The sequence below is a fragment of the Achromobacter sp. 1012554356 genome, assembly GCF_059760815.1.
The window spans coordinates 1-55066 of the sequence record NZ_JCBANC010000039.1 but is presented as its reverse complement, the minus strand read 5'-3'; the positions used below and the strand labels follow the sequence as shown (position 1 = coordinate 55066).

Below are 55066 nucleotides of genomic sequence, written 5' to 3'. Positions count from 1 at the left end.
AGATGCTGGACGTTCCCGGGTTTGCCGACGGGTGGGGCTCTTCCATCGTGCCTTGCCCCTATTGCGATGGCTTCGAGGTCGCCGGCCGGCATTGGGGCTTGATCTGGTCCGGCCCGCCCTCGCACAACTATGTCCGCCTGTATCGCGACTGGACCGACACGCTGACGGTCTTCGCGAATGGGCACGACATCGCACCCGACATCCGGGCCGATTTGGCACGCCGCGGCATTCCTGTGGTCGATGGACGGATCGCCGCAATCAACCATGACGAGAGTCACCGCACCACCGTCCAACTCGGTACCGGCCCCTCGGTCGCGGTGGACATCTTGTTCGCTCACCCGCGCAACCAGCCTTCTGGACGCCTGCATGAAGTGCTGGGCCTCGCCACGGTCGAAACGCCCCAGGGCGTGGCCCTGAAGGTCGACGAGCGCCGTCAGACCAGCACGCCTGGCATCTACGCCGCGGGCGACCTTGCCAACCCCGCCATGCATTCAGTCACCACGGCATCATGGCAAGGGGCGATGGCGGGAATCTTTGCGCAGCAGTCGATGCTTGTTTGAAAGCACGAAATCCATTTTTTCTGTTGCGTCGTCAACGTTGGTAGGTTGGCGAGGAAGGGCGCGATGAAGTACGTATCGACGAGTCAAGGAGATGACATGGCAAAGCAACGTGCCGATCTGGCCGCGGACTGGGGCGGTGAAAGCGGAGAGCGTTGGGTGGCCAACCAGGCCCGGCTCGACGCCATGGTCGCGGTCTTCGGCCAGGCTGCGATAGAAGCCGCCGCGCCCTCGACGGGAGAGCGCGTGCTAGACATCGGCTGCGGCGCGGGCGCGTCGAGCCGGGCTCTCGCAGCGCGTGTCGGGGCAGTGGGTCAAGTGCTGGGCGTGGACATATCCGAGCCGCTGATCACTCGAGCGCGCGCGCTTGCGCAACCGGATACGCCGGCCCTCTTTCAGGTGGCCGACGCCAGCAGTGCAGAGCTGCCCAGGGGCGCCTTCGACCTTCTTTTCTCGCGTTTCGGAGTAATGTTCTTCGACGATCCAATAGCGGCGTTTGCCCACATGCGACGCGCGCTCCGGCCTGGTGGAAGAGTCGCTTTCGTTTGCTGGCGTGCCGCGGCGGCGAACGAATGGGTGTACCTGCCGATGGCCGCGCTCAAGGGTATCGTCCCGCCGAGCGAGCCGCCCGAACCAGATGCGCCCGGCCCATTTTCGTTCGGCGACCGGGCGCGCGTGGCACAAATTCTGACAGCAGCCGGCTTCTCGGACATTGGGTTTGCTCCCTTCGACGCTGCCGTTCCGTTCGGTGAAGGCAAGACTCGGGACACAGCGATCGACGACGCAGTGAAGATGACACTTGAGGTCGGGCCGTTGTCGCGTGCTCTCGCTGACCAGCCTGACGAAACACGCGGGCGCGCCTCGGCGGCAGTTCGTGCCGCCTTTGCCGGGCTCCCCGGCGAGCGGTCGGTGATGATCAACGGGGCTGCGTGGATCGTCTCGGCACGCAATCCGGTAAGTTAACAGGTGACGTGGGGCCGGTGTGTCAGAACCGACATTTCATTTCGCAACTCGGTCAGATTGAACCCCGGAGGCACGAACGTAGTGACCGACTTTTGTTCAATTTTCTTGGGTTGAAGGCGTGAAGTCCAGGGTGCGACCGACTTTATTTCCAGTTTTCAGATCCAAGGCCTGCTCAAGCGGGCCTTGGATCTGCAACAGACTGCCTTTAAGGCCGCCCCGTCATAACCCGCGTTCTGCGCTTGGCCGGCGCCGCGTTCACATTCACGGCGAAGATCCCGACGGTGGGTAGCAAAGAAAGTGCTGATTCACAGCCATTGCAGCGCGGCACCATGCGGATCCGTCCAGGCCAACGCATGGCCGTCGGCACATAGCAGGAACATGCCGGACCGTTGCGGCGTGGCGGCGGGCAAGAACTGTGGAAATACCAATGGACTTTCGTTGCTGATCCAGACACAACGCGAGGCCAACATGTTGCGCGCAAATTCCTTGCGCAGTGCCTGGTCCGAAACATAGTTCAGGACAGCGGAGTGATACACAACCACGGTTGCTTCCGCCGGCGCCTGTTCAATTAAGCATGCAAAGTCCCGCAGCAGATCGCCTCGGACGATTTGAGGCGGCTCGCGTCTGCTGATCCGCAGCGCAGACTGAAGGCGTGCCAGCCGACAGCTATCCTCGGGCCACACCAAGTCTTCAAGCCACTTCCTATCCTCGTCGCAGTGAACGTCGATTGGGCTCAAATCCAGTCCAGCCCTCCACACAATTTCAGGATAGGTTTGGGGGAGCGGGCCCGTGCCGGTGACCTCACATGGGAATACCGGATAGTCCGAATCGTCTCGACACGGAACCAGGCGTTGGGAACCCCAGTCGTAGCCGTATTTGTCCATCAGCAGGCACAGCCCTGCAGAGGCCCCCACTTCGATGAGCGCTATCTTGCCCGCGATCGAAGCGAGAGCGGGCAACAATGCCGCACAGCGCCCTGGTTCGTTAGTCTGCGTGGAACGAGCCTGCATAAGAGCCCGGATGGCGTCGCCATGTTGCGCCAAGCCTGCATCGAATTCCGCAGTCGATGTGGGCGCGCCTACGGTATGCCGGAACGCTGCAAACAGCAGATTTGGTTGCTGCTTATCTACAGGTAGACCCTGTAAAAACGCCAGTGCATCAAACGAATTCGCGACATGCAACGCCCATTTTTCATACAACGGCGAGCGACCCGCCGCCTCGACTTTTGCAAACCTCAAATAACGGTCAGCAATTCGATCCATGCCATCTCCCATTTCGCAGATGAGTCCTGGCTGATTGGCATCGCTCGCGGCGTCAGTCATGCCACTAAGCAGCCGCCAGCTGTTGCAAATTGACGTTGCATTATGACCGCTACTGGCCGTGATGCATCAAACTTCGGTTTGTTCAGCCATCTCAAGACCATCGTCTACCTCGATGCCTAGGTAGCGAACTGTGCGTTCCAGTTTGGTATGCCCAAGCAGCAGCTGTACAGCCCGAAGATTCTTTGTCCGGCGGTAGATCAGCGAGGCTTCTGTACGGCGCATAGGGTGGGTTCCATATGCGCTGTCGTCTAGGCCAATCGATGCGACCCAGCGATGCACAATCTGGGCGTACTGCCGCGTCGACAGATGCCGCGACGTATGCAACCGGCTCGGAAACAGAAAATTCGCCGCCTTTAGCCCTCGCGTTTCAATCCATGCTTCAAGGCTCTCACGGGATTGCTCCGTAATTTCGAATTGGACCGGACGCTGGGTCTTCTGTTGCATGACGGTAGCTCACGCGGCTACGTGGCTTCCGTGACGGATGTCATGTAGCTGCAATCGCGTGAGATCGCATACTCGAAGCTTGCTATCAATTGCGAGATTGAACAGCGCGAGTTCCCGGATGTTCGATACCATCTGAAGTCTCATTCGGATTGCCCAAATTTCTCGGAGCTTTAGGGGCGGCTTCTGCCCGATGAGCTTTCCCTTGTTCCATGGCGCACGACGGTCAACGGCGGCGTTTGCGGACTCCATGACAATCTCCTTTTCAGTAACCCAGCACTACTCTGAAACCTCCAGGGTCTTCAATCACCATGGGAGCTTTTCATAAAGAAGTCCATCTCCCCCTGTGCAGTGGTTCTCCATTCCGGATTCTGCCTGTCCGCCGTGGCGCAACCGTGGCGCCGCTAAAGGGCCTTCGCCGGATACCAGCCGGAAAGACATCCCCGCCTGCCAGGCGCAGGCGGGCAGCTGCTAGCAAGGCGACAAGGCACAGGGCTGCGACACGGCGAGGTCAACAGCCCCAGTGCGCTGCGTTATCAGCCATAATCAGTTCAACCTCGCCCCGCGCGAAGGCAGGAGTTCCGCTTTCGCTCCCACATGAACCGGTAGCGGGTGGGCCGTAGCGTACTCAGTGCGGAGTATCTCGATGATGACACCGGAAACGCCAGACGACGATTTGGTACGGACCCGCAGCCACAGGTCACGCGAACTACCCCAGGGCTTTCGGGCTGGATTGATTACGGCCATCACGGTATTGCTGGGCTTTTCGCTGGGTTTCCTGCGTTACTGGGGCTTTGACGCGCCGGGCAATTGGAGCGCGCTATCCGTGCTGCCGGGCGTGTCCTTGTTGGTCGCCATCCTGCTGCAGATAATTGCTCTTTGCCGCGCCTTGCGTTTGGAGGATGAAGCCGAGGATGAATACCGGAAAACCGTGCGATGGTTTATCGCGTCGGCCATACTGCTGTTGCTGGGTCTGACAGCGGCATTGTGGGAGGCGGCGTGATTAGAGAGGGATTGGAGCCGCCCACTTCCACCCGATTCCGCCCTCCCGCCTTTCCTCGATAAAGCGCCCCATCCGCCTCTCGGAGCGCCTCCTCCAAACCATCCGCGCCATAAAACCGCGACGAAACGCCGATCGTAACCGTGCAGCGCAGTGGCTCATCGGCCCCGGTGACGTGGATCGGCTGGCTTTCGATGCTGGCGCGCAGCCGCTCCGCAAGAACCATCACATCCGCCACTTTCGATTCAAGAAGCACGGCGACAAATTCCTCTCCGCCGGTGCGGCCGGTCAGATCGCCACGCCGTACACCGGCACGTAGCAGCCCCGCCACATGGCAGATCACCTCATCCCCAGCCTGATGGCCGTAGCTGTCATTGATCCGTTTGAAATGGTCGACGTCCAACACCAGCAAATAGGCGGGCACCGCATTCCGGCCGTTGAAATACTGGGTCAGTGCGTCTGACAACCCCCTGCGATTGAGCAGATCTGTCATCGGATCGCGCGCCGCCATATTGCGCAAACTATCCGTCAGCCGGCGCAGCACGAGCCAGACGATGGAAGGCGGCACGATGGTGGCCAGCGTCGACATGTAGATGTAGAAGATCATCTGGAAGCGGCTATCCATGTGCAGCGCGTCCAGGCCGCCCTCCATGATTTTCAGGAACTTTATCGCGTTCAGCACGCAGATTCCGCCGATCAGGCAGGCGAAGAAGATCATCTCTGCGCGCAAGTCCTTGGCGAACGAGCGCGTGCCGCAAAGCACGGTGACCGACATGGCGAAGAAAAGCAGCGTCGCCGACGACGCGAGCATGGCGTAGCGGGCTTCTGGTCCCATCTGGCTTTGCACCCACCACTGCGCCGAGGCATAGGCGATACAGAACACTGTCAACGGCAGCCACATGCGCACCTGACGGCCAAAAAATCGCATGGCGCCCAGCAGGTAGGCGATTGGGGCGGCAAGCGTGAGGCAGTGATTGACGACGCTCATCAGGCTCCAGGCGGGTCCGCCTTCGACCAGTTGCAGGATGTAGGCTGCCGCCAGCAGCAGATTGCCGACGGCAAAGACGTCCATCCCCATCCTGTTGCCAGGCAGGCGACGGCTGATAAGCAGGAACATGCCGGAAAAGCACAGCAGGTGTGCGCACAGCATGCCAACGAGCGTGGAGGCAACCATGAGAGGGACGTCGAGAGGGAAAGCGGATTTCCTGCGCCGGCGCCACGGGGCTGTGGTCAGCGATGGATACCCAGCGACCTGCGTAGGCGGCGCTCATTGTAGTCGGCGCCTATTGCCGGCGGGAGATGGGCCGCAAGCGCGCAGAATTGGCGATAAAGTAGCCATCAGACACGCCGATGCGGCAGGTGTGCCGGCCGTGGCCCAGGTGAATGGCGGCGGGATAATGCCGCCCCATCCCGTCATGAGGAAAGATCAAATGCCCACCACATTGCGAGCAATCCGCTCGGACATTACCAAGCTGCAAGTGGACGCGATCGTCAATGCCGCCAATTCATCATTGCTGGGCGGTGGCGGCGTGGATGGCGCGATTCATCGTGCCGCGGGACCGGATCTTGTGCACGAGTGCCGGTTGCTTGGCGGCTGCAAGACGGGCGATGCGAAGGTGACCGGCGCGTATCGTCTGCCCGCGCGCTTCATCATTCACACGGTGGGGCCCGTGTGGCGAGGCGGAGAGAACGGAGAGCCGGCGCTGCTGGCCAGCTGCTATCGTCGTTGCATTACGCTGGCGGAAGATAAAGGTGTGGCTTCAATTGCGTTTCCGAGCATCAGCACCGGCATCTATGGCTATCCCATTGATTCGGCGGCGCAGGTCGCGGTCGATACCGTCCGCGAAAGCCTGTCGAAGGAATCGTCAATTCGAGAGGTCATCTTCTGCTGCTTTTCGGACGCAGACTTGGATCACTATGAGCGCATTACGATCCCGCCGCCCTAATCCCGCCGCCGCCACACACTAGCCAGCCACGGCTGTTGCTCGCGGGGCAATCCGTCGGGCCGGTAGTAATGCTCAAGCTCCTCGAATCCGGCGGCCTGCAACAGCGCGCGCCAGCCTTCAAGATCGTGATATGCCCCATAGCGCCCGCGATTCCACCCTTCCTGGTTGCCACCCCGGGGATTGGAACTGAACAACACTCCGCGTGGCCGCAGCGCAGCCCGCAGTTCCTTGAGCACGCGCGGCAGCTCCTGCCCCGGCACATGAAACAGCACGGCGTTGGCGAAGATGCCATCAAATCGCGCACTGGGCAGTTGGAGCCGCAGGAAGTCCTGCTCCCAGACCTCGCACCCGCTTGCCGCGCGCGCCATTTCCACGAAGCGCGGCGTGCCGTCCACGCCCACGGGCCGATGCGCCATCGCCAGGAACGTTTTCAAATCGCGCCCCGGCCCGCACCCCAGATCCAGGATGTCGTAGGGCGGCTCGCCGTCGATGTGCCGCAGCAAGGCGGCGATGTTCTGGCTGACATCGTGGTCCCGCGTGCCGGCCTGGAAGGAATCGGCGTTCTCTTCGTAGTGGGCGAGCGTCAGGGACGTGATCTTGGCGAGGTCTTCGGGATCCAGGTGCATCAGGCGATTGTGCATCAAACGGCGCGGGCCGGCGAGGCGATGCGCGGCGCTGAGGGAAGCGTCCGCGCCTGGCGCTCCAGCGCAAGGCCGCGCCTGACACTCAGGGAACCGGCCGCGTCTTGATGAACTCGATCAGCGCCTTCAGTGGCGACGGCACCAAGCGTCGTCCCGAGTAATACAGAAACGGCCCCGAAAACTGCGGCCACCAGGGTTCCAGCACCGGCTCCAGCGCCCCGCTATCAAAGTGCGGCCGAAGCCAGTCTTCGAACAGGTACATGACGCCCGAACCCGCGATGGCTGCGTCCACCGCGAGGTCGACGGCGCCGCCAATCTGCACCACCAACGGACCTGACGCATCGATGCGCACCGTTTCCCCGCCCCGCTCGAATTCCCAGGCCGGCATCGAGCCGCTGGGAAAGCGGCCGCGCAGGCAGGCGTGGTGCATCAGGTCTTCGGGATGCGCGGGCCGCCCCCGCCTGTCCAGGTATTCAGGCGACGCGCCGGCAGCAAAACGCTGCACGCGCGGACCGATGGGCACGGCGATCATGTCCTGTTCCAGGCGGTCGTCGTAGCGGATGCCTGCGTCGCAGCCGGCAGCCAGCACATCGACGAAGCTCTCTTCAGCCACGACCTCCAGGCGGATGTCGGGATAGGCCGCCAAAAAACCGGGAACGATGGACGGCAGCACCAGCTTGGCCGCGCTGAGCGGCACGTTGAGCCGCAGCGTGCCCGCCGGCTTGTCGCGAAAGCCATTGACGGCGTCCAGCGCCGCTTCCACTTCGGTCAGCGCGGGCGCCAGCCTTTCCAGCAACTCCTGGCCGGCCTGCGTTAGCGCGACGGAGCGCGTCGTACGGTTGAAAAGCCGCACGCCAAGCTGCGCCTCCAGGCGGCGCACGGTGTCGCTCAGGCGTGACGCGCTGGTGCCGGCGGTCCGGGCCGCTTCGCGGAACCCTCGCGCGCGCGCCACCGCGACAAAGGCATTGAGGTCATCGAGGTCGGTCGCCATTGTGCATTTTTCCGTACAAGCCGTGCAGATTGTATTGACTTATCAGCAAGTGGCGGAAGCTCTATCGTTTGCCCATTCCCACTTCTTTTCCGCAACAAGGAACCCGACATGACCCAACTTGCAGACAGCGGCACCTACTCCCTCGGCGCACGCCAGGTTTATCGCCTTGGCTACGGCGCCATGCAGCTCGCCGGGCCGGGCGTCTTTGGTCCGCCGAAGGACCGCGACGCGGCGCTTGCCGTTCTGCGTGACGCCGTGGCCGCGGGCGTGAACCACATCGACACCAGCGACTTCTACGGCCCGCACATCACCAACCAACTGATTCGGGAAGCGCTTGCCCCCTATTCCGACGATCTGGTGATCGTGACCAAGGTGGGCGCGGTGCGCGGCGACGACGCCTCGTGGAATCCCGCGTTCTCGGCCGAACAGCTGACTCGCGCGGTGCACGACAACCTGCGCAACCTGGGCCGGGACGTGCTGGACGTGGTCAACCTGCGCGCCATGTTCGACGTCCATGGCCCGGCGGAAGGCTCCATCGCGGAACCGCTGTCCGTGCTGGCCGGGCTGCAGCAGCAAGGGCTGATCCGGCACATCGGGCTGAGCAACGTGACGGCCACGCAAGTGCAAGAGGGCCGCGGCATCTGCGACATCGTCTGCGTGCAGAACCAGTACAACGTCGCTCACCGGGCCGACGACGCCCTGATCGACGACCTGGCCCGCGAAGGAATCGCCTACGTGCCATTCTTTCCGCTGGGCGGGTTCAGCCCGTTGCAGTCGTCCATCTTGAACGACGCGGCTGCGCGGATCGGCGCAACACCGATGCAGACGGCGCTGGCCTGGCTGCTGCGCCGATCGCCGAACATCCTGCTGATTCCCGGCACGTCTTCGCAGAAACACCTGAAGGAGAACCTGGCGGCGGCGACGCTGCACTTGCCGGATGACGTGGCCAAGGCGCTGGACGGCATCGCGGGCAGCAGGACGGAGTCAACCCCGGCCTGAAAACCGGGCAAGCCGGCGCCATCCGCCGGCGGCAATAAAAAACCCGCCTGCGTGACAGCAGGCGGGTTCGATCAATCAGCGCACCCAGTAGCGTCAAGCCGCCAGACGGCCCTCGATCGCGGTCTTGGTGGTGCGCAGTTCCTCGGGCAGGCCTTGCGACAGCTGGCCGAAGAGCTCATGGTGCAGCGCCAGCTCCTCGCGCCAGGCGTTCTCGTCCACCGACATGACCTGCTCGAACTTGTCCGGGCTGAACTCCAGGCCGGTCCAGTCGATGTCCTGATAGCTGGGCGACACGCCAAACACCTGATCCACGCCCTTGGACTGGCCGTCGATGCGGCCCAGCATCCAGCGCAGCACGCGCATGTTGTCGCCAAAGCCAGGCCAGACGAACTTGCCATCCGGGCCCTTGCGGAACCAGTTGACGCAGTAGATGCGCGGCAGGGTCGCGCCGGCGGCTTCGAGCTGCTTGCCCAGCTTGAGCCAATGGCCGAAGTAGTCGCTCATGTTGTAGCCGCAGAACGGCAGCATGGCGAACGGGTCACGGCGCACCACGCCTTGCTGGCCGGCGGCGGCGGCGGTGGTTTCGGAGCCCATGGTGGCGGCCATGTAGACGCCTTCGACCCAGTTGCGGGCCTCGGTGACGAGCGGCACGGTGGTAGAGCGGCGGCCGCCAAAGATGAAGGCGTCGATGACCACGCCCTTGGGGTTTTCCCATTCGGGATCAATGGACGGGCACTGCGCGGCGGGCGCGGTGAAGCGCGCGTTCGGATGCGCGGCCTTGCGGCCGGTTTCGCGCGCGATTTCAGGCGTCCAGTCCTTGCCCTGCCAATCGACCAGGTGCGCCGGCGGCGTGCTGGTCATGCCTTCCCACCAGACGTCGCCGTCGTCGGTCAGCGCGACGTTGGTGAAGATGACGTTGGCCTTGAGCGTGGCCATGGCGTTGAAGTTGGTCTGCTCGCTGGTGCCCGGGGCCACGCCGAAATAGCCGGCCTCGGGGTTGATGGCGTGCAGCCGGCCGTCCGGGCCGGGCTTGATCCAGGCGATGTCGTCGCCGATGGTGGTGACCTTCCAGCCGTCCATGCCTTGCGGCGGGATCAGCATGGCGAAGTTGGTCTTGCCGCACGCCGACGGGAAGGCGGCGGCGACGTGGTACTTGCGGCCCTTGGGCGAGGTCACGCCCAGGATCAGCATGTGTTCGGCCAGCCAGCCCTGATCGCGGCCCATGGTGGACGCGATGCGCAGCGCGAAGCACTTTTTGCCCAGCAGCGCGTTGCCGCCGTAGCCGGAGCCGTAGCTCCAGATTTCGCGAGTCTTGGGGAAATGGACGATGTACTTGGTGGGGTTGCACGGCCAGGCCACGTCGGCTTCGCCAGCGGCCAGCGGCTTGCCGACCGAGTGCAGGCACGGCACGAAGTCGCCATCGGTGCCCAGCACGTCATAAACCTGCTTGCCCATGCGCGTCATGATGCGCATGTTAACGGCCACGTACGGGCTATCGGACAGTTCGACGCCGATGTGGGCGATGTCCGAACCCAGCGGGCCCATCGAGAACGGCACCACGTACAGCGTGCGGCCGCGCATGGCGCCGTCGAACAGGCCGTTGAGCGTGTCGCGCATTTCAGCGGGATCGGCCCAGTTGTTGGTGGGGCCGGCGTCTTCGGCGCGGTCGGAACAGATGAAGGTGCGGTCTTCGACCCGGGCCACGTCGGACGGATCGGACCACGCGAGATAGGAATTGGGGCGCTTGGCGGGGTTGAGCCGGCGCAGGGTGCCGGCCTGGACCATCTGTTCGCACAGGCGGTCGTACTCTTCTTGCGAGCCATCGCACCAGACCACGCGATCGGGTTTGGCCAGCGCGACAAAACTGGCGACCCAGTCGATCAGTCCGCGGTGCTTGACGTACTCGGGTACGTTCAAGGCTGCCAATCCCCCGTCCAAAGGCTTATTCATTGGGGCTATCTCCATACTATGGCTAAAGGTGATACGGCCCCAATTGAGAGGGGCCGTATCCAGTTTGCGCAATCATACTTGCAGCGCCGGGCAGCCAGTCAACCCATCCACATGGGCGAGATTGTCACTGGGTGAGTCCGCTTACGCGGGGTATCCGGCGCGCAACTCCCTGCGGATGATCTTGCCGGTGGCGGTTGTGGGCAAACTGGTTACAAAGCGGATCGCGCGCGGGTATTCGTGGGCGGCCAGCCTGGTCCGGACATGCGCCTGCAACGCCTTGACCAGCGCTTCGTCGCCCTCCACGCCCTCGTTCAGCACCACGAATGCCACCACGATTTCCGTACGTTCAGCATCCGGCATGCCCACCACCGCCGCCATGCGCACGGCGGGGTGGCCGATAAGGCAGTCTTCGATGGGGCCGGGGCCGATCCGATAGCCGGCGCTGGTGATGACGTCGTCGTTGCGGCCTACAAAGCGGATGAAACCTTCCGCATCGCGCACGCCGATGTCGCCGGTCAGGAGGTAATCGCCGGCAAATTTTTCCGCTGTCGCGTCCGGGTTTTTCCAGTACCCCAGGAACATGACGGGATCCGGGCGCAATACGCCGATGTTGCCCTCCTGTCCATCGGCCACTTCGGCCCCGTTGTCATCCACAATAGCGACCCGATGCCCGGGCGCCGCGCGGCCAATCGCGCCGATGCACGGGTCGAACAGCGACGAGCACGAGGACACGATCATGTTGCACTCGGTCTGGCCGTAGAACTCGTTGATGGTCACGCCCAGCACGCGGCGGCCCCAGTCGATCAGTTCCGCGCCCAGCGATTCGCCGCCGCTGGCCACCGAGCGCAGCGCGCGCGGCCCGGCGTGATCCGGCCAGTCGCAGCCGCGCATCATCTTCAAGGCGGTCGGCGGCAGGAAGGTGTGCGTCACCCCGTGGCGCGCCATCAGCGCCAAAGCCGACGCGCCGTCGAATTTTTCAAACCGCCGCGCCAGCACCGGCACGCCGTGGTGCCACGACGGCAGCAACACGTCCAGCAGCCCGCCGATCCAGGCCCAGTCGGCCGGCGTCCACATCAGCACGGCGTTTTCGGGAAAGAACTCGTGCGACATCTCCACGCCCGGCAGGTGGCCGAGCAGCACACGATGCGCGTGGAGCGCGCCCTTGGGCTTGCCGGTGGTGCCGGAGGTGTAGATGATGACGGCCGGATCGTCGGCGGCGGTCGCGACCGGATCGAACGCGTCGGACTCGAGCGCCAAGCTTTGCTCGAACGGCAGCGCGCCTACGCTAGCCGCGGACGAGGCCTGCGCACTCTCGGCCGCATCACCATCGATGCAATAAATCACTTTCAGGTCGGGCAGGCTGTCACGGATCTCCAGCAATTTGCGGCAGCCTTCCGCATCCGTTACAAGGGCGGACGCCCCGCTGTTGGCCAGCCGGAACTGGATGGCGTCGACGCCAAACAACGTGAACAGCGGCACCGCCACCGCGCCCATCTTGTAGGCGGCGACGTGGGCGACGGCGGTTTCGGGCGCCTGCGGCAGGTAGATTGCCACGCGGTCGCCGCGCCGGATGCCGTAGCGCGCCAGGCTGTTGGCGAACTGATTGGACTGCGCCTTGATCTGATCGAACGAGTAACGCGTCTGCGCCCCGTCGCTCTTTTCATAGATCAGGGCCAGCCGGCCGCTGCCGTCGGCCCATTTGTCGCACACGTCGACGCCGATGTTATAGGCCGCGGGCACCTGCCACTTGAAGGCGGACACGACTTGCGCGTAGGAATCTGCTCTGTGCAGCATGGTTGTCTCTTGATGATTATGGTTGTTGCCATGAAGGACCCGCGGCGGCGGCCGGATGCCTTCCGCCTTGCCACGAAGTTGACCGTCGCTCAATAATAGGCCCTCGCGCGGACGGCCAGACAGGCCGCCCGCCCCTTTTTCGCCTGTTGCCTGCATGGAAAAAAGCCCAGCCGTCCCAATGCGCCGCCCGCCGGCCAGCGCCAAGTCCGAACAACGCATCCGCGACATTCTGCGGGTCGCGCGCCAGGTGTTCTCCGAAGCGGGCTTTCACGCGGCCACCACCACCGAGATCGCGCAGCGACTGGGCGTGTCGGAAGCCACCGTCTTCACCTACTTTGGCGGGAAGCGCGAACTCTGCGTGCGCGTCATCAGCGACTGGTACGACGAAATCATCGCGCGGGTGGAAGACCATCTTCCGCACATCCACGGCGCGCGCGCCCAACTGCATTACCTGGTGCATACCCATTTGCGCCACCTGCTGGCCGAGGGTCCGGGGCTGTGCGCGTTCATTCTTTCCGAAGGCCGCGCCCGCAACGACGACTTTGGCGAGATCTACGCCGGCCTGCAGCGCCGCTACACCGCGCCGTTGATGCGCATCCTGGCCCAAGGCCAATCCGACGGCGACATCCGCCAGGACATGCCGCTGCGGTTGCTGCGCTCGGCGGTCTACGGGCCGATGGAGCACGTGCTGTGGGACGCGATGCGGCATCGTGCGGGCGCGGGGGTGGAGGTGGACGTGGACGTTTCCGCCACGGCCGACCAACTGGTTAATTTTCTGTGGCAGGCCCTGCAGCCGCCGCGCCAGGACGCCCTGGCGCTGGCGCAGTTCCGGGGCGAAGTCCAGAACGCGCTGCATCGCCTTCAGTCTTCCGAAAACAGCGACGGCGGCACGTACTGAGGAAAGCCGTTGTAGGTCTCGCCGCGCTCGGCCGGCTGCAGATTCCACGAATGGCGCGCGTTCGGCACGCCGCCGTCCACCCGGATCACGGCGCCATTGATGAACGCCGCCGCGGGCGACAGCAGGAAGACGACGGCCGCGGCCAGTTCGGCCTCGGTGCCGAAGCGCTGTAGCGGAACCCTGGTCTTCAGCTCGCGCAGCACGCCGCGGTAATGCTCGTCGTAGCTGTCCATGCCGCTGGAGGCGATCCAGCCCGGCGCCACCGCGTTCACGCGCACGCCGGCATAAGCCCATTCGCAGGCGGCGGTCTCCGTCAGGTTCCACACCCCCGCGCGCGCCGCGCCCGAATGCCCCATTCCCGGCATGCCGCCCCAGATATCGGCCAGCATGTTGACGATGGCGCCGCCGTGCTGGCGCATGTGCTGCGTGTAGATCTCGCGCGACACGAGGAACGTGCCATGCAGGTTGTTCTGCACCACGGCGTTCCAGCCATTGAGGCTGATGCGGTCCAGCGGGGCGGGAAACTGGCCGCCGGCGCAGTTGAAAAGGCCATGGATGGCGCCGTGCGCGCTCAGCGCGTCGGTGACCGCGCCGCGCACCCCGGCTTCGTCGCGGATGTCGCAGGCGTGTTGGCTGATCCGATCGGCTGCCTCGGGATAGACGCGGACGATTTCCTCGGCGGCCATGCGCAGCTTGTCGGGGTTGCGCCCCACCAGCGCCAGGCCGGCGCCCAGCGCGGCCAGCTCATGGGCGGTGCAACGGCCCAGGCCGCTGCCGCCGCCGGTCACCATGACTGTCTTGCCGTCAAACAATCCCGGCCGGAATACCGATGCGTAGCGCTGATCGGCGGCGCTTCTGCCCGCGTGCTGGTTCATGTCTGCCTCCAAAATTTTTTGTTGAGGATAACTCAATCTATCGGAAACAAGCATCGCGAAACCGCGCTTTTACCAATAGAATCAGCCGGACTGATCGACATATCTGTTGAGCCACCATCAACAACACCGGAGACCGTGCATGACGCTGAACGCACCGCTGGACCTGGCCCTTGACGGCCCCCTCGCCCGCCTGACGCTGAACCGGCCGGACATGCGCAACGCGTTCGACGAGACGCTGATTGCCGCGCTGACGGCGGCGGTCAAGACGGCGGCCGACGATCCGCAGGTGCGGGTCCTATTGCTGACGGGCGCGGGGAAAGCCTTTTGCGCCGGCGGCGACCTGAACTGGATGCGCAAAATGGGCACGCTGACCGACGCGGACAACCGCCAGGACGCCACGCGGCTGGCGGACATGCTGCACGCGGTCTGGACCTGCCCGAAGCCCATCGTCGCCTGCGTCAACGGCGACGCCTACGCGGGCGGCATGGGACTGCTGGCTGCTTGCGACATGGCGGTCGCGGCGGACAGCGCGCACTTCTGCCTGTCCGAAACGCGCCTGGGCCTGCTGCCCGCCACCATCAGCCCCTATGTGATCCGCGCGCTGGGCGAGCGCGCGTCCAACCGCTATTTCCTGACCGCCGAGCGCTTCGACGCCGCCACCGCGCTGCGGCTGGGGCTGGTGCACGAAGTGGTCCCCGCGGCGCAGGCGCTGGAAGCCGCCGAAGCGCTCTGCCGCACGCTGTGCGCGAATGGTCCGGGCGCCGTGCAGGCCAGCAAGCGGCTGGTGCGCGACTTTGCCGGCCGGCCGCTGGACGCCGCCTTGATTGCTGACTCGGTCGAACGCATCGCGGCCATCCGCAGCACCGAGGAAGCGCGCGAGGGCGTGACAGCTTTCCTGGAAAAGCGCGAGCCCGCCTGGCGCCGCACGACGTAAGCAGCCGGCGGGGACGCCGCGCCATTGATGCCATAATCCAGGGCGGATCTTTTGGAAGTCTCATGCCGCAAGCCACACCGCCCGCTTTTCCCCCGCTGAACGCCGAACGCCTCTGGTCGCGCGTCGACACCCTGTCCAAGTTCACCCTGCCCGACGTCCCCTGGACGCGCCGCGCCTTTTCGCCGCTGTTCGATGACGCGCGCGCCTGGCTGCGCGGCGAGTTCGAAGCCGCGGGCCTGACGACGCGCCTGGACGCGGGCGGCAATCTGGTCGGCACAAGGGCGGGACGCGATGCGTCGCGCAAGCCGATTTCCACGGGCTCGCACTGCGACACCGTCATGGCCGGCGGCCGCTTCGACGGCATCATCGGCGTGCTGGCGGGCATTGAGGTCGCGCACACGATGCAGGAACACGGCATCACGCTCGATCACCCCTTCGAAGTCATCGACTTCCTGTCCGAAGAACCCAGCGACTACGGCATTTCGTGTGTGGGCAGCCGCGCGCTGTGCGGCCAGCTCAGCGCCGGCATGCTGGACGCGCGCAATCCGCAGGGCGAGACGCTGGCGCAGGGCATCGCGCGCATCGGCGGCGACCCGTCGGCGCTCAACGCCCCGCTACGCCGCGCGGGCGAAACCGCCGCCTTCGTCGAATTGCACATCGAACAAGGCCCCGTGCTGGAAAGCCGCCAGTTGCCGATCGGGGTGGTCACCAATATCGTTGGCATCCGCCGCGTGCAGATCGTGGTCGAAGGCCAGCCCGACCACGCCGGCACCACGCCCATGGACATCCGGCGCGACGCGCTGGTGGGCGCGGCGCGCATCATCGACGCCGCCAACCGCCAGGCCAGCGCCGCCAGCGGCAATCCGCATTACGTCGTCGCCACCGTCGGCCGGCTGGCCATGACGCCCAACGCGGCCAACGCCGTGCCGGGCCGGGTCGAGATGACGCTGGAAGTGCGCAGCGACAGCAACGCGGTGCTGGACGCCTTTCCCGAAATCCTGATGGCCGGCGTGGCCGACGACCTGAAGGCGCTGCGTCTGACCGCCGGCTTCACGCAGCTCAGCCGCGCGCAGCCCACGGACTGTTCGCCGCTGGTCATGGACGCCGTCAAGGCGGCCGCCGACCAGTTGGGCTACGCGTCGATGCGGCTGCCCAGCGGCGCCGGCCACGACGCCGTGTACATGGCGCCCACCGGTCCCATCGGCATGATCTTCATCCCCTGCCTGAACGGGCGCAGCCACTGCCCCGAAGAATGGATCGAACCCGCGCAACTGCTGGACGGCACCCGCGTGCTGTACCAGTCGGTGCTGGAACTGGACCGCGTGCTGCGCGGCGCTTGAGAAACCGGACCCCATGGAACAGATAACCCTCGACGACAGCACCGCTGACCGCTTCCTCCTGGACGCGCGCGGCCTGTCGCTCATCGTTTTTCATAGCCGCACCTGCGGCACCTGCCGCGTGGCGCGCGAGCAGCTTCCCGCCGTGGAACTGCCGGTCGAGCGTATCTGCTGGATCGATGCCGGCGACAACCGCGGCCTGGTCGAGCGTTACGAGGTCTTCCACCTGCCCGCCATGTTCGTCGCCCGCGACGGCGCCTTTTACGGACCGGTGCAATCCACGCTGGCCGAATGGGACCTGCGCCAGCAGATCGGCCTGGCGCTGGACAGCTACCCCGCCGAACTGCCGTGAGCATCGCCGCCGCCAAACCTCTGCGTCTGCCGCTGGACACGCTGGCCACCGGCGCCATGCTGGCGCTATGCGTGTGCTGGGGCTTCCAGCAGATCGCCATCAAGCTGGTCGCGGACGATATCGCGCCCATCATGCAGATCGGGCTGCGTTCTACCTTCGCGGCGCTGGTGCTGGCCGCGGTCGTGTGGCGCAGCGAGGGGCTGCGGGCATTCACCGACGGCACGTTCCTGCCCGGTCTGATCGTGGGCCTGCTGTTTGCCGGCGAGTTCCTCTTCGTCGCACAAGGGCTGGTCTACACCACGGCCTCGCACATGTCGGTGTTCCTGTACACGGCGCCCATTTTCGCGGCGCTGGGCCTGCACTGGCTGTTGCCCGAAGAACGCCTGAAGCCGCTGCAATGGGCAGGCGTGGCGCTGGCCTTCTGCGGCATCGCGGTCGCGTTCCTGGTCAAAGGCGGCCAGCCGTTGGCGCACGACGGCGCGCGCAACATGCTGCTGGGCGACGCGATGGGGTTGCTGGCCGGGCTGCTATGGGGCGCAACGACGGTGGCGATCCGCAAGACATCGCTGTCCGAAGCCGCGCCGGCCAAGACGCTTTTCTATCAGATGGCCGTGGCCTCGGTGGGCCTGCTGGCCTTCGCGGCCGCCACCGGCCATCAGGGCATCCGCTACACCCAGGCGGCCGTGCTCAGCGTCGCGTTCCAGTCGGTCGTCGTCGCGCTGACCAGCTATCTGGTCTGGTTCTGGCTGCTGCGCCGGTATCTGGCGTCCCGCCTGTCCATCCTGTCGTTCATGACGCCGCTATTCGGCGTCAGCTTCGGCGTGCTGATTCTTGATGAACCGCTGGATGCGGGCTTCGTGATCGGCGCGGTGATGGTGCTGGCCGGAATCACCCTGGTCAGCGGCGCCGAAATGGTGCGGGAACGGCTGCGCAAGCGTCAGGCGCGGCGCGGCGGTCCTCATCATGGTTAACTCGCCTTTTTCAGGACGGCCCGGGCGGATATAACGGACTTTTGCCGCCGCCTGCCTGCCCGATCTATGTGCAGGCCGTCGTTTCCACCCGGCGCGCGGCCTCGGCCCGGAGGTCACATGCAACCCTGGCACAGCGACAACCCCGCCCTGTCCCGCGCATTCGCGCCGGTCTTTGACGAACGCGACGACGCCGATCTGCCCGTGGAAGGCACCTTGCCCCCCGGCCTGTCCGGCGTCTTCATGCGCAACGGACCCAATCCGCAATTCGAACCTGGCCCCGGCTACGCCTATCCCTTCGACGGCACGGGCATGGTCCACGCGCTCTACCTGGACGGCGGCCGCGCGCGCTACCGCAACCGCTGGGTGCTGACCGCAGAACTGCAGGAAGAGCAGGCCGCCGGCCACCGCATTTACAACCCGACGTTCGGTCCGCCGCCGTATGCCAACCTGGCCAACACAAACGTGCTGCGCCACGCCGGCCGCATCCACGCGCTGTATGAAGGCGGCTGCCCGTACGAACTGGATGACGCGCTGGGCACGGTGGGCGCCAACACGTTCCAGGGCAAGCTCACGGGCGCGTTCTCCGCGCATCCCAAGGTCGATCCGCTGACCGGGGAAATGCTGGCGATCAATTACGACCTCATGGCGGGCACGCTTGAGTACATGCGGTTGGACGCCGCCGGCCGGGTGGACCGGCAGGTGGCGTTTGCATCACCCTGGCCGGCGCTGGTCCACGACATCGGCCTGACCGCCACCCACGTGGTGGCGTTTGTGTGCCCCCTGGTGTTCGACTTCAGCCGCGGACCGGCGGCGCCCGCCTGGGAACCGCAACGCGGCACGCAGGTGCTGCTGGTGCCGCGCGACTGTACCGACGCGGCGCAGATCCGGTGGATCGAAGCCGCCCCCTTCTTCAATTGGCACGTCGCCAATGCCTACGCGGACGGCGACGTGATCGAGGCGGTGCTGCCCTGGCACGATGGCTACGGGCCCACTTCCCGCAAGCGGCTTGAAATGCACCGGCTGCGCATCGATATGGCAAGCGGACGCGTGGACGACGAGACGCTGGACGACCAGCCCTGTGAGTTCGGCCGGGTCAACGACGCGTGGCTGGGCCGGCGCACGCGGTTCTGTTATGCCGGGCTGCGAGATCCGCGTCCGGGCGAAACGCCGCAGCCTGGCGCCTTCGAGGCCTTTGCACGCTACGACGTGCAGACGAACGAGAAGACCGTGTACCGCCTGCCCGCCGGACAGACCGCGTGCGAACCGGTGTTCGCCGCCGATCCCGCCGGCGCGGGCGAAGCGGACGGCTACATCCTGAGCTTCGTGCACGCGGAAGACGACGCCGGCGGCCGGTTCATCGTGCTGGACGCGCGCGATCTGGCCGCCGGGCCGCTTGCTCAGGTGCGCCTGCCGCGCCGCGTACCGGCCGGGCTTCACGGCTCGTGGCTGCCGTCGGCGGCGGCCGCTCAGGATCGCCGCTGACCCAGGTTCAAAACGATCAGCCCCGCCCCGGCCATGACGAAGGCGAAGCCCCACCAGTCCGCCGGGGCCGGCCGGTCGCCCACCAGCGCCATCGCACCCAGCACGCCCACGACCGGCACCATCAGCGTGGTCAGCGCGGCGACGGTGGCGCTGACGCGTTCGCTCAGCACGAACCACAACCAATACGCGACCGCAGTGCCCAGGATGATGTGAAACGAGAGCGCCCCCGCGACGCTGGCGGTCCAACCGTGCGTGGGAAAGGATTCACCGGCGATCAGCGCGCCAGCCAAGGCGCAGGTGGCGCCGACGACAAGCTGCCAGGCCGTGATCACGATGCGGTTGCCCGCGACGGGCCAGCGCTTCAGATACACGGTGCCGGCCGCCCACCCGAAGGCCGCCACCAGCGGAAACACCAGCCCCTTCGCAGCGGCCACGTCGTTGCCGCCGAATACCGCCTGCAGCACCGGCCAGGCCAGCACGGCGACGCCGCACGCACCCAGCAGCAGCGCCAGGCCGCGGCGGCGGTCCAGGCGCTCGCCCAGCACCAGCCACGCCAGCAGCGCCGACATCATCGGCATGGTGAAAGTCAGCACCGCCGCGCGCGATGTGCTGGTGCTGAGCTGCGCCCAGGCCACGGCCAGATTGAAGACGGCCACGGCCAGCACGCCGCCCACCGCAATGCCCGGCCACGCGCTGCGCGGCGGCAAGAGCGGCAGCCGCTTGGCGCCCGCCAGCAGCAACAGCAGCAGCGCGCCGCTGCCCAAGCCAAGCACGCGCAAGGTGAACGGCGGGAAGATCGACAGAATGATCTTCACCGCCGGCCAGTTCAGGCCCCAGAACAGGGCCAATGCCACCGGAATCAGGCGCACGCCGCGTGGTCTCCCCCGGCGTTGCCACCGCGCTCGGCGGCGATCAGCGCCGCCAGCCCCTGGCGCTGGTTGCCTTCGGCATCGAAGTTGTCCGGGCTGAGCCAGCGCTCGTAGGCGACGCGCAGCGCGGGCCATTCGCTGTCGATGATCGAGAACCACGCCGTGTCGCGGCTGCGGCCCTTGTAGACCGTGGCCTGCCGGAAGATGCCCTCAAAGGTGAAGCCCAGGCGCAGCGCGGCGGCGCGCGACGGCGCGTTCAGGCTGTCGCACTTCCATTCGTAGCGGCGGTAGCCCAGCTCGTCGAAGGCGCGGCGCATCAGCAGGAACTGCGCCTCGGTGGCGATGCGGGTGCGCTTGAGCTGGCGCGAATAGGACACGAAGCCGACCTCGATGACGCCGTTGGGCGGGTCGATGCGCATCAGCGCCAGCGTGCCGACGGCCCGGCCAGTCGCGAGATCGATGATGGCGTGGTGCATCGGGTCGGGACTGGTCTGCGCGTTGGCGGCGAACGTCCGGTAGGCCGCCTCGTCGGCAAACGGCCCGACGCCCATGTAGGTCCAGTCGCTGTCGTCGGGCGCCTGGCTGAACGCCTGGTACAGGTCTGCCGCGTGGCGCTCGGCCGACAGCGGCTCCAGGCGGCAGTAACGGCCAATGGCGGGCTCGGCCGGCGGACGCGGACGAGTGGTCCAGCCGGGCAGCGCCGGGCCGATGGGTTGCTGAAAATCATTGGTGCGGGGTTGCATGCGAGCGGTGCCTCGGGAGTCGGTTCAGGGCGCGCCGCCGACGGTGGCGGGCGCAACACCCAGGGCCTCACGATATCGGAACCGTGGCATCATAAAAAGCGCCACGAACCTTGAATTTAATAGGGCCATGACAGAGACTTCCTTGCGCGATGCCGCCAATGCCCCGCTGTTGTCCAGTCCGCTCGCGCGCGGCCCCGGTTCGCTGCCGCGCCAGCGTCAGCTTATCCAGCGTCTCAAGCAGGCCATTCTTGCCGGCCAGCTTCCCGCGGGCGGCAAGCTGCCGTCGTCCCGCGCGCTGTCCGAGGAACTGGATATCTCGCGCAATACGGTGCTGATCGCCTACGAGCAATTGACGGCCGAAGGCTACGTGATTGCCGACCGCCAGGGCACTCGCGTGGCGCCGCTGTCGGCCGCCGCCCGCAGCGCCGCGCGCGAGGCGGCTCCCCTTCCCGCACAGCCGCCGGCCACGGCGCAGCGCCTGACCCGCATCGTCTCCACGCGCTATACCCACGACGGCTCCCTGCCGATGACGCCGGGCACGCCCGCGCTGACACAGTTTCCCCTTAACGCGTGGCGCCGCGCGCAGGACCGCGCCCTGCAGGCGGCGCCCGCCACCGCGCTGGGCTACGGCCATCCGGCGGGCGAGCCCGCCTTGCGCGAGGCCATCGCCCAATACCTGCGCGTGTCGCGCGGGGTGCATTGCGACGCCTCGCGCATCGTCATCACCGAAGGTGCGCAGGGCGGACTGGCGTTGTGCGTGCAATTGCTGACCAATCCCGGCGACACCGCCTGGCTGGAAGACCCGGGTTACCGCGGCGCCAAGGCCGCCTTCCATGCGGGAGACCTGAACGTCGTGGCCATGCGGGTCGACGCCGACGGCATCGTCATCCCGGAAAGCGCCTGGACCCGCCAGCCGCCCCGCCTGATCCAGACGACGCCGTCGCACCAGTACCCGACCGGCGCGGTGCTGTCGCTGACCCGCCGGCTCGACCTGCTGGAACGCGCGCGCCGCGCGGGCGCGTGGATCATCGAAGACGATTACGACAGCGAATTCCGCCACCAGGGCGAACCGATCGCCGCCATGCAGGGGCTGCTGCCGGACGCGCCGGTGCTGTATGTGGGCACATTCAGCAAGACCATGTTCCCGGCCCTGCGTCTGGGTTTTCTGGTGCTGCCCGAAGCCATCGCGCACGAGGCCATGCCGTCCATCATCGAGATGCAGCGCGGCGGCCACCGGCTGGAGCAGCTCACCATGGCCGCGTTCATTGAAAACGGCCAGTTCTCACGCCATCTAGGCCGCATGCGGCGCCTGTACCGCGAACGCCAGGCGGCGCTGCGCGAGGCGCTGGCCTTGCATCTGGGCATCGAGCACGAAGTGTTGGGCGGGCACTGCGGCCTGCATCTGACCGTGCGGCTGCCGCCCCCCTACGCCGATACGGCGATCGTGGCCGAGGCGCGCAAGCTGGGCATGAATCCGGGCGCGCTGTCATCGTTTGCGCTGACGCCGCGCTTTGATGACAACGGCCTGGTGATCGGCTACGGCAACACGGGCGCGGAACGGTTTCCGGCTTTGGTGCGCCGGCTGCGGGACGTGGCGCTGGCGGTGGCGCAGGCGGTTTAGAACGCGCTAGTCGACCAGTCCGCCCAGCACCAGCAGCGTCATGAACAGCCAGAACAGGAAGCCCAGAATGGACCGCCGCAGCAGCGCCTTGATCGCGCCCCACAGGAACATGAGGCCCAGCGCCAGCAGCACCAGATTGAAGATCGACGGGCTCATGCCCATCGCGCCGGCCAGGCCGGCATAGAAATCCGCCAGCGCGCCACCCAACCCGCCCAGCAGCCATTTGATCCCTGCAACGATGGCGCGCAGGCCCTCGCCAAGCATGCCGCCCAGCGTCGCGAAAAATCCGTCCTCGGCCGGCATCAGCGGCGCGTGTCCACAAGCATGCGGACGGCCAAGCCGGCCAGCACGGTGCCCATCAGCCAGCGCTGCACCACCATCCACAGCGGACGGCCCGCCAGGAAACCGGCAATGGAGCCGGCCATGATGGCGATCAGGGCGTTCACCGACAGGCTGATCACAACTTGCGTCATGCCCAGCGCCAGCGACTGGGTGAAGACGCTGCCGTGGTCGGGCTGGATGAACTGCGGCAGCAACGACACGTACATGACGGCGATCTTGGGATTGAGCAGATTGGTCAAGAGGCCCATCGTGAACAACTGCCGCGGGCTGCTCTTGGGCAGGTCATGCACCTGGAACGGCGAGCGGCCTCCCGGCCGAATGGCCTGCCACGCCATGTACAGCAGATAGAGCGCCCCGCCGATGCGCAGCGCGTCGTAGGCATAGGGCACGGCCATCAGCAACGCGGTGATGCCGAACGCCGCACAGGCGACATAGAAGATGAATCCCACCGCCACGCCGCCCAGTGAAATCAGGCCGGCCTGCGGCCCTTGCGAGATGGAGCGCGACACCAGGTAGATCATGTTGGGCCCGGGTGTGAGCACCATGCCCAGCGCAACCAGGGCGAAAGTCAGCAGATGTGTCAGGTCAGGCATGGGGAGCCGGCGCGCGCCGGTCGAAAGTCGGGACGTGACTGCACACCTTAGCCGAAAACTGTATCGGAACAGCGGAATTTTCGGGCGGGGTTGGCGGCTCGTCGCGCCGGCGATACAGTGGACCGCTCGACCCTTCCCGTGGAGCGCGGCCCATGCCGAAACGTCATCCGTCCCCGGCCGATAGCCCCGCCGCCATCCGCGTTGGCATCGGCGGCTGGACCTTCGAGCCATGGCGCGGCGTCTTCTATCCCGACGACCTGCCCCATGCGCGCGAGCTGGAATACGCCAGCCGGCAAGTCACGGCCATCGAAATCAACGGCACTTACTACGGCACCCAGAAGCCCGCCACCTTCGCCAAATGGCGCGACGAGACGCCCGGCGATTTCATGTTTTCGCTGAAGGCGTCGCGGTATTCGACCAACCGGCGCGAGCTGGCGGGCGCCAAGGAGTCGATTGATCGCTTCGTGAATAGCGGCATCGCCGAGCTGGGTCCGAAGCTGGGGCCCATCGTGTGGCAGTTCGCGCCAACCAAACAGTTCAACGCCAAGGATTTTGGCGCCTTCCTGGAATTGCTGCCGGACAAGGTGGACGGTCTACCGTTGCGGCACGCGCTGGACGTGCGCCATGCCAGTTTCGCCTGCGAGGAATATGTGGCCCTTGCGCGCCGCCATCGCGCGGCGACCGTGTACACCGACAGCGACGAGTTTCCCGCTATCGCCGACCGGACGGCGGACTTCGTCTACGCGCGGCTGATGCGCGCCAGCACGGCCTACAAGGCCGGTTACGCGCCCAAAGCGCTGGACGCCTGGGCGGAGCGGTTGCGGGTCTGGGCACGCGGCGCCGATCCGGATGACCTGCCCCTGGTGGGCAAACCGCTTGCCGGGAAAAAGGCGCAGGACGTCTTCGCGTACTTCATCAATGGCGCAAAAGAACGCGCGCCGGAAGCGGCGCGCGCCATGATCAAACGCCTGTAGCGTCCGGCGGTTTTATTCCGCGACAGGCGTGCGCATCGTCACGAACTCTTCGGCCGCCGTGGGATGGATGCCGATGGTGTCGTCGAACACGGCCTTGGTCGCGCCGGCCTTCAGCGCCACGGCCAGGCCCTGCACGATCTCGCCCGCCTCCGGACCCACCATGTGCACGCCCAGCACGCGATCGGTCTGCGCGTCGACGATCACCTTCATCAGCGTGCGTTCCTGCGATTCGGTCAGCGTCAGCTTCATGGGCCGGAACCGGCTTTCGAAAAGCTGCACCTCGTAGCCCGCTTCGCGCGCTTCTTCGGTGGTCAGGCCAACCGTGCCGATGTTGGGCAGGCTGAACACCGCGGTCGGGATCAGCTTGTAGTCGACCTTGCGGTATTCGTTCGGGCGGAACAGACGGCGTGCCACCGCCATGCCTTCGGCCAGCGCCACGGGCGTCAGCGGCACGCGGCCGATCACGTCGCCGAGGGCCAGGATGGACGGCTCCGCGGTGCGGTATTCGTCATCGACCTCGATGAAGCCGTCTTCGCGCAGCTTCACGCCGGTGTTTTCCAGCCCCAGGTTGTCGAGCATCGGACGACGGCCCGTGGCGTAGAACACGCAATCGGTCTCGATGACGGAACCATCCTTGCAGGTGGCGGCGAGCGATCCGTCCGCGCGCTTGTCGATGCGCGCGACCTCGGTGTTCATGCGCAGGTCGATGCCCTTCTTGACCAATTCATCGCGCAGGTGCTCGCGCACGCCCAGGTCAAAGCCGCGCAGGAACAGCGGGCCGCGATAGGACTGAACTGTCTGCGCGCCCATGCCGTTAAAGATGGACGCGAACTCCACGGCGATATAACCGCCGCCCACGACCAGCACGCGGCGCGGCAGGTCCTTCAGGAAGAAGGCCTCGTTGGAGGTGATGGCGAGTTCCTTGCCCGGAATGTCGGGCACCTGCGGCCAGCCGCCGGTTGCCACCAGGATGTGTTCGGCGCTGTAGGTCTTGCCGTTGATTTCAACCTTGTGCGGATCGACGATGCGCGCGTGGCCTTCCAGCAGCGTCACGCCGCTGTTGACCAGCAGGTTGCGGTAGATGCCGTTCAGGCGTTCGATTTCACGGTTCTTGTTGGCGATCAGCGTGAACCAGTCGAATTTGGGCGCTTCCGCGGACCAGCCGAAGCCGTGCGCCTGCTCGAAGTCTTCGCTGTAGTGCGCGCCGTAAACCAGCAGCTTCTTGGGCACGCAGCCCACATTCACACACGTGCCTCCCAGGTAGCGGCTTTCCGCCACCGCCACACGCGCGCCGAAACTGGCGGAAAAGCGGGCCGCGCGTACGCCGCCCGAGCCCGCGCCGATCACAAACAGGTCAAAGTCAAATGCCATGGAGTTTCCTTCGCGCGGCCTCGCAGCCGGCGTTCACTGTCCGGGAAAGCTGTATTTAACACCACTGCGGGGTGGGCTGCCGGGTGCGCCATGCCGGTTTCGCGGCCGACGGGGCCACGCGGAGGCGGCCGCCTGGCCGGCCCCGGTGTTCACGCCACCACAGTTGAGATACATTGGCCGCAGCCGGCCCCGCGCGCCGGCCCTTCAAACGGAGTTCCTTCCATGTCGCTCGAAACCTGGCTGGCCTTCCTGGGTGCTTCCGCCCTGCTCGTCATGCTGCCCGGCCCCACCATCCTCACCGTCATCAGCTATTCGCTTACGCACGGCAAGCGCGCCCGCGTGCCGTTGGTGCTGGCCGTGGCGCTGGGCGATTCCACCGCCTTGGTGCTGTCGCTGCTGGGCCTGGGCGCGCTGCTGGCCGCGTCCGCGTTCTGGTTCACGGTGGTCAAGACCGTTGGCGGCCTGTACCTGCTGTATCTCGGTTACCGGCTGCTGCGCGCTGGCGTGTCGCCCGCCACGCTGCCCGTCGCAACGGCGGCGGGTTCGCGCTGGAAGCTGTTTGCCAACACATACCTGGTGACCGCGCTGAACCCGAAGGGCATGATCTTCTTCGTGGCCTTCCTGCCGCAGTTCATCGATCCGGCGCGAGATGTGACGCAGCAGTTATGGATGTTGTCGGCGACTTTTGTCGCCTGCGCCGGCATCAACGCCGCAGCCTATGCGATCTTTGCCGGGTCGGCCCGGCGCATGCTGGCGTCCCCGCGCGCACAGCGCGGCTTCAACCTGGGCGGCGGCGCCCTGCTGTCGGCCGCCGGCGTATGGGCCTTGCTGGCCCGCCGCGCGTAGCGCAGCGAAAAGTGCGGCGGGTATCCCACCCGCGTCAGTCCGCGCCACGGGTTGCGCGTTACTTTGCCGCAGCCATCATGTATTCCACTGCGGCACGCAGCGTGGCGTCGTCTGCGGCCGAGCCGCCGCGCGGCGGCATGGCGCCCTTGCCCTTGAGCACGGTGACCATCAGCGCGTCCGTGCCCTGCGCCAGGAACGGCGTCCAGGCCTGCTTGTCGCCCAGTTTGGGCGCATTGGCCACGCCGCTGGCATGGCACACCACACAGGCGGACTTGTAGAGTTTTTCGCCGGCGGGATTGACCGCGGCAATAGTGTCGGCCGCGGCATGCTGCACGGGCAGGCCCGTCAGTGCAAGGGCAAACAAGAATCGAGCAAATTTGGGCATGGCGGGAATTCCAGGCTTGAGGAAGGGAAACAAACCGGCAAGACGCGCGGCGCGCGCCTTGCCGTCCGGCCATTACTGCGGGATGGGGCCCGGCGCCTTGATCTGCTTCATCAGGTCGTCGTTCCACTTGCCCTCGACCTTGATGTGCCCGGCCGCGCCCAGCTCGAAGGCTTCGATCAGGTTGTGGTTCAGGTAGGCATATACGCCGGGCTGCTTGAACGTGTACAGCGCCGCGCCCGCGGAACCGCCGCGGATGAACCAGGTTTCCAGGTCCTTTTCGGGCGGGTTGTTGAACTTGCCGGTTTCCCAGACCCAGTCGCCGTGGCCGCCGATCAGGTGCGGGCGCGTGTCGCGGTTGGCTTGCGAATGGATCAGCAGCACGGTTTCGCCGACCTTGGCCGTGAGCGCGTTGTCGCCGATCAGCGCGCCGACCTTGCCATTGAAGACGATGTGCGACGGGGTCAGCTTGCGCATGACTTCCACCGTGTCGCCGTAGCTTTCGGCGAGGGTCGCGTAGTCTTTGTACTTGCCGTTGGCGTCCTTGGGGATGTACAGGTCGAACTCGCCGATCGTGTAGGCGCGGTCGTACTTGAGCGGCTTGCCCTGCGGGTCCTTCAGGCCTTCGCGCGGCAGCACCATGATCGTGCCGCTCATGCCGGACACCACGTGCCACGGCACCATGCCTTCAGGCGCACAGTGATAGACGAAGGTCCCGGCGCGGTCGGCCTTGAAACGCAGCGTAGCCTGTTCGCCGGGGTTCACGTTGGTGAGCTTGGCGCCGCCCAGCGCGCCCGTCGCGGCGTGGAAGTCGACGTTGTGCGGCATTGCGTTGGTCTTGGGATTGACCAGGGTCAATTCCACGTAGTCGCCCTCGTGCACGACCATCGTGGGGCCGGGCATGGATCCGTTGAAAGTCATGGCCTGCAGCGTGGTGCCCTTGCCGTCGATGACCATCTTCTTTTCTTCGATGGTCATGGTGAATTCGACGACCTTGGGGCCCGACTTGGCCACCTGCTCATGCGGGTGAACCATGGGCGGGGCAACCAGCGTGACCTTGGCGCGCGGCAGCGTGTCCGCATTCTGGGCGGAAGCCAGACCGCCTGCCATCGTGAACATCAGGGCGGCGGCAAGCAAGGTGGGGCGCAACGCGTTCATGTGCAACTCCTCTTTCGGTTTCTTCAAAGCCGAGTCTGTCGGCACCTCCATTGAAGAACCGCGAGCGATCGCGTTCTTTGCTGTAGCGCAAATTCGGGATAACCCTGCGGTCGCACGCACGTTGTCAGGGTGCCCCCCAGGTGTCACCATCGACGCGTGGAAAATTTCTCCACGCCCATAAGCGGACCGCCATGCCATCGCCTTTATGCCATGCCTTGCTCCGAAACCTGGATCTGTTCAGGCCGTTGTCCGATTCGCAGCTTGATGCCGCGCTGAAGGACGCCGTTCCATGCCGACTTGAGGCCGGCGAAGCCGCCTACCGGCAAGGCGCCGAAGGCGCGCATTTTTTCGTGTTGCTGCACGGCTGCCTCAAGGTCACACAAATTACATCGGAAGGCGACCAAGTTGTCGTGAGATATGTCAACCCGGGCGATATGTTTGGCCTGGCATGCGCCATGCGGCAGTCCTGTTACCCCGCCAGCGTGCTGGCCGTGCAGGAAAGCGTGTGCCTGGCGTGGCCGGCGGCAGCCTGGGAAGGATTCATGGCCAGCCATCCGCAATTGGGCGCGATTGCGCTGCAGACCATGGGGCAGCGCCTGCAGGATGCGCACGTGCGAATCCAGGAACTATCCACCGACGAGGTCGAACAACGCGTCGCGCGTGCCATCCTGCGGCTGGTGCAGCAATCCGGCCAGCCCACGCATGACGGCATCGGCATCGGCTTTCCGATCACCCGCCAGGACGTCGCCGAAATGACCGGCACCACGTTGCACACCGTCAGCCGGCTGCTTAGCGACTGGAAGCAACGCGGCATCGTCAGCAGCGGCCGCAAGCGCATCGTGCTGCGGTCGCCCGCGGCCCTGGCCCGCCTGTCCGAAAACGCGCAGCCCGCCATGGACTGCGCGTCCTGCCTGTCGTGCCGCAGCGGCTCGCCGGCCACGGGTGCCGAGGCTGGCGGTGCCGACCTGAAACGCACCACCGCCGACCGCGCGGCCGCCGAACTGGCCGCGCACTAGTGTTGACGGGGCACGCGCCGCCCTAGCCCTCTTCCAGCACCAGACGCACGCCCAGGTTAGCGGGCGGCACGCCGACCGAACAGGCCCCGCTCTTGGGGTCGCGAATGAAATCGGGCAGATACGCGATGTGTCGCCCCGCCGCGACGCGGATGCCGCAGTTGCGGCTGAGGTCGGCGTCTTCCGGCGACTCCGCCCCCGCCGCGTCCAGCACGCGACGCGAGTGGCAGTCGGAAGTCCAGTCCCACACGCTGCCCGCCATGTCTTTGACGCCCGCCGCATTGGCGCCGTACTGGCCGAACGGCAGCACCGCGGTTTCAGCGCCCTGCCCGCTGCGACGGCTTTCCTGTTCGTATTCCGCCAGCCAACGCTGCGCGGGGTCGGTGGGACCCTGGCTGTTGTCCTGCAGCGCCGCGGGCGGCGCTTCTTCGCGATAGGCCTCGCCCGCGGCGTAGATCCATTCGGCGTAGCGCGGCAAGCGATAGCGCTGGCCGGTCGACCCCGACAGCCATGCCGCGTAGGCCGAGGCATCGGACCAACTGACGCCCGTGGCGGGCAGATCCGGAGAATTGTCCTTGCGGTGTTCCGCGTCCAGCGGTTTGCAGGCGCTGGCGGCCACGCACGCCGCGTATTCGGCCTGGCTGACTTGCCGTGTCATGATCGCGACGCCGCGTGTATGCCGCGTGGTGACGGGTGCGGGCGTGACGGGATAACCGTTGCGCAAGGCGTCGCCGGGAGGCTGATGGGTGACCTCGCCGGGCGGCAGCCGCGTGAGTTCCGGCAATGCAAAACGGGCCCGGTCTGCGGGCCCGCAAGCGGTCAACAACAAAGAAATGGCGGCGGCGATCGGCAGGAAGCGCATGCGGAGTTTCTCCGAAGCGCCCGCGCCGAACCGGCGCAGGCTTGGCTTCCATTGGACCGGGAGGCGGCCTTCGCAACGTTGCGCTGGCGCAAAGTCGCGAAGGTGCCTGGATCAGCCGCGCGCGGCCTTGGGGGTCAGCCGGGGTTCAACCAGCGCGGGCTTGCTGCTGAGCAGGCCCAGGATCACTTGCATGACCATGGCCAGCGCACCCAGCAGGAACACCACGTCGCCGAACGTGCGGCCCCAGCGCAGGGTCTTGAGCAAGTCCTGCTGCATAAAGGCTTCGCTGCGGGCGTACCACATACCTTCGCTGACGCTGGCATGGAACTGGATCAGGCCCACCGGCAACAGGCTGGTGAAGATCATCAGCACGAGACCGATATTCATGCCCCAGAACGCCAGCTTCATCAGGCCCGGGTTCAACGCGTACTGCGGGCGGATGTAGCGCAGCACCAGCAGCGTGAAGCCCAGCGCCAGGAATCCGTACACCCCGAACAGCGCAGCATGCGCGTGCACCGGCGTGGTGTTCAGGCCCTGGATGTAATACAGCGAGATCGGCGGGTTGATCATGAAACCGAAGACGCCCGCGCCCAGCATGTTCCAGAAGGCCACGGCCACAAAGCACATCAGCGGCCACTTCAGGTTGTCCATCCAGGCGGCGCGCGTCTTCAGGCGCCAGTTTTCCCAGGCTTCGTAGCCCAGCACGATCAGCGGCACCACTTCCAGCGCAGAGAAGCTGGCGCCGACGGCCATCACGGGCGTGGTCGTGCCCGCGAAGTACAGATGGTGGAACGTGCCGGGAATACCGCCCAGCATGAAGAGCGATGCCGAGGCCAGACTGGCGGTCGTTGCCATGCGGCGCGACACCAGACCGAGGGTGGAGAAGATGAAGGCCAGCGCCGTGGTGGCGAACACTTCGAAGAAGCCTTCGACCCACAGGTGGACGATCCACCAGCGCCAGTACTCCATGATCGTCAGGTGGGTGCGTTCTCCGTAGAAGAAACCGGCGCCGTAGAAGAGACCAATGGCGCCGACGGAAGCCGTCAGCAGCGCCAGCAGGTTCTTGTCGCCGCCCGGCGTGCGCAGCGCGGGCACGATGCCGCGCAGCATCAGCACCAGCCAGAAGCAGATGCCCGCAAACTTGCCGATCTGCCACAGGCGGCCCAGGTCGACGTATTCATAGCCTTGGTGACCCAGCCAGAAATTCAGATCGGGCGGCATGATCTGCGCGATGGCCAGGTAGTTGCCGGCAAACGAGCCGACCACGACCAGCACCAGCGCCCAGAACAGGATATCGACACCGACCTTCTGGAACTTGGGATCGCGTCCGCCGTTGATCAGCGGGGCAAGGAACAGGCCGGCGGCCAGAAAGCCCGTTGCGATCCAGAACAGGGCGCTCTGGATATGCCAGGTGCGCACCAGCGAATAAGGGAACCACTGCGAGACGTCGATGCCATAGAACTTCTGTCCTTCAACGGTGTAGTGCGCGGTGAAACCGCCCAGCAGCACCTGAAAGCCGAACAGCGCCACGACCAGGAACAGGTATTTGCCCAGGGCGCGCTGCGAGGGCGTCAGGGCAAAGGCTGTGAGCGGATCGCGCGCGGGCGCTTGCGGCTCTTCTTCTTCCTGGCCGCGCATGAAGGCCCAGGCCCAGACCAGGAAGCCGATGCCCGCCAGCAGCACGACGACGCTGATGATGGACCACATGACGTTTTCGGCGCTGGGCTGGTTGCCGATCAGCGGTTCGTGCGGCCAGTTGTTGGTGTAGGTGACCGGCATGCCTTCGCGCTCGGTGGCCGCGGCCCAGGCCGTCCAGAAGAAGAAGTGCGTGAGCTGCGTGCGGCGCGTGGCGTCCGGCAGCGTGTTTTCCTTCATGGCGAAGCTTTCGCGGCTGCCTTGCAAGGCGGGCGCGTCGGAGAACAGCTGGTCGTAGTAGGCCGCCGTCTGTTCGATGGCCTTCGCGCGGCGCGGCGTGATGGTCAGCGTGTCGGTCGCGGCGTCGCTGCGATTGGCGCGGTATTCGGCCTTGAGCGCTTCGCGCAGCGCGGCCTGCTGCGGCGCGGGCAGTTGGGCGTAGGCCTGGCCGTGTTCGTCGCGCGCGGCCAGGTCCAGCCAGGCCATCAGTTCGCGGTGCAGCCAGTCGGCCGTCCAGTCGGGCGCCTGGTAAGCGCCGTGGCCCCAGATCGAGCCAAGCTGCATGCCCCCCACGGATTGCCAGGCAGTCTGCCCGTCCAGGATGTCTTCGCGGCCGAACAGCGCGCGGCCGTCGGACGTCACCACCTGCCCGGGAATGGGCGGCGCCTGGCGGTAGACCTCGCCGCCGTAGAAGCCGAGCAGCGCAAATGTGATCGCCACCACGGCGATCAACGTGAACCATAATTTCCGATACGGACCCATGATGGGAACGCCCTCCTGTGTTGCGGTTGGTTGGGTACGTGTCCTCATGCGAAATCCGTGCCAGAAAAAAACCACGCCGAATCAATGCGTTGGAATCCGCGTGGTGTTTTTTACTGTTGGCCGGATGGGTATAAATAACCGCCACGGGGTGAATTTCACCCGGCGATACCGTAACCGCCGCCGCCCCTACAATCGATCGCGCCTGACCTGTTCCCCGCCGTCCGGCTGCCCGGACCCTGAAGAAGGAATCGACTGGATGAACGCCACGCCGCTGCACATCGGCATCGTCGCCTGCTCTGCCGAGGGCGCCTCGCTCTGCTACCGGACCTTGTGCGCCGAAGGCGCGCAGCGCATGGGCCCGCATGCGCATCCCGAGATTTCGCTGCACACCCATTCGCTGGCGGATTACGTCGCCTGCCTGGACGCCCGCGACCTGGACGGCGTTGCCGCCCTGATGTTGTCGTCGGCGAACAAGCTGGCCCGCGCCGGCGCGGATTTCCTGATCTGCCCGGACAACACCATCCACCAGGCACTGGACCGCGTCGTGGCGGACTCGCCGCGGCCGTGGCTGCATATCGCGCAGGAGGCCGCCGCCACGGCGGCGCGCGGTTACCGGCGGGTCGGCATCCTGGGCACGCACTGGCTGGTGGACAGCGACGTCTACCCCGCGGCCTTTGGCGCACACGGCCTGGACTACGCGCGGCCGCCGCAGGACGACCGCCTGCTGCTGGGCCGCATCATCATGGACGAGCTGGTCTATGGGGTGATCAAGCCCGCGTCGGTGGCGCAGTTGCAAGGCATCGTCGAACGCCTGAAAGCCGACAGCTGCGATGCGGTTGTGCTGGGCTGCACCGAACTGCCGCTGGTGCTGAACGACGGCAACTGCGCCCTGCCCACGCTGGATTCGACCCGCCTTCTGGCGCGCGCCGCGCTGGACCGTGCGCTGGACCCCGCTTTTGACCCGACGCGAGGCGGCACGACGCCCTGATTCCCGTCAGATCTGATCCAGCCCGAACTGCCGCAATCGGGCCAGCGCCAGCACCTTGATCTGGTTGTAGGCCAGCGCCAGGATCCCCTGGTCGGCCAGCGTCTGCAGCGCCTGGTTGACCCGCTGGCGCGACAGGCCGGTCAGGTAGCCCAGTTCTTCCTGCGAAATTGCCAGGGTCAGGTCGGTGGAGGGATACAGCTGCGGATTGAAGAGCTGCGCCAGCGATTGCGCCACGCGCGCGTCGGCGTCGAGCAAACGGTGGTTCTGGATGGACGCGATGAACTCGCCCATGCGGTCGTTCAACTGGCCGATGACAAAGTGCGAAAACGGCAGGCTCGCCGACAACAGCGCATGGAATGTCGCGGTGGGCACCAGCATCACCAGCGACGGCTGGATTGCGACCACATCGTATTTGCGCAGCTCGCGCTTGATGACGCTGCCCTCTCCGAACCACCCGCCCGGCGGCACGCCGGAGAACGTGCAACTGCGGCCGGACTCGTTATAGATCGCCAGCTTGAGAAGCCCGCGGCTGACCCCCAGCCAGTGGTCCGACGGCGCATTGCGCCGCGCAATCCACGCGCCGCTGCCGACGTGCTCCGCGCGCGAGGTCGCCAGCACCAGGTCCTGGTGCCGCGAATCCAGCGCGCCGAACCACGGACAGGCACGGAACAGCGCCGGCAGTTCGTCTGAGGAAACTGTGTTTGAAACATCGGACATGGGAAGAACCGTGTAAAACTTGGGGATAGCGCCGCCGGCCGGCGGTCTGTCATGCAGGCGACAGACGCCATTTTCCGGCCGGCCATAAGCTAGGGCAAGCGACGGGGATCAAACCCCGCAGACCTGGATAAGGGGCCACCCCGCCCCATTGGAGACAAGCATGACCGGCATGTTCGATCACGGCCTCGCACGCCGCGAAGCCAATCACGAAGCCCTGACCCCCGTGGATTTCATCGCCCGCGCGGCGCAGGTCTACGGCCACAAACTGGCCGTCGTGCACGGCAAGGTCCGCCGCACGTGGGCGCAAACGTACGAACGCGCCCAGCGCCTGGCCGGCGCGCTGGCGCAGGCCGGCATCCAGCGCGGCGACTCGGTTGCCGTCATGCTGCCCAATATTCCCGCCATGGTGGAAGCGCACTTCGGGGTGCCCATGCTGGGCGCCGTGCTGAACACGTTGAACACGCGTCTGGACGCACCCAGCGTGCTGTTCATGCTGGGCCACGGGGAAGCCCGGGCGCTCATCATCGACACCGAATACGCCGACGTCGCGCAGCGCGCCCGCGCTGAGTTTCCGCATCTGAAGATCGTCTCGGTGCACGATCTGGACGGCGCCCCTGCCACGCTGCCGGGCGCCGTCGATTACGAAGATTTTCTGGCCGCCGCGCCCGCCACCTACGACTGGAAGCCGCCCGCCGATGAATGGGACGCCATCGCGCTGAACTACACGTCCGGCACCACGGGCGATCCGAAGGGCGTGGTCTATCACTACCGCGGCGCCTACCTGAACGCGGTCAGCAACATCCTCGAATGGGACATGCCCAAGCATCCCGTCTACCTGTGGACGCTGCCGCTTTTTCATTGCAACGGCTGGTGCTTCGCTTGGACCATCGCGGCGCGCGCCGGCGTGAACGTGTGCCTGCGCAAGTTCGATCCCAAGACGGTGTTCGACCTGATCCGCGACGAAGGCGTCACCCACTACTGCGGCGCGCCCATCGTGCAAAGCGCGCTGGCCAACGCGCCGGCCGAGCTGCGCGCGGGCATTACCCATACCGTGCGCACCATGGTGGCGGGCGCCGCGCCTGCGCCGGCGGTGATCGACAAGATGCGCGAGATCGGCTTTGAGCTGACCCACGTATATGGCCTGACCGAAGTCTATGGCCCAGCCGCCGTCTGCGCGCATCAGGACGCGTGGGACGCGCTGGACCCCGAACGCCGCGCGCTGCTGACCGCGCGCCAGGGCGTGCGCTATCACCTGCAGGCCGGCGTGTCGGTGCGCAACCCGGAAACGATGGCTGAAGTGCCGCGCGATGAGGAAACCATCGGCGAGGTCATGTTCCGCGGCAACATCTGCATGAAGGGCTATTTGAAGAACGCGCGCGCGACCGAGGACGCCTTTGCCGGCGGCTGGTTCCACACCGGCGACCTGGGCGTGATGACGGCCGACGGCTATGTCCGTATCAAGGACCGCAGCAAGGACATCATCATCTCGGGCGGCGAAAACATCTCCAGCATCGAGGTCGAGGACGCGCTGTACCGGCATCCAGCCGTGGCGGCCGTGGCCGTGGTGGCCATGCCCGACCCCAAATGGGGCGAGACGCCCTGCGCCTTCGTCGAGCTCAAGCCCGGCTGCACCGCCACCGCCGAAGAAATCATCGCGCACTGCAAGATGCTTTTGTCCGGCTTCAAGGTGCCGCGCGCGGTACGCTTCGGTGACCTGCCCAAGACGTCCACCGGCAAGATTCAGAAATTCGAACTGCGCGCCGCCGTCGGCGCTACGTCCGCCATCGACGTGGCCGGCCCCGGCAAACCGGCCTGATCCGCTTAACCCATAAAACCAGGAGCGCCTACGCCATGACGTACCAAGCCCCCGTGAAAGACATGCTGTTCGTGTTGAACCATCTGGCCGGTCTGCCGCAGGTGGCCGCCCTGCCCGGGTTCGAGGAGGCCACGCCCGACACCGCGCAAGCCGTGCTGGAAGAATCCGCCCATTTCGCCGCCGAGGTCCTGGCGCCGCTGAACCACCCGGCGGACGAGGCGCCCAGCGCCTGGCACGACGGCACGGTGACCACCGCCCCCGGCTTCAAGCAGGCCTTCCGCCAATATGCAGACGCCGGCTGGCAGGGCCTGTCCCACCCCGTCGAATACGGCGGCCAGGGGCTGCCCGGGCTGATCGGCTCGCCCTGCTCTGAAATGCTGAACGCCGCAAACCTGTCGTTCGCGCTATGCCCGCTGCTGACCAACGGCGCCATCGAGGCCCTGATGACGGCCGGCTCACCCGAGCTGCGCGAGCGCTTCATCGGCCCCATGATCTCCGGCCAATGGACCGGCACCATGAACCTGACCGAGCCGCAGGCCGGCTCGGACCTTGCCATGGTCCGCACGCGCGCCCAGCCGATGGGCGATGGCACGTATCGCCTGTCCGGCACCAAGATCTTCATCACCTATGGCGAGCACGACCTTGCCGAGAACATCCTGCATCTGGTGCTGGCCCGCCTGCCCGACGCGCCCGACGGCGTGAAGGGCATTTCGCTTTTCCTGGTGCCCAAGTTCCTGGTCAACGAAGACGGCTCGCTGGGCGAGCGTAACGACGTCGCCTGCGTGTCCATCGAGCACAAGCTGGGCATCAAGGCCAGCCCCACGTGCACGCTGCAGTTTGGCGACGCCGGCGGCGCGCTGGGTTACCTGGTCGGCCAGGAAAACCGCGGCCTGGACGCCATGTTCATCATGATGAACGCCGCCCGCTACGCGGTGGGCGTGCAGGGCATCGCCATTGCCGACCGCGCCTACCAGCACGCGCTGGCCTATGCCGCCGAGCGCGTCCAGAGCCGCCCGGTGGACGGCTCGTCGCGCGACGCCGTGCCCATCATCCAGCACCCCGACGTGCGCCGCATGCTGGGCACCATGCGCGCCCTGACCGAAGCGGGCCGCGCGCTGGCCTACGTGACTGCCGGCCATGCCGATCTGGCCCACGCCAGCCCCGACGCCGACACGCGCAAGCGCCACCTGGCAATCCAGGAATACCTGGTGCCGATCGTCAAGGGCTGGTGCACCGAGATGTCGATCGACGTCGCGAGCCTGGGCGTGCAGGTGCATGGCGGCATGGGTTTCATCGAAGAGACCGGCGCCGCGCAGTTCTACCGCGACGCCCGCATCCTGACCATCTACGAAGGCACCACCGCAATCCAGGCCAACGACCTCGTCGGCCGCAAGACGCTGCGCGACGGCGGCGCCGTGGCGCGCGCCCTGCTGGACGCGGTGCGCCAGACCGAAGCCGACCTCGAAGCCCGCAGCGAGCCGGCCGCCGGCCGCATGCTCAAGCCGCTGCGCGAGGCCCGCGAAGCGCTGGCCAGCGCCATCGAGTTCGTTCTTGCCAATGCCGCCGGCAACCCCAACGCGGTCTTTGGCGCCGCGGTGCCCTACCTGCTCCTGGCGGGGACGACGTTCGCCGGTTGGCAGATGGCCCGCGCCCTGCTTGCCAGCCTGGACCTGCAGGCCGAAGACCCGGCCTTCCACAACGCCAAGATCGCCACCGCGCAAGCCTTTGCGCTGCACAAACTGACGCAGGCGCCGGGCCTGGCGGCAGTCGTGCTGGGCACGGCGGACTACGAAGTCCAGCCCTGACGCGAACGCCCGGTCTGCTCCTGCGGGCCGGGCTTAGCGTTTGACCGCCGCCGCAGCGGCCTCGGCGTGGATCCAGGCAAGAAAGGCCTCCACGGACGGACGCTTGGCGTGCCGTGCGGGGTACACAAGAAAGTGCGCCTTCACCGTGACGGCCTTGGCCATGCCAAAGACCGGCTGCAAGCTGCCCTGGGCGAGGTGCATGCCAGCAATGGTGGCGCTTTCCAGCGCCACGCCCAAACCCTGTGCCGCCGCGTCCAGCGACATCTGCGCGCGGTCAAAGCGGATCGTGAAGTGATCCGGCGCGCGCCGTTCCGAATAACGCCCAAACCAGTCGGACCACTGGATGACGCTGACGTTGCTCTGGATCAGCGGCACGTCCAGCAGCTGGTCGATACGCTTGATGCCGTGCTCGCGGACGAACGCCGCGCTGGCCAGCGGCAGGATGCGCTCCTCGAACAACGGTTCCACCACCACATCGTCCCAATGCGGCACGCCGTAGCGGATGTCGATGTCCGACTGGCCCAGCGCAAAATCGCTGTGCGAATGCGCGGCCGACAGGTTCAGCGCCACATGCGGATGTGCCTCGGCAAACCGCCGCAGCCGGGGCATCAGCCACAGGCTCGCAATGCTGGGCGCGGAGTGCACGTACAAGCTGTTGCTGACGCCCTGGCGCAGGTCTTCGGTGGCCGATGAGATCGCCGCAAGCGCCCCGCCGATCCGCACCAGATATTGCTCGCCCGCGCTGCTCAGCCGCACCCCGTGCGCGCTGCGCTCGAACAGGCGCACGCCCAGGTCCGATTCCAGCCGTGAAATCTGGTGGCTGACCGCCGACGCGGTCAGGTGCAGCTCGGTGGCGGCGATGGCAAAGCTGCGCCGGCGCGCGACGGCTTCGAACGCCAGCAAGTTGACGATGGGCGGCAGCGCAGGCATGGGGTTGTCCCTGACTTCAGATGACAATTCGTCATCTTAGACTGATGACACATCGTTTGTCTTAATGCTAGACGGCGTCCAGAATGGCCATTCCTGTTCCCGGACGCCAGCGCGGCCTTCAAGCTGCTCGACGGGCCGCTGGGCAAGGAGCTGGCCGAGAAGTCCGCGGGCAAGAACCTGATCCTCCTGGGCACCTGGGACAACGGCATCCGCCAGATGACCAACAGCAAGCACCCCATCAACAAGGTCGAGGACATGAAGGGCCTGAAGATGCGGGTGCCGCCCGACGCAACGCTGGTCGACATCATGACCGCCCTGGGCGCGCAGGCGCAGCAGATCAAGTTCGCCGAACTGTATGTGGCGTTGCAGCAAGGCGTGGTGGACGGCCAGGAAAACCCGCTGATGAACTTCGAGGCCAGCAAGCTGTACGAAGTGCAGAAGCACCTGGCGATGACCAACCATCAGTTCCAGATGACGCCGTTCCTGATGAGCAAGCGCACCTGGGACCGCCTTAGCGAAGCCGACCGCAAGGCCGTGCAGGAGGCCGCCGACGAAGCGTCAGCGCTCCAGCGCAAGCTGAGCAAGGATGCCGACGCGCGCCTGCTGGCCGAGCTGAAGGCCAAGGGGGTGCAGGTTACGACGCCCGACACCGCCGCCTTCGCCAAGGCCACCGCGCCAGTGGACGAGAAATGGCTGGCCGGTCCCATCGGCGCGTACGTGAAGAAGGTCCTGGCCGCGGCGCGCGGCAACTGATACGTCCTTCGGTCACCCCGTGCCCGCCCCACGCGGCGGGCACGGCGGCGGGCCGGCTACAAGGCAGGAGACAACATGAATACCGATCGACATGGACTGGTCGGCAGGGTCATCGACGGCATTTGCCGCGTGGTCCTGTGGCTGTCCACCACGGTGATCTTCCTGATCCTCGTCATCAATACCGCCTTGCGGTATGCGACGGGTTCAAGCCTGGAATGGGCCAACGAGATCCCCGAGCTGCTCTTTCCCTGGCTCGTCATGTCCGGGGTCGTGCTGGCCGCGCTGCACAACGCGCACATCGCCACCACGTTCCTGATGGATGCCGTGCCCGCCCGCATCCGCCGCGTGGTTGCGACCGCGTCCTGGAGCGTCGTGGCCGGGCTGTACGCCACCTTGTCCTGGGCGACGTTCAACATGCTTGAGATCGTCCACGACGAAAAGTCCCCGATTCTGCAGATGCCTGGCTCGCTGACCTATGCGTGCGTGATGGGCGGCATGCTGCTGCTCGCCGTCCTGGCGGCGCAGTCGGCCTGGCAGAGCTGGCATTGCCGCGAGACCGCGGCGCAGCCCGACGGCGAGCCGCAAGCGCCCGCCGTGCACTGGTGATGGGAGAGCAGCCATGAGTGCATTGATTCTGGTCGTCTTCATGGGCGCCGCCGTCGTGGCCATGCCCATCGCACACGCCCTGCTCGTCGCTGCGATGGCGGCGGTGGCCAGCACGGACCGCGTGCCGCTGGACGTGGTGGTCCAGCAGATGGTCGCGCAGGTGCAGAGCTTTCCCCTGATCGCCATTCCGTTCTTCATGCTGACCGGCTCGCTGATGATGGGCGGCAAGCTCGGCGAAGCACTGGTGGGCGTGCTGTCTGCCCTGATCGGCCGCTATCACGGCGGTCCGGCGCAGGTCGGCGTGCTGTCGTCCACGCTGTTCGGCGGCGTGTCGGGCTCGGCGGTGGCGGATGCGTCTGCCATCGGCTCGCTGATGATTCCGTGGCACAAGCGGCTGGGTTACCCAGCTGCATTCTCCGCCGCCACGCTGGCCGCCGCCGCCACGATCGACATCCTGATTCCGCCGTCGATCCCGATGATCCTGTTTGCCCTGACGGCCAACGCGTCGATCGCGTCGCTGTTCGTCGCCGGGGTGCTACCGGGCCTGCTGCTTTGCGCCGGCTTCATGCTGGCCTGCTGGTGGGTGGGCCGCCGCCGCAACTTCCCCCGGGACACGTCGCCCTTCAACGGCGCCGCGTTCCGCCGGCACCTGCTGTACGCCCTGCCCGCCGTGATCCTGCCGCTATTGATCATCGTGTTCCTGCGTTTTGGCATCGCCACGCCGACCGAGGTCGCGGTCCTGTCCACGTTCTACGCGGGCCTGGTCTCGGCCGTGATGTATCGCGACCTGACGTGGTCACGGCTCAATGCCGCCATCGTCCAGGCCGGGTTGGCAACCGGCGTTGTCCTGCTGGTGATCATGGCGTCTTCGGCCATCGGCTGGCTGCTGACCTTCGACCAGACCCCGCAGGGCATCGCGAATTGGGTCCAGGAAAACGTGCATGCCAAATGGCTGGTCATCCTGATGATGAATCTGATGATGCTGTTTCTGGGCATGTTCATCGACCTGCCTGCCGCTGTGCTGCTGCTGGCGCCGGTCTTCGTTCCGCTGGCGCAGAGCATCGGCATGGACATGACGCAGCTGGGCGTGATGATGGTCGTGAACCTGGCCATCGGCCTGTATACGCCACCCGTCGGCACCACGCTCTTCATCACCAGCGCGCTCGCCAAAGTGAAGGTGGGCCAGACCGTGCGCGAGCTCGCGCCCTTCTATCTGGTCGCCTTTTCGGTGCTGGGGCTGGTGTCGTACGTGCCCGCCAGCATCCTGAAATGAACCCCTCACCATGAATAGGGAGCTTCGAATGGAGCAGTCCAAATCTTTGAACGAACTAGCATCCGCCGCGTGGCGCATCCGCCGCTACGCGGTGCGCATGGGCGAAGTCCAGGGCCAGGGCTACATTGGCCAGGCGCTCGGCTGGGCCGACGTGCTGGCCGTGGCCTACCGCCACGCCATGAACGTGCAGCCCGGCGATGCGCAATGGGAGGGCCGCGACCGCTTTCTCCTGTCGCACGGCCACTACGCCATTGCCCACTACGCGGCACTGATGGAGGCCGGCGTCATTCCGGAAAGCGAGCTCGACACCTATGGCAGCGACGACAGCCGCCTGCCCATGTCGGGCATGGCGACCTACACGCCGGGCATGGAGATTTCGGGCGGATCGCTGGGTCAGGGCTTGTCCATCGGCGTCGGCATCGCATTGGGGCTGAAGCACAAGCGCAATCCGGCCTTCGTCTACAACTCCATGTCCGATGGCGAACTGGACGAGGGCTCGACCTGGGAAGCGGCAATGGGCGCGGCGCACCACGAACTGGACAACCTCATCTGCCTGGTCGACATCAACAACCAGCAGGCGGACGGCCCGTCCGGCAAGGTGATGGGATTTGAGCCGCTGGCCGACAAGTGGGCGGCCTTCGGCTGGCACGTGCAGCGGGTGGACGGCAACGACCTGGCCGCCGTCGTGCAGGCATTCGATACCGCGCGCACCCTGCCCGACGCCAAGCCACGAGTCATCCTGTTTGATACCCGGATGGGCAAGGGCATCCCGTTTCTTGAGCAGCGCGAGAAAAACCATTTCATCCGCGTCGATCCGCCGGAATGGCAACAGGCACTCGACATCCTGGACCAGAACCGCCCCACCCCCACGACCGAAGGAGCCTGGTCATGAGCAGCGCCAGCACCCAGCAAAAGCCCCGCCTCACCACGTCCGCGATGATCGCGTCGATTGCCTCGGAGGGGCAGCGCGTCCGCGCGGCGCCCTTTGGCAAAGCGCTGGTCTCGTACGCGGAATCGCGTCCGGACATCGTGGGCCTGACGGCGGATCTGGCTAAATACACCGACCTGCACCTGTTCGCCCAGGCGTACCCCGAGCGCTTCTACCAGATGGGCATGGCCGAGCAGCTGCTGATGGGCGCGGCCGGCGGCATGGCCAAGGAAGGGCTGGTACCGTTTGCCACGACCTATGCGGTGTTCGGCACGCGGCGCGCCTACGACTTCATCCATCAGGTGATCGCGGAAGAAAACCTCAACGTCAAGATCTGCTGCGCGCTGCCCGGGCTGACGACCGGCTACGGCCCCAGCCACCAGGCCACCGAGGACCTGGCGATGATGCGCGGCATCCCCGGCCTGACCATCGTCGACCCCTGCGACGCGCTGGACATCGAACAGGCCGTGCCGCAGATCGCCGAGCACCAGGGCCCGGTCTATATGCGCCTGCTGCGCGGCCAGGTGCCGCTGGTGCTGGACGAGATCGAGGGCTACCGGTTTGAGCTGGGCAAGGCGAAGATGCTGCGCGAAGGCAGCGACGTGCTCATCATCTCTAGCGGCATCATGACGATGCGCGCGCTGGAGGCCGCCGAGGACCTGGCGCGCGACAACATCGGGGTGGCGGTGATGCACAGTCCGACCATCAAGCCGCTGGACGAGGCCAGCCTGGTCGAGGCGGTGCGCTACAAACACCGGCTGGTGGTCGTGGCCGAGAACCATTCGGTGATCGGTGGGCTGGGTGAGGCCGTGGCCAGCGCATTGCTGCGCCATCGCGTGCAGCCTGCCGGATTTCAACTGGCCGGGCTGCCGGACGCGTTTCTTGATGCCGGCGCCCTGCCCACGCTGCATGACCGCTACGGCATCAGCCGTGAAGCGCTGGCCGGCCGCATCAAGCGCTGGCTGGCGTGACTGGACAATGACGGGCGCACGCAACTAGCTGTGCGCCCGCCCGTCTCCCGGACAAACCGCGCGTGCCCCGCGCGGCACGGTCGCCGCCCAGAACAACAACGCCGCCACGCTGATGCCCGCGCCCAGAGCGCACACGCCCAGCCAGCCGGCTTGCGCGTACACGGCGGTGGCGGCAATCGAGCCCAGGCCGCTGCCGACCGCATAGAACATCATATATCCCGCCACCAATCGGCTATGCGCCTGCGCGCCGATGCTGAAAATCATCGCCTGATTCGTCACGTGCAGCGCCTGCAGCGCCAGGTCCAGCGCCAGCACGCCGAGCGCCAGCAGCCACAGGCTGTGATCCAGCAAGGCAATCGGCGCCCAGGCCACGCACAGCAGCGCCAAGCCGATCGCGGTGGTGCGCTGGCCGTGTCCGGCGTCGGCCAGGCGGCCGGCGCGCGCCGCCATCAGCACGCCCACCACCCCCACCAGTCCGAACGCGCCCACCGCCGTGTGCGACAGCGAATGCGGCGGCGCGCTGAGCGGCAGCACCAGCGCGGTCCAGAACGCGCTGAACGCGGCGAACATCAAGAGCGCGATCATGCCGCGCACTTGCAGCACGCGCTCGGTCGCGAGCAACGTGAAGACGGAACGCAACAGCGCGCCATAGCGCAGCGCGGCTGCGGGCAGGCGCCGGCGCGGCAGCCAGCGAGCCAGCACCAGCGCCAGCACCGCCGACAGAATGGCCGACGCCACATACACCGCACGCCAGCCCCATAAATCCGCCAGCGCGCCGGCCAGCGTGCGCGCCAGCAGAAGGCCGATCACCACCCCGCCCTGCGCCGCCCCCAGCACGCGCCCGCGTTCGGCCGGGGCGGCCAGCGCCGCCGACAGCGCGAGCAGGCCCTGCGTCATCGCGGTGCCCAGCAATCCCAATGCGACCATGCCCGCCAGCAGCCACGGCGCGTTTGCCGCAGCCGCCACCGCTGTCAATGCCAGCACCAGCAGCGCCAATTGCCCCAGCATCAGCCGCCGCCGGTCGAGCAGGTCGCCCAGCGGCACCACGAAGAACAGCGCCAGCGCGCAGCCCAATTGCGTGGAGGTGACGACGATGCCCACCGCCGCCTCGTCCAGATGGAATTCGCGGCCGATGGCGTCGAGCAGCGGCTGCGCGTAATACACGTTGGCAACACTGAGTGCACAGGACGCTGCCAGCAGGAACACCAGCGCGGGCGGCATCGGGCGGGGCGCGTCGTCTTCGGGTGCGTCGTCTCTCGGTGTTTCGTTTTCGGGCGCGACGGATCGGCTAGTCGGGTTCATGATCTATCTAGTTTTATTACGAAACCAGAATGCTAGTTCACAAGGTTTTATAATGCAACCAACTTCATCCTGAGAATCGGCAAGGAGTCCACATGGTCAAACGCACCAGCCTTGAAGGCGCCGCCTGCCCGGTGGCGCGCTCGCTCGACGCCATCGGCGATTGGTGGTCGCTGCTTATCGTGCGGGACGCCTTCGATGGCCTGCGCCGGTTTGGCGAATTTCAGAAGAACCTGGGCATGGCAAAGAACATCCTGAGCGACCGGCTGCGCACGCTGGTCGCGCACGGCATTCTTGCCGTGGCGCCGGCGTCCGACGGCAGCGCTTACCAGGAATACGTCCTGACGGAAAAAGGCGAGGCGCTGTTTCCGGTGATCGTCGGACTGCGCCAATGGGGCGAGGACCACTACTACGGCTCTGACGAGGCGCATTCCACGCTGATCGACCGCCAGCGCGGGCAGCCGGTGCAACGGATGGAGATCCGCGCACAGGACGGCCGGCTGCTGAACCCGGGCGACACGGTCGTGCGCAAGGTGGCCGACGCCTGACGCTAGGCCGCGGCCGGCCACCGCCCGGTCGCCAGCGCCGTGGGCGACCACGCATCGAAGCGCCAGCGCAGGGCCAGCGCGCCCGGCCGCCTGACCACGCGGCGCACGTGCACGCGCCACAGGCGTTCGGCGCCCGCGAAGGCGGCGATGTCGGGGCTGTCCAGAATCACCTCGGCGCGCCCCGTCAGTTGCAGCAGGTCGCCGCGTTCAAAGTCGATAAACAGCAGACCCGCGACGGGGTTGGCGGCCAGGTTGCCCAGGGTGTTGAAAAACCGATTGCCCGAGAAGTCCGGAATGGTCAGCACATCACCGTCCACACGCACGAAGCCCGGCTTGCCGCCCCGGTGCGACACATCGACGGCGACGCCGGCATAGCTGGCGACAAAGAAGGTGTCAGACGCCAAGATCAGTGCGCGCGCCGCGTCGTCCAGTCCGCCGCGTTCCGGCAACGCGGCCGCAAAGCGCATCGACGGCGAGCGCGAGAAAAAGAAATCGCGCGACTGGATGTACTGCGGACAATTGCCGAAGGACTGGGCCACCGCCACGTCGAAGCGCTTGCCATCCCAGGCCGCGATGCGGCCGTTCATGCGGTTGCGCCGGCGGGAGTGCAGCTCGATGCCCAGCAATCCCACCGGCCGGCCCACCCCCAATCCGGCGCGCAGCGGGTCGTCTTCGTCCGGCATGGCCGCGATGCGCAGCGTATGCGGGTCCGGCGACACGGCAAAGCCTGGCAGCCCTTCCAGAATGCCGGCCCAGGGATCGCCCTGCGCGTCCACCGCGCCAGCCACCACGAACGGCAGCTGCGCGAAGAATTCGCGATGCGGGTCGGGCATGAAGTCGCGGACGACCTTGCGGCCGATCATGTCCATGCGCGCGGCAACGCCGGCATGCGCCTGCAGTTGCACTTCGCCCGCATGCCAGGGCGACGGTCCGGTGTATTCGGGGAGGTTCATGACGGTGTCCTTGCGGGGACCAGCGCCGGGTCGGCTTGCATCCGGACGCTCGCTGGCGGGTTCGAGACTCCATGGTGGGGCCGGCGGCGCAATTCCGGAACGGCCGGCGCCGGCAAGACACTCTTGCGATAGATGAAACAAACCCAAATAAACCCGTCAGGCCGGCAGCGCCGCCAGGTCGCCGCGCAGCGCATCCACGCAGAAATCCACGAAGCTGCGCACCTTGGCCGAGCTTTTGCGCCCTTCCGGATACACGAGGTGGACAGGCACCGGCGGCATCTCGAAGTCGCGCAGCACCACCTGCAGGGCCCCGCTGGCCAGGTGCGGCGCCACCTGATAGGACATCACCTGCGTCAGGCCCCAGCCTTCGCGGGCGGCGGCCACCGCCGCCTGGAACGATGTCACCGTCAACTGCGATTGCATGTGCAGACGCAGGGTCTGGCCTGCCTGCGAGAAACGCCAGTGCGGCGCGCGGCCTTCCATCGCGGCAGTGATGGTGCAGAAGCGATGCAGCGACTCGGGGTCGGCCGGTGCGCCGTGGTCGCGCAGGAAATCGGGCGCGGCGCACACCACGCGGCGCACATGCCCCACCGGCACCGCCGTCAACGAGGAATCCGGCAGCGCGCCGATCCGCACCGCGACGTCGATGTCCTCGTCCACCAGGTTCACGACCCGATCCACCAGCAGCGCACGCACCGACACCTGGCGATGCGCCCGCAGGTAGCCCAGCACCGCCGGCATGACGTGCAGCTCGCCAAACAGCGCCGGCGCGGTGATGGCGAGCGCCCCGCGCGCCACCGCCATCGCGCCGGCGGCGGCGTCATCGGCCTGCTCGACCTCTTCCAGAATGCGGCGGCAGTCGGCGGCATAGCGCTGGCCGGCTTCGGTCAGCCGCAGGCTGCGCGTGGTGCGCACCAACAGCAAGGCGCCCAGCCGGCGTTCCAGCGCCGCCACGCTGCGCGTGACGGTGGGCGCGGACATTTCCAGGCGCCGGGCTGCGGCGGAAAAACTGCCCGCGTCGGCCACGGCCAGGAATACCGTCATTTCTTGGAATTGGTTCACAGCGGGGCGCACTCCATAGTCCGAAAACGCCGCGCCGCCTGACATGAGACAGGCCGTCGCGGCAGCGATGACGCGGCGACGTCAATGTACCCGCTGGCGTTCGGGCTGTCTCGCCGCATCTGCGGCAAACCGTCGCGCCGTCCACCCGCGCCAGACCTACGCGCGGAATTCCTGGCGCAGCCACGACAGGAAAGCCTTGACCGGCGGGTGGCGTTCGCGCCCTGGCGCGCACAGCGCCGTGTAGACCGAGCCTGCCACCCGGATCTCCGGCCGATAGGAAACCAGTGTTCCCGCGGCCACGCTGTCGGACACCATCACCGAGCTGGCCAGCACCAGGCCCTGCCCCGCAATCGCCGCCTGCATCGCATAGTGTTCTTCGGTGTAGGCGTGCTGCGCCGCTGGCCGCCGCCATGCGGGCAACCCGGCCGCTTCGCACCACGCCTGCCAGCCTTGCTCATACAGGTCCGAATCACGCCAGCGCACCGTCACCAGCGCAGGCGCGCGGCGTCCGGCACGGGCGACCTGCGACGGCGCTCCATACACCCCGAACCACTCGGGCAGCGCGCAGGCCGCGTGCAAGGCGGGATAGCGCTGGCGGCTGTAGCGGATGGCGACGTCCACGCTGGCGTCCTGCAACAGGTCCACGGGATCGGGCGACGTGTCCAGGCGCAATTGATACTGCGGGGATGCCGCGTGAAAGCGGCCCAGACGCGGCACCAGCCACAAGGCCGCGAAGGAATGGGTCGTGGACACGGTCAGCGCGCCGGACTCGGGCGCGGGCCGCAAGGCATCCAGCGTCTGCGCCACGTCCAGCAACGCGCCATGCACGCCGGCAAACAGGCGCGCGCCCTTGTCGGTCAGCCGAACGCCGCGCGGCACGCGATCGAACAACGCGCAGCCCACATGCCGCTCAAGCGCCTTGATCTGATGGGACACCGCCGTGGGCGTGACCGACAGCTCGGCCGCAGCCAGCTTGAAACTGCGCAGCCGGGCCGCAGCCTCGAACGTGCGCAGTGCAGTAACGGGAAGCGAGGCAAACATGGCCGGAATCCTTGGATGAATTGCATTCATCTTAGTGAAGGAATGGTCAGTTGTCGCCGGCACCCCTTCGATACCAACATCACGCTTCGCATCGTTAATTCTTGAGAGGAGCCTGGCATGAATTCAACTCATCGCCCCGAACGCCTGCTGATCCTGGTTGGCAGTCCCCGCCGCGATGGCAACAGCGCGGCGCTGGCCGAATCCGCCCGCCGGGGCGCTGAAACGGCCGGTATCGTGGCATCGGTGTTTTTCCTGGACGACTACATCCAGGGCCTGCTGCCCGATCTGCGCCACGCCAAGCCGCCCGCCGACCGCTACGCCGAACTTTTCCTTGAACATTTTCTGCCGGCCGACGGCGTGCTGTTCTGCACGCCCATCTACTGGTATGGCATGTCCGCGCAGACCAAGGCGTTCTTTGACCGGTCGTTCAGCCACTATGCGGGATCCGGGCCAGAGCCGGAACGCGTCAAGGCCGGCATGGCGGGCAAGCGGCTGGGGCTGGCGGTGGCCTCGGAGGAAACCTATCCGGGCGCGGCGCTCGGCATCGTGCATCAGGTCCAGGAATTTGCGCGCTATACGCATTCCAGCTTTGTGGGCTTTGTGCACGGCGCCGGCAACCGGCGCGGCGAGATTGCGCTCGATCCCCGGCGGCCGCTTGCCGCGGCGCATGCGCTAGGCGCGGAATTCTTCACGCGCAAATACTCGGATTACCGGCTTGAGACGCCCCGCCCTCACAACGTCTGGGAGCCGCCCGCCCCGGCCTTGAGCAGCACGCCCGGCGGGCTGCCGTAGATCTGCTTGAACACCCGGGTCAGGTGCGCCTGGTCGGCGAAGCCCACCGCCTGCGCCGCATCCGCCAACGGCAAGCCGGCGCGCAGCAGCACCCGGGCGCGCGCCACCCGCCAGTTACGCAGCCACGCCTGCGGCGGCAACCCGTAGCGCCGGGCGAACTGTTTGGCCAGCGTGGTCCGGTGACGGTCCTGGGCTTGCGCCAGCGCCTCGAGGTCGGGCGCGCAGGACGGATCCGCCGCCATGCGCTCGCGCAGCAAGGCACACACGTCGGTGATGCAGGCGGGGTCCTTGAGACTGACCGAGGCAGACGTGCCGCCCTCTTCCAGCGCCTGGCCATGCGCGGCCAGCGTGCCGAACAAGGCCGCCGAAATCCGTGCACTGCGCGTGGCGGGCGTCATGCACGTCCAGGCCGGCGCCGGCCAGTGCCCGGCACGCGTCGAAGGCCTGGTTGTCGTTATGGTCGATGGCGGCGCGGTCTGCCACGTACTCGCCTAAATAGAAGAGCGAAGCGCGAATGCCATGCGCCTCGCGCAGCCTTACGGCGGTCCGCACGGCTTCGTCCACATCGGCGCCGCCGACGAACCGGCGCGCCAGCGAGGTCCGGGCGGCCATCGCTCGCATTGCCTGGCCGACCGCTGGGCTGCGAGCCAGCGCAATCGTGGTTTTCTGGAAAATGCTCATCGCCTCACCGCGCAAAGCGGCCACTATGCGGCGATGGCGGGCGCCTGTCTTGAACGCCCGTGAATGCGCGGCCAGGCCTTGCTCACCTCCCGCGCAAGGTGCGCGCCGGACTTGAGCGCCCATGCATACCCGGCTAGGCCCTGCCCGCCGCCGCCACGCGCCCGGCGCGGAACAGCGGCCGCTGCACGGTCTGCGCCAGCAGCACTCCCGCCAGCGTGACCGCGCCGCCCAGCAGGTGATAACTGTGCAGGCGTTCGCGCAGCATCACAAAAGCGGCCAGCGCGGTAAAGAGCGGCAACAGGTTGATGAAGATGCTGCAGCGGTTGGGCCCCAGCCGCTGCACGCCTTCGATCCACAGGTACGACAGCAGCACCGACGAGAAAATGCCGGCGTACAGGATAAGCGGCACCGTGTTGGCATCCAGCGCGGCTTGCGCTGCCGGCACGCGCAGGTACAGCGGGAACATGTAGATCAGCGCAAAGATGGACTGCACGAAGGTGGACTGCCAGGCGGGCACCGGCACCTTCCAGTGGCGCAGCAGCACGCCGTACAGCGCGTACGACAAGGCGGCCAGCAGCATCAGGCCGTCGCCCACGTGCACGCCATGCTGGAACACGCTGAGCATGTCGCCCTGCCCCACCAGGTACAAGAGGCCGAGGAAAGACAGCGCGCCGCCCGCGGCCATGCCCAGCGTCAGCGGATCGCGCAGGATCACCACGCTGAGCAGCATGCTGAGCAGCGGAATCAGCGCCGTCAGGATGGCCATGTTGGTGGCGGTGGTGGTCTCGGCCGCCCGATAGGACAGCGCCTGGAACACGGCTGCGGACAGCGCGCCATACAGCGCCAGCTTTGGCCAGTGCCGCAGGATGACCCGCCGGTTGCGCCACGCCGGACGGGCTGTGAACAGCCCCATCAGGAACAGCGCCAGCAGCAGGCGGTAGAAGGTAATCGCGGTGGGCGAGATGGCGCTGGCGGCCATCTTGGAGACGATGACGTTGCCCGCCCAGAACAGAATGGCGAACAACGGAAAGAGAAAGGACATGGCGATGGACTCGAAGGATGGATCGGCGCCTTCGCGGCCGCCGAATGCGGCGCCGTGCGAAGGTTGATCGCTATCCTATTGAGCCGGCATCAGCCCGTCTGCCGATGAAATGGCATCGGCTATCGCGAAATGGACATGGCCCATCGGGGCGGCGGCGTCAGGGCTTGAACGGCGCCGGATCCAGCGGCAATTCCATCTCACCCATCTGCGCGGTCAGCAGCGCCGCGCTGCCGCAGGCCAAGGTGAATCCCAGCGCCCCCTGGCCGACGTTCAGCCAAAGATTGTCGGCCGCGGGGCTGCGGCCGATCAGCGGCTTGCCGGTGGGTGTGGCCGGACGCAAACCCGCCCACGGAATGGCCTGCCGCAGGTCAAGCTGCGGAAAGGCTTCAAGCACTTGTTGCTTGAGCAGGCCGATGCGCGCGGGGTCGATGTCGGCGTTGTTGCTGCCGATGTCCACCATGGCCGCGATCCGCAGCACGCCGCCCACGCGGGCGTAGACGATGCGCCGTTCGTAGTCGGTCACGCTGATGCGCGGCGCCACAGTGTCGTCTTGCGCCAGCGGCACGGTCAGGCTGTAGCCCTTCAGGGGATACAGCGGCACATCGTGGCCCAGCGGACCGAGCAAGGCGCGAGTGCCGATGCCCGTGGCCAGCACCACGGCGTCGGCGCCAATGTCGCCGTCGCGCGTGTTGACCGCGACGATGCGGCGGCCTTCGCGCTGCAGTCCGGAAACCGGGTTGGACATGGCGCACTGCACGTTGCCCAGCGCTTGCAGGCGGTCGAACAGCGCTTCGGTGAACTGGCGGCAGTCGCCGGCTTCTTCGCTGGGGGTGTAGATGGCGCCCGCCAGGCTTGTGCCCATGCCGGCCAGCGCGGGTTCGCGCGCCACGGTCTGCGCGGCGTCCAGCACCTGCTGGTCCGCACCGTGCGCGGCCTGGTAAGCCACCAGCGCGCGCGCCTTGTCCAGCAGGTCGGGGCTGCGGTAGGCAATGAGTTTGCCGTTTTTCAGATGGCCGAACGCCAGATCTTCCTGTTCAAGCAGCGAGTGCATGACGTCGCGGCTGAGGTAGGACAGCGTCAGCATCTGGGCCGTTGAGGCCTTGGCCACCGACGCGCGGCAGGCCAGCGCAAACTGCAGGCACCAGCGCCATTGATGCGGGTCCAGCCGGGGCTGGAAACGCAGCGGCGAGTCGTGGCGCAGCAGCCAGCCGGGCACACTGGGCAGCACGCCGGGTCCGGCCAGCGGCGCCACATAGCTGTAGCTGAGCTGGCCACCGTTGGCATAGCTGGAGACTTCCGCCGGGCGGGGCTGGCTGTCGACCAGCACCACGTCATGACCCTGGCGCGCCAGGAAATAGGCCGACGTCACACCGACGACGCCGGCGCCGATCACGCAAACGCGCATACCGTTATCCAAGAAGACCGCGAACGGGCCCATTCTGTAACGGCCGCCCCCGCGCGGGCAAATGCCAAACGCCGCAGGGGCCATAACCAAACTTCATGCCCCTGCCCGGGCTTCAGGCCACCCGGTGCAGCTTGATGATGGCGGCGGCGGTCGGTTCGCGGACCAGATCCGCCAGGGTGTAGCTGTTGAGCGTGTCGTAAAACGCCTGCAGGGTCTGCGCCAGCACGCCGGACAGCCGGCACACGCCGTCCAGGGCACAGGGCGGTTCGTGGCAATCGATAAGGGGGCCCTGCTGCTCGAGTTCCCGCACCAGATCGCCGACCCGGTACTCCGTGGCGGGACGGGCGAGGCTGAGTCCGCCACCCTTGCCGCGCGTGGTGCTGACCCAGCCGCGCTGCGACATGAAGTGCACCACCTTCACCAGATGATTGCGAGACAGGCCAAAGCGGTCCGCGATCTCGGGAATCGTGACGGCCACGGACCGGTCGCGGCATTGCGTCAGGTACATCAGGACGCGCAGGCCGAAGTCGGTGAATCGGTTCAGTTGCATGGTGGGTGGGGTGCGTGGGCCGGGCGGCCCGGAAACATCAGGCCGCCAGGATACACCGCTCAGGCGCCAGGGCCGCCGGTGCCGAACGCCTCGGCGTGGATGCGGTCTTCGGCCACCCCCAGCCCCACCAGCGCTTCACGCTGTGCGCGCATGAAGGCCGCCGGTCCACACAAGTAGTAATCGGCGCCGGGCACGATGGCCTCGTCGCGGATCGCGTGAAGATCGACGCGTCCCGTGTGATCGTAGTCGCGGCCGGCCTGGTCGCCGTGGCCCACCTCTTCGTAGAACACCGCCTTGCGCACGTTGGCGCGCGATGCTGCGATGTCGTTCACGTGCTCGCGCATGGCATGCACCGAGCGGTTGCGGCAGCCGTGGACGAAACGGATCTGGCGCTCGTCGTTGGCGCGCACCAAATGGTTCAAGATCGACACCATCGGCGTCAGGCCCACGCCGCCGCTCAGCAGCACGACGGGGGCATCGCCGTCCTCACGCAAGTGGAAATCACCCTGCGGCGGCGCCACGTCCAGCACACCGCCCTCTTCCAGGCGGTCGTGCAGCGCGTTGGACACGCGGCCCATCGGCGTCTGGACGCCAGCCGGTTCACGCTTGACCGAGATGCGCAGGCGATCCTGTCCCGGCGCGTCCGACAGGCTGTACTGGCGCGGTTGCATCAGACCCAGTTCCGGCACGAACACGCGTACGGACACGTACTGCCCGGGCCGGTAGGCCGGCACGGTGCCGCCGTCTGCGGGGGCCAGGTAGAAAGAAGTGATTTCGGCGCTTTCGGGCTGCTTGCCCACGACGCGGAACGCGCGCCAGCCTGTCCAGCCGCCCGGCTTGTTGGCCGATTCCGCATACAGGCGCGCCTCTTCGGCAATCAGCAGGTCCGCCAGTTGGCCGTAGGCCGCGCCCCACGCATCGACCAGTTCGTCGGTGGCGGCGTCGCCCAGCACTTCACGGATGGAAGCCAGCAGATGCTTGCCCACGATGGCGTAGTGTTCCGGACGGATTCCCAGGCTGACGTGCTTGTGCACGATGCGCGTCACCACCGGCATCAGCACCGAGGGGTCGTCGATGTGCTCGGCATAGGCAGTCACCGCGCCGGCCAACGCGTGCTGCTGCGCGCCGCCCGCCTGGTGGGCCTGGTTGAACACATGCTTGAGTTCCGGATTGTGCTGGAACATGCGCGCGTAAAAGTGCTTGGTCAGGGCGACGCCATGAACCTTCAGGACAGGGGCCGTGGCCTTGACCAGCTCGCGGATTTTGGGGCTCAACATCAACTGCTCCTTGAATGGCGAACGGGCTCGCCTTTAAACATATATTCATAATACATCTTTAAATGCGAACGGCGAAATCGCCCGGGCATCAAGCGGAATCGGTGCGCCACTGCCCGGCCAGTTCCACCTCGGGCAACGCGCAGCCGGCCGCGCCGTGCCAAGCTGGTTCCATCGGGCCGCAGGCGGATGCATCAGGGGCCTGCCACACCACTGACGCCATCCAACCGGCGCCGGCCCGATAAGAGCACGCGGACCAGCGCCCGGCCGGCGGCCGTAGCGCCAGGCCTGACGACATGGGATTCAACCCCACCGACGCCATGTCCGCGGGAAAATCCAGGCCCGCAGCCTTGATGAAAGCCTCTTTCAACGTCCATAACTGATAGAAACGAAGCAGCCGGGCCTCCTCCGGCAGCGAGGCCAGCAGGTCGCGCTCCGCCCGAGAGCACACCCATTGCGCCAGCCCGTCAACGTTGCGTGGCCGGGTGGCCTCCAGGTCGACGCCAACCTTCCAGCCCGGCGGCGCGGTGGCCAACAGGGCATGCCCGCTGCTGTGACTCAGCGACGTGGCGCCGGGTCCGGGCCGCGCGGCGCGCCCGTGCTGCAGCAGCGCGCGGCTGACTTGCCAGTCGCGCTGGGCCTTGCCGCTGCGGATCGCGGGCGCCCTGAGGGCGTCATCCGCGGACAGGTGTTCGACACCATATAGAGAGGCGGCGCTTGGATCGGCCCACCAGATTAAAAGTTCCTGAACGCCCACAAGTGAAAGTAACTATTCGAAAAAAATACCGTAAAAATGGATTATTTTGTGTAATTTGTAACTGTTCAAAACAAGTCAGTCGCAGTTTGCCATAGTAGAATCGCGCGCTATGTTGACGTTCTCCATCGCGCAATGGCAAGGTTGGACACAAGGATTTCAAGACCCGAGCAGTTGGCAGGACTGGGCTGAACAGCCGTACTGCCCCCTCGGAGATCAGGCCGCCCCCCGCCTCTACTTCTTGCCCCCCATGC

54 protein-coding genes and 2 pseudogenes (1 of these 56 cut by a window edge) are annotated in these 55066 nt (G+C 66.4%); 26 read left to right on the top strand and 30 right to left on the bottom strand.

Annotation, left to right across the window (positions count from 1 at the left end; all coding sequences use genetic code 11):
• Both AC6LJW_RS19550 and AC6LJW_RS19545 read left to right on the top strand, forming a co-directional pair.
• Window positions 1–560, top strand: partial view of an NAD(P)/FAD-dependent oxidoreductase gene (locus AC6LJW_RS19550; protein WP_498088042.1) — the 3' portion only. 334 nt of this gene lie to the left of the window's left edge; only the last 560 of its 894 coding nucleotides appear in the window; its start codon lies beyond the left edge, outside the window; the stop codon is at window positions 558–560.
• 96 nt (window positions 561–656) lie between these two features.
• Window positions 657–1520 carry a class I SAM-dependent methyltransferase gene (locus AC6LJW_RS19545; protein WP_498088041.1) on the top strand — a complete coding sequence of 288 codons (864 nt, stop codon included), beginning with the start codon at window positions 657–659 and terminating at the stop codon, window positions 1518–1520.
• A gap of 305 nt (window positions 1521–1825) precedes the next feature.
• On the opposite strand, the gene AC6LJW_RS19540 is transcribed toward AC6LJW_RS19545, so the two are convergent.
• Both AC6LJW_RS19540 and AC6LJW_RS19535 read right to left on the bottom strand, forming a co-directional pair.
• Window positions 1826–2842 carry a DUF2332 domain-containing protein gene (locus AC6LJW_RS19540; RefSeq protein ID WP_498088040.1) on the bottom strand — a complete coding sequence of 339 codons (1017 nt, stop codon included), beginning with the start codon at window positions 2840–2842 and terminating at the stop codon, window positions 1826–1828.
• Between the two features lie 66 nt (window positions 2843–2908).
• Window positions 2909–3535, bottom strand: a pseudogene (locus AC6LJW_RS19535) (tyrosine-type recombinase/integrase).
• Between the two features lie 394 nt (window positions 3536–3929).
• On the opposite strand from AC6LJW_RS19535, the gene AC6LJW_RS19530 reads away from it, so the two are divergent.
• Complete coding sequence (locus AC6LJW_RS19530; protein ID WP_082579023.1) at window positions 3930–4286, top strand: hypothetical protein; 357 nt, start codon at window positions 3930–3932, stop codon at window positions 4284–4286.
• Here the strand turns inward: AC6LJW_RS19530 and AC6LJW_RS19525 are convergent.
• The gene (locus tag AC6LJW_RS19525; protein WP_498088039.1) at window positions 4225–5457 is read right to left on the bottom strand and encodes a GGDEF domain-containing protein; all 1233 of its coding nucleotides are present in this window, start codon (window positions 5455–5457) and stop codon (window positions 4225–4227) included. The genes AC6LJW_RS19530 and AC6LJW_RS19525 overlap by 62 nt on opposite strands.
• 256 nt (window positions 5458–5713) lie before the next feature.
• Between AC6LJW_RS19525 and AC6LJW_RS19520 the strand changes: the two genes are divergently transcribed.
• Window positions 5714–6229 carry an O-acetyl-ADP-ribose deacetylase gene (locus AC6LJW_RS19520; RefSeq protein WP_056569872.1) on the top strand — a complete coding sequence of 172 codons (516 nt, stop codon included), beginning with the start codon at window positions 5714–5716 and terminating at the stop codon, window positions 6227–6229.
• Here AC6LJW_RS19520 and AC6LJW_RS19515 read toward each other — a convergent pair.
• Window positions 6226–6855: a class I SAM-dependent DNA methyltransferase gene (locus tag AC6LJW_RS19515; RefSeq protein ID WP_498088050.1), complete on the bottom strand. Its 630-nt coding sequence runs from the start codon at window positions 6853–6855 to the stop codon at window positions 6226–6228. The genes AC6LJW_RS19520 and AC6LJW_RS19515 overlap by 4 nt on opposite strands.
• Before the next feature lie 100 nt (window positions 6856–6955).
• Window positions 6956–7861, bottom strand: coding sequence for a LysR family transcriptional regulator (locus AC6LJW_RS19510; RefSeq protein WP_056569870.1), 906 nt, complete (start codon window positions 7859–7861; stop codon window positions 6956–6958).
• A gap of 108 nt (window positions 7862–7969) precedes the next feature.
• On the opposite strand from AC6LJW_RS19510, the gene AC6LJW_RS19505 reads away from it, so the two are divergent.
• Entirely contained in the window at window positions 7970–8860 is an 891-nt protein-coding gene (locus AC6LJW_RS19505; protein WP_427985322.1) for an aldo/keto reductase family oxidoreductase, read from the top strand.
• Window positions 8861–8953: 93 nt separating this feature from the next.
• Here the strand turns inward: AC6LJW_RS19505 and AC6LJW_RS19500 are convergent, their stop codons facing one another.
• Both AC6LJW_RS19500 and AC6LJW_RS19495 read right to left on the bottom strand, forming a co-directional pair.
• Window positions 8954–10810, bottom strand: a complete 1857-nt coding sequence (locus AC6LJW_RS19500; protein WP_498088038.1) for a phosphoenolpyruvate carboxykinase (GTP) — start codon at window positions 10808–10810, stop codon at window positions 8954–8956.
• A gap of 141 nt (window positions 10811–10951) precedes the next feature.
• On the bottom strand, window positions 10952–12604 hold the full coding sequence (locus AC6LJW_RS19495) for an acyl-CoA synthetase (RefSeq protein ID WP_427985325.1): 1653 nt from the start codon (window positions 12602–12604) through the stop codon (window positions 10952–10954).
• A 154-nt stretch (window positions 12605–12758) separates the two neighbouring features.
• Here AC6LJW_RS19495 and AC6LJW_RS19490 point away from each other — a divergent pair, with 154 nt between their 5' ends.
• Window positions 12759–13502 carry a TetR/AcrR family transcriptional regulator gene (locus tag AC6LJW_RS19490; protein WP_498088037.1) on the top strand — a complete coding sequence of 248 codons (744 nt, stop codon included), beginning with the start codon at window positions 12759–12761 and terminating at the stop codon, window positions 13500–13502.
• Here AC6LJW_RS19490 and AC6LJW_RS19485 read toward each other — a convergent pair.
• Window positions 13466–14377, bottom strand: a complete 912-nt coding sequence (locus AC6LJW_RS19485; protein WP_498088036.1) for an SDR family oxidoreductase — start codon at window positions 14375–14377, stop codon at window positions 13466–13468. The two genes, AC6LJW_RS19490 and AC6LJW_RS19485, sit on opposite strands and share 37 nt — an antisense overlap.
• Window positions 14378–14516: 139 nt before the next feature.
• Here AC6LJW_RS19485 and AC6LJW_RS19480 point away from each other — a divergent pair, with 139 nt between their 5' ends.
• The 5 genes from AC6LJW_RS19480 (at window position 14517) to AC6LJW_RS19460 (ending at window position 19453) form a co-directional block, all read left to right on the top strand.
• Window positions 14517–15311 carry an enoyl-CoA hydratase/isomerase family protein gene (locus AC6LJW_RS19480; RefSeq protein ID WP_498088035.1) on the top strand — a complete coding sequence of 265 codons (795 nt, stop codon included), beginning with the start codon at window positions 14517–14519 and terminating at the stop codon, window positions 15309–15311.
• A 62-nt stretch (window positions 15312–15373) separates the two neighbouring features.
• Window positions 15374–16651 (top strand): N-carbamyl-l-glutamate amidohydrolase ErtE, encoded by a 1278-nt coding sequence (gene ertE / locus AC6LJW_RS19475; protein ID WP_498088034.1) that lies wholly within the window; start codon window positions 15374–15376, stop codon window positions 16649–16651.
• A gap of 13 nt (window positions 16652–16664) precedes the next feature.
• Window positions 16665–17000 carry a thioredoxin family protein gene (locus AC6LJW_RS19470; protein WP_056569860.1) on the top strand — a complete coding sequence of 112 codons (336 nt, stop codon included), beginning with the start codon at window positions 16665–16667 and terminating at the stop codon, window positions 16998–17000.
• A 2-nt stretch (window positions 17001–17002) separates the two neighbouring features.
• On the top strand, window positions 17003–17971 hold the full coding sequence (locus tag AC6LJW_RS19465) for a DMT family transporter (protein WP_056570563.1): 969 nt from the start codon (window positions 17003–17005) through the stop codon (window positions 17969–17971).
• 117 nt (window positions 17972–18088) lie between these two features.
• Window positions 18089–19453 carry a carotenoid oxygenase family protein gene (locus AC6LJW_RS19460; protein WP_056569859.1) on the top strand — a complete coding sequence of 455 codons (1365 nt, stop codon included), beginning with the start codon at window positions 18089–18091 and terminating at the stop codon, window positions 19451–19453.
• Here the strand turns inward: AC6LJW_RS19460 and AC6LJW_RS19455 are convergent.
• Window positions 19438–20322, bottom strand: coding sequence for a DMT family transporter (locus AC6LJW_RS19455; RefSeq protein ID WP_056569858.1), 885 nt, complete (start codon window positions 20320–20322; stop codon window positions 19438–19440). The two genes, AC6LJW_RS19460 and AC6LJW_RS19455, sit on opposite strands and share 16 nt — an antisense overlap.
• Window positions 20313–21065: a GNAT family N-acetyltransferase gene (locus tag AC6LJW_RS19450; RefSeq protein ID WP_056569856.1), complete on the bottom strand. Its 753-nt coding sequence runs from the start codon at window positions 21063–21065 to the stop codon at window positions 20313–20315. The genes AC6LJW_RS19455 and AC6LJW_RS19450 overlap by 10 nt, the downstream gene beginning before the upstream one ends.
• A gap of 127 nt (window positions 21066–21192) precedes the next feature.
• Between AC6LJW_RS19450 and pdxR the strand changes: the two genes are divergently transcribed.
• Window positions 21193–22686, top strand: a complete 1494-nt coding sequence (gene pdxR / locus AC6LJW_RS19445; RefSeq protein WP_427985329.1) for a MocR-like pyridoxine biosynthesis transcription factor PdxR — start codon at window positions 21193–21195, stop codon at window positions 22684–22686.
• A 6-nt stretch (window positions 22687–22692) separates the two neighbouring features.
• On the opposite strand, the gene AC6LJW_RS19440 is transcribed toward pdxR, so the two are convergent.
• Entirely contained in the window at window positions 22693–22989 is a 297-nt protein-coding gene (locus tag AC6LJW_RS19440; RefSeq protein ID WP_056569854.1) for a hypothetical protein, read from the bottom strand.
• The gene (locus tag AC6LJW_RS19435; protein ID WP_056569853.1) at window positions 22989–23621 is read right to left on the bottom strand and encodes a LysE family translocator; all 633 of its coding nucleotides are present in this window, start codon (window positions 23619–23621) and stop codon (window positions 22989–22991) included. Before AC6LJW_RS19435 ends, AC6LJW_RS19440 begins: the two co-directional genes overlap by 1 nt.
• Window positions 23622–23773: 152 nt before the next feature.
• Between AC6LJW_RS19435 and AC6LJW_RS19430 the strand changes: the two genes are divergently transcribed.
• Entirely contained in the window at window positions 23774–24595 is an 822-nt protein-coding gene (locus tag AC6LJW_RS19430; protein ID WP_498088033.1) for a DUF72 domain-containing protein, read from the top strand.
• 12 nt (window positions 24596–24607) lie between these two features.
• Here the strand turns inward: AC6LJW_RS19430 and gorA are convergent, their stop codons facing one another.
• Window positions 24608–25966 (bottom strand): glutathione-disulfide reductase, encoded by a 1359-nt coding sequence (gene gorA, locus AC6LJW_RS19425; protein ID WP_498088032.1) that lies wholly within the window; start codon window positions 25964–25966, stop codon window positions 24608–24610.
• A gap of 222 nt (window positions 25967–26188) precedes the next feature.
• On the opposite strand from gorA, the gene AC6LJW_RS19420 reads away from it, so the two are divergent.
• Window positions 26189–26812, top strand: coding sequence for a LysE family translocator (locus tag AC6LJW_RS19420; RefSeq protein WP_498088031.1), 624 nt, complete (start codon window positions 26189–26191; stop codon window positions 26810–26812).
• A gap of 58 nt (window positions 26813–26870) precedes the next feature.
• Here the strand turns inward: AC6LJW_RS19420 and AC6LJW_RS19415 are convergent, their stop codons facing one another.
• The 3 genes from AC6LJW_RS19415 to AC6LJW_RS19405 all read right to left on the bottom strand — a co-directional run bounded on the left by AC6LJW_RS19415 (window position 26871) and on the right by AC6LJW_RS19405 (window position 28714).
• Entirely contained in the window at window positions 26871–27197 is a 327-nt protein-coding gene (locus AC6LJW_RS19415) for a c-type cytochrome (protein ID WP_056569845.1), read from the bottom strand.
• Window positions 27198–27269: 72 nt separating this feature from the next.
• Window positions 27270–28352, bottom strand: a complete 1083-nt coding sequence (gene nirK, locus AC6LJW_RS19410; RefSeq protein ID WP_498088029.1) for a copper-containing nitrite reductase — start codon at window positions 28350–28352, stop codon at window positions 27270–27272.
• Window positions 28353–28555: 203 nt separating this feature from the next.
• Window positions 28556–28714, bottom strand: coding sequence for a hypothetical protein (locus AC6LJW_RS19405; RefSeq protein WP_235512321.1), 159 nt, complete (start codon window positions 28712–28714; stop codon window positions 28556–28558).
• Between AC6LJW_RS19405 and AC6LJW_RS19400 the strand changes: the two genes are divergently transcribed.
• On the top strand, window positions 28703–29368 hold the full coding sequence (locus tag AC6LJW_RS19400) for a Crp/Fnr family transcriptional regulator (RefSeq protein ID WP_498088049.1): 666 nt from the start codon (window positions 28703–28705) through the stop codon (window positions 29366–29368). The genes AC6LJW_RS19405 and AC6LJW_RS19400 overlap by 12 nt on opposite strands.
• A gap of 22 nt (window positions 29369–29390) precedes the next feature.
• On the opposite strand, the gene AC6LJW_RS19395 is transcribed toward AC6LJW_RS19400, so the two are convergent.
• On the bottom strand, window positions 29391–30227 hold the full coding sequence (locus tag AC6LJW_RS19395; RefSeq protein WP_498088028.1) for an SUMF1/EgtB/PvdO family nonheme iron enzyme: 837 nt from the start codon (window positions 30225–30227) through the stop codon (window positions 29391–29393).
• Window positions 30228–30338: 111 nt separating this feature from the next.
• Window positions 30339–32624 carry a nitric-oxide reductase large subunit gene (locus AC6LJW_RS19390; protein ID WP_498088027.1) on the bottom strand — a complete coding sequence of 762 codons (2286 nt, stop codon included), beginning with the start codon at window positions 32622–32624 and terminating at the stop codon, window positions 30339–30341.
• A gap of 256 nt (window positions 32625–32880) precedes the next feature.
• Here AC6LJW_RS19390 and AC6LJW_RS19385 point away from each other — a divergent pair, with 256 nt between their 5' ends.
• Entirely contained in the window at window positions 32881–33612 is a 732-nt protein-coding gene (locus tag AC6LJW_RS19385) for an aspartate/glutamate racemase family protein (protein ID WP_498088026.1), read from the top strand.
• 6 nt (window positions 33613–33618) lie between these two features.
• Here AC6LJW_RS19385 and AC6LJW_RS19380 read toward each other — a convergent pair whose 3' ends face one another.
• The gene (locus tag AC6LJW_RS19380) at window positions 33619–34329 is read right to left on the bottom strand and encodes a Crp/Fnr family transcriptional regulator (RefSeq protein ID WP_498088025.1); all 711 of its coding nucleotides are present in this window, start codon (window positions 34327–34329) and stop codon (window positions 33619–33621) included.
• Between the two features lie 160 nt (window positions 34330–34489).
• Here AC6LJW_RS19380 and AC6LJW_RS19375 point away from each other — a divergent pair, with 160 nt between their 5' ends.
• Window positions 34490–36145, top strand: coding sequence for an acyl-CoA synthetase (locus AC6LJW_RS19375; RefSeq protein WP_498088024.1), 1656 nt, complete (start codon window positions 34490–34492; stop codon window positions 36143–36145).
• A gap of 35 nt (window positions 36146–36180) precedes the next feature.
• Window positions 36181–37950: an acyl-CoA dehydrogenase gene (locus AC6LJW_RS19370; protein WP_056569835.1), complete on the top strand. Its 1770-nt coding sequence runs from the start codon at window positions 36181–36183 to the stop codon at window positions 37948–37950.
• Window positions 37951–37983: 33 nt separating this feature from the next.
• Here the strand turns inward: AC6LJW_RS19370 and AC6LJW_RS19365 are convergent, their stop codons facing one another.
• The gene (locus AC6LJW_RS19365) at window positions 37984–38880 is read right to left on the bottom strand and encodes a LysR substrate-binding domain-containing protein (RefSeq protein WP_427985337.1); all 897 of its coding nucleotides are present in this window, start codon (window positions 38878–38880) and stop codon (window positions 37984–37986) included.
• A gap of 87 nt (window positions 38881–38967) precedes the next feature.
• On the opposite strand from AC6LJW_RS19365, the pseudogene AC6LJW_RS19360 reads away from it, so the two are divergent.
• The 5 genes and pseudogenes from AC6LJW_RS19360 to AC6LJW_RS19340 form a co-directional block, all read left to right on the top strand.
• Window positions 38968–39633, top strand: a pseudogene (locus AC6LJW_RS19360) (TRAP transporter substrate-binding protein); the annotation flags it as partial.
• Window positions 39634–39708: 75 nt separating this feature from the next.
• Window positions 39709–40239, top strand: a complete 531-nt coding sequence (locus AC6LJW_RS19355) for a TRAP transporter small permease (protein WP_056569829.1) — start codon at window positions 39709–39711, stop codon at window positions 40237–40239.
• Window positions 40240–40252: 13 nt separating this feature from the next.
• A complete protein-coding gene (locus AC6LJW_RS19350; RefSeq protein ID WP_056569827.1) occupies window positions 40253–41512 on the top strand; it encodes a TRAP transporter large permease in 1260 nt (419 codons plus the stop codon).
• 28 nt (window positions 41513–41540) lie between these two features.
• Window positions 41541–42404 (top strand): transketolase, encoded by an 864-nt coding sequence (locus tag AC6LJW_RS19345; RefSeq protein WP_056569825.1) that lies wholly within the window; start codon window positions 41541–41543, stop codon window positions 42402–42404.
• Window positions 42401–43411, top strand: coding sequence for a transketolase family protein (locus AC6LJW_RS19340; RefSeq protein WP_498088023.1), 1011 nt, complete (start codon window positions 42401–42403; stop codon window positions 43409–43411). Before AC6LJW_RS19345 ends, AC6LJW_RS19340 begins: the two co-directional genes overlap by 4 nt.
• A gap of 24 nt (window positions 43412–43435) precedes the next feature.
• On the opposite strand, the gene AC6LJW_RS19335 is transcribed toward AC6LJW_RS19340, so the two are convergent.
• Window positions 43436–44632 (bottom strand): MFS transporter, encoded by a 1197-nt coding sequence (locus AC6LJW_RS19335; RefSeq protein ID WP_498088048.1) that lies wholly within the window; start codon window positions 44630–44632, stop codon window positions 43436–43438.
• A gap of 173 nt (window positions 44633–44805) precedes the next feature.
• On the opposite strand from AC6LJW_RS19335, the gene AC6LJW_RS19330 reads away from it, so the two are divergent.
• Window positions 44806–45258: a winged helix-turn-helix transcriptional regulator gene (locus AC6LJW_RS19330; RefSeq protein WP_056569821.1), complete on the top strand. Its 453-nt coding sequence runs from the start codon at window positions 44806–44808 to the stop codon at window positions 45256–45258.
• Window positions 45259–45260: 2 nt separating this feature from the next.
• Here AC6LJW_RS19330 and AC6LJW_RS19325 read toward each other — a convergent pair whose 3' ends face one another.
• The 3 genes from AC6LJW_RS19325 to AC6LJW_RS19315 all read right to left on the bottom strand — a co-directional run bounded on the left by AC6LJW_RS19325 (window position 45261) and on the right by AC6LJW_RS19315 (window position 48314).
• Entirely contained in the window at window positions 45261–46211 is a 951-nt protein-coding gene (locus tag AC6LJW_RS19325) for a pyridoxamine 5'-phosphate oxidase family protein (protein ID WP_427985344.1), read from the bottom strand.
• Window positions 46212–46367: 156 nt separating this feature from the next.
• Window positions 46368–47273: a LysR family transcriptional regulator gene (locus AC6LJW_RS19320; protein WP_498088022.1), complete on the bottom strand. Its 906-nt coding sequence runs from the start codon at window positions 47271–47273 to the stop codon at window positions 46368–46370.
• A gap of 156 nt (window positions 47274–47429) precedes the next feature.
• Window positions 47430–48314, bottom strand: a complete 885-nt coding sequence (locus tag AC6LJW_RS19315) for a LysR substrate-binding domain-containing protein (RefSeq protein ID WP_427985348.1) — start codon at window positions 48312–48314, stop codon at window positions 47430–47432.
• Window positions 48315–48431: 117 nt separating this feature from the next.
• Here AC6LJW_RS19315 and AC6LJW_RS19310 point away from each other — a divergent pair, with 117 nt between their 5' ends.
• Window positions 48432–49106, top strand: a complete 675-nt coding sequence (locus AC6LJW_RS19310) for a flavodoxin family protein (protein ID WP_498088021.1) — start codon at window positions 48432–48434, stop codon at window positions 49104–49106.
• Here AC6LJW_RS19310 and AC6LJW_RS19305 read toward each other — a convergent pair.
• Window positions 49046–49504 carry a helix-turn-helix transcriptional regulator gene (locus tag AC6LJW_RS19305; RefSeq protein ID WP_498088020.1) on the bottom strand — a complete coding sequence of 153 codons (459 nt, stop codon included), beginning with the start codon at window positions 49502–49504 and terminating at the stop codon, window positions 49046–49048. The two genes, AC6LJW_RS19310 and AC6LJW_RS19305, sit on opposite strands and share 61 nt — an antisense overlap.
• Window positions 49505–49625: 121 nt before the next feature.
• Here AC6LJW_RS19305 and AC6LJW_RS19300 point away from each other — a divergent pair, with 121 nt between their 5' ends.
• The gene (locus AC6LJW_RS19300) at window positions 49626–49850 is read left to right on the top strand and encodes a hypothetical protein (protein WP_498088019.1); all 225 of its coding nucleotides are present in this window, start codon (window positions 49626–49628) and stop codon (window positions 49848–49850) included.
• A gap of 70 nt (window positions 49851–49920) precedes the next feature.
• Here the strand turns inward: AC6LJW_RS19300 and AC6LJW_RS19295 are convergent, their stop codons facing one another.
• From AC6LJW_RS19295 to AC6LJW_RS19275, 5 genes are all read right to left on the bottom strand, one after another.
• Complete coding sequence (locus tag AC6LJW_RS19295) at window positions 49921–50829, bottom strand: DMT family transporter (RefSeq protein ID WP_498088018.1); 909 nt, start codon at window positions 50827–50829, stop codon at window positions 49921–49923.
• A gap of 157 nt (window positions 50830–50986) precedes the next feature.
• Window positions 50987–52234, bottom strand: a complete 1248-nt coding sequence (locus AC6LJW_RS19290) for a D-amino acid dehydrogenase (RefSeq protein ID WP_498088017.1) — start codon at window positions 52232–52234, stop codon at window positions 50987–50989.
• Between the two features lie 112 nt (window positions 52235–52346).
• A complete protein-coding gene (locus AC6LJW_RS19285; protein WP_056569807.1) occupies window positions 52347–52784 on the bottom strand; it encodes an Rrf2 family transcriptional regulator in 438 nt (145 codons plus the stop codon).
• A gap of 59 nt (window positions 52785–52843) precedes the next feature.
• Window positions 52844–54061, bottom strand: a complete 1218-nt coding sequence (gene hmpA / locus AC6LJW_RS19280; protein WP_105238292.1) for an NO-inducible flavohemoprotein — start codon at window positions 54059–54061, stop codon at window positions 52844–52846.
• A gap of 88 nt (window positions 54062–54149) precedes the next feature.
• Window positions 54150–54815 carry a 4'-phosphopantetheinyl transferase family protein gene (locus AC6LJW_RS19275; RefSeq protein WP_498088016.1) on the bottom strand — a complete coding sequence of 222 codons (666 nt, stop codon included), beginning with the start codon at window positions 54813–54815 and terminating at the stop codon, window positions 54150–54152.
• Window positions 54816–55066 lie beyond the last annotated feature (251 nt).

Coding starts and splice junctions, on each gene's coding strand:
- AC6LJW_RS19545 (WP_498088041.1), top strand. CDS start 657: ATGGCAAAGCAACGTGCCGATCTGGCCGCGGACTGGGGCGGTGAAAGC.
- AC6LJW_RS19540 (WP_498088040.1), bottom strand. CDS start 2,842: ATGACTGACGCCGCGAGCGATGCCAATCAGCCAGGACTCATCTGCGAA.
- AC6LJW_RS19530 (WP_082579023.1), top strand. CDS start 3,930: ATGATGACACCGGAAACGCCAGACGACGATTTGGTACGGACCCGCAGC.
- AC6LJW_RS19525 (WP_498088039.1), bottom strand. CDS start 5,457: ATGGTTGCCTCCACGCTCGTTGGCATGCTGTGCGCACACCTGCTGTGC.
- AC6LJW_RS19520 (WP_056569872.1), top strand. CDS start 5,714: ATGCCCACCACATTGCGAGCAATCCGCTCGGACATTACCAAGCTGCAA.
- AC6LJW_RS19515 (WP_498088050.1), bottom strand. CDS start 6,855: ATGCACCTGGATCCCGAAGACCTCGCCAAGATCACGTCCCTGACGCTC.
- AC6LJW_RS19510 (WP_056569870.1), bottom strand. CDS start 7,861: ATGGCGACCGACCTCGATGACCTCAATGCCTTTGTCGCGGTGGCGCGC.
- AC6LJW_RS19505 (WP_427985322.1), top strand. CDS start 7,970: ATGACCCAACTTGCAGACAGCGGCACCTACTCCCTCGGCGCACGCCAG.
- AC6LJW_RS19500 (WP_498088038.1), bottom strand. CDS start 10,810: ATGAATAAGCCTTTGGACGGGGGATTGGCAGCCTTGAACGTACCCGAG.
- AC6LJW_RS19495 (WP_427985325.1), bottom strand. CDS start 12,604: ATGCTGCACAGAGCAGATTCCTACGCGCAAGTCGTGTCCGCCTTCAAG.
- AC6LJW_RS19490 (WP_498088037.1), top strand. CDS start 12,759: ATGGAAAAAAGCCCAGCCGTCCCAATGCGCCGCCCGCCGGCCAGCGCC.
- AC6LJW_RS19485 (WP_498088036.1), bottom strand. CDS start 14,377: ATGAACCAGCACGCGGGCAGAAGCGCCGCCGATCAGCGCTACGCATCG.
- AC6LJW_RS19480 (WP_498088035.1), top strand. CDS start 14,517: ATGACGCTGAACGCACCGCTGGACCTGGCCCTTGACGGCCCCCTCGCC.
- ertE (WP_498088034.1), top strand. CDS start 15,374: ATGCCGCAAGCCACACCGCCCGCTTTTCCCCCGCTGAACGCCGAACGC.
- AC6LJW_RS19470 (WP_056569860.1), top strand. CDS start 16,665: ATGGAACAGATAACCCTCGACGACAGCACCGCTGACCGCTTCCTCCTG.
- AC6LJW_RS19460 (WP_056569859.1), top strand. CDS start 18,089: ATGCAACCCTGGCACAGCGACAACCCCGCCCTGTCCCGCGCATTCGCG.
- AC6LJW_RS19450 (WP_056569856.1), bottom strand. CDS start 21,065: ATGCAACCCCGCACCAATGATTTTCAGCAACCCATCGGCCCGGCGCTG.
- pdxR (WP_427985329.1), top strand. CDS start 21,193: ATGACAGAGACTTCCTTGCGCGATGCCGCCAATGCCCCGCTGTTGTCC.
- AC6LJW_RS19440 (WP_056569854.1), bottom strand. CDS start 22,989: ATGCCGGCCGAGGACGGATTTTTCGCGACGCTGGGCGGCATGCTTGGC.
- AC6LJW_RS19435 (WP_056569853.1), bottom strand. CDS start 23,621: ATGCCTGACCTGACACATCTGCTGACTTTCGCCCTGGTTGCGCTGGGC.
- AC6LJW_RS19430 (WP_498088033.1), top strand. CDS start 23,774: ATGCCGAAACGTCATCCGTCCCCGGCCGATAGCCCCGCCGCCATCCGC.
- gorA (WP_498088032.1), bottom strand. CDS start 25,966: ATGGCATTTGACTTTGACCTGTTTGTGATCGGCGCGGGCTCGGGCGGC.
- AC6LJW_RS19420 (WP_498088031.1), top strand. CDS start 26,189: ATGTCGCTCGAAACCTGGCTGGCCTTCCTGGGTGCTTCCGCCCTGCTC.
- AC6LJW_RS19415 (WP_056569845.1), bottom strand. CDS start 27,197: ATGCCCAAATTTGCTCGATTCTTGTTTGCCCTTGCACTGACGGGCCTG.
- nirK (WP_498088029.1), bottom strand. CDS start 28,352: ATGAACGCGTTGCGCCCCACCTTGCTTGCCGCCGCCCTGATGTTCACG.
- AC6LJW_RS19395 (WP_498088028.1), bottom strand. CDS start 30,227: ATGCGCTTCCTGCCGATCGCCGCCGCCATTTCTTTGTTGTTGACCGCT.
- AC6LJW_RS19390 (WP_498088027.1), bottom strand. CDS start 32,624: ATGGGTCCGTATCGGAAATTATGGTTCACGTTGATCGCCGTGGTGGCG.
- AC6LJW_RS19385 (WP_498088026.1), top strand. CDS start 32,881: ATGAACGCCACGCCGCTGCACATCGGCATCGTCGCCTGCTCTGCCGAG.
- AC6LJW_RS19380 (WP_498088025.1), bottom strand. CDS start 34,329: ATGTCCGATGTTTCAAACACAGTTTCCTCAGACGAACTGCCGGCGCTG.
- AC6LJW_RS19375 (WP_498088024.1), top strand. CDS start 34,490: ATGACCGGCATGTTCGATCACGGCCTCGCACGCCGCGAAGCCAATCAC.
- AC6LJW_RS19370 (WP_056569835.1), top strand. CDS start 36,181: ATGACGTACCAAGCCCCCGTGAAAGACATGCTGTTCGTGTTGAACCAT.
- AC6LJW_RS19365 (WP_427985337.1), bottom strand. CDS start 38,880: ATGCCTGCGCTGCCGCCCATCGTCAACTTGCTGGCGTTCGAAGCCGTC.
- AC6LJW_RS19355 (WP_056569829.1), top strand. CDS start 39,709: ATGAATACCGATCGACATGGACTGGTCGGCAGGGTCATCGACGGCATT.
- AC6LJW_RS19350 (WP_056569827.1), top strand. CDS start 40,253: ATGAGTGCATTGATTCTGGTCGTCTTCATGGGCGCCGCCGTCGTGGCC.
- AC6LJW_RS19345 (WP_056569825.1), top strand. CDS start 41,541: ATGGAGCAGTCCAAATCTTTGAACGAACTAGCATCCGCCGCGTGGCGC.
- AC6LJW_RS19340 (WP_498088023.1), top strand. CDS start 42,401: ATGAGCAGCGCCAGCACCCAGCAAAAGCCCCGCCTCACCACGTCCGCG.
- AC6LJW_RS19335 (WP_498088048.1), bottom strand. CDS start 44,632: ATGCCGCCCGCGCTGGTGTTCCTGCTGGCAGCGTCCTGTGCACTCAGT.
- AC6LJW_RS19330 (WP_056569821.1), top strand. CDS start 44,806: ATGGTCAAACGCACCAGCCTTGAAGGCGCCGCCTGCCCGGTGGCGCGC.
- AC6LJW_RS19325 (WP_427985344.1), bottom strand. CDS start 46,211: ATGAACCTCCCCGAATACACCGGACCGTCGCCCTGGCATGCGGGCGAA.
- AC6LJW_RS19315 (WP_427985348.1), bottom strand. CDS start 48,314: ATGTTTGCCTCGCTTCCCGTTACTGCACTGCGCACGTTCGAGGCTGCG.
- AC6LJW_RS19310 (WP_498088021.1), top strand. CDS start 48,432: ATGAATTCAACTCATCGCCCCGAACGCCTGCTGATCCTGGTTGGCAGT.
- AC6LJW_RS19305 (WP_498088020.1), bottom strand. CDS start 49,504: ATGACGCCCGCCACGCGCAGTGCACGGATTTCGGCGGCCTTGTTCGGC.
- AC6LJW_RS19300 (WP_498088019.1), top strand. CDS start 49,626: ATGCGCCTCGCGCAGCCTTACGGCGGTCCGCACGGCTTCGTCCACATC.
- AC6LJW_RS19295 (WP_498088018.1), bottom strand. CDS start 50,829: ATGTCCTTTCTCTTTCCGTTGTTCGCCATTCTGTTCTGGGCGGGCAAC.
- AC6LJW_RS19290 (WP_498088017.1), bottom strand. CDS start 52,234: ATGCGCGTTTGCGTGATCGGCGCCGGCGTCGTCGGTGTGACGTCGGCC.
- AC6LJW_RS19285 (WP_056569807.1), bottom strand. CDS start 52,784: ATGCAACTGAACCGATTCACCGACTTCGGCCTGCGCGTCCTGATGTAC.
- hmpA (WP_105238292.1), bottom strand. CDS start 54,061: ATGTTGAGCCCCAAAATCCGCGAGCTGGTCAAGGCCACGGCCCCTGTC.